Source organism: Oceanisphaera sp., from assembly GCF_048268965.1.
Classification (GTDB): domain Bacteria; phylum Pseudomonadota; class Gammaproteobacteria; order Enterobacterales; family Aeromonadaceae; genus Oceanimonas.
Genome location: NZ_JBLWUK010000005.1, coordinates 115,344 through 159,656 on the forward strand (window position 1 = coordinate 115,344; position 44,313 = coordinate 159,656).

The 44,313-nt window shown below is 54.2% G+C and carries 37 protein-coding genes (1 of these 37 cut by a window edge); 7 read left to right on the forward strand and 30 right to left on the reverse strand.

Annotated elements, in window-relative coordinates; genetic code table 11:
- Positions 1-461 carry the start of a biotin synthase BioB gene (gene bioB, locus ACN0VL_RS04580; protein WP_417614947.1) on the reverse strand. It extends 571 nt beyond the left edge of the window, so the window shows 461 of its 1,032 coding nt (coding positions 1-461); the start codon lies at positions 459-461; its stop codon lies beyond the left edge, outside the window.
- A 132-nt stretch (positions 462-593) separates the two neighbouring features.
- Between bioB and bioA the strand changes: the two genes are divergently transcribed.
- Positions 594-1,916, forward strand: a complete 1,323-nt coding sequence (gene bioA, locus ACN0VL_RS04585; RefSeq protein WP_417614948.1) for an adenosylmethionine--8-amino-7-oxononanoate transaminase — start codon at positions 594-596, stop codon at positions 1,914-1,916.
- Between the two features lie 92 nt (positions 1,917-2,008).
- On the opposite strand, the gene ACN0VL_RS04590 is transcribed toward bioA, so the two are convergent.
- The 17 genes from ACN0VL_RS04590 to ACN0VL_RS04670 form a co-directional block, all read right to left on the reverse strand.
- A complete protein-coding gene (locus ACN0VL_RS04590; protein ID WP_417614949.1) occupies positions 2,009-2,962 on the reverse strand; it encodes a tetratricopeptide repeat protein in 954 nt (317 codons plus the stop codon).
- A 116-nt stretch (positions 2,963-3,078) separates the two neighbouring features.
- Positions 3,079-3,978, reverse strand: a complete 900-nt coding sequence (locus ACN0VL_RS04595) for a type II secretion system F family protein (protein WP_417614950.1) — start codon at positions 3,976-3,978, stop codon at positions 3,079-3,081.
- Positions 3,979-4,027: 49 nt separating this feature from the next.
- Positions 4,028-5,002, reverse strand: a complete 975-nt coding sequence (locus ACN0VL_RS04600) for a type II secretion system F family protein (RefSeq protein ID WP_417614951.1) — start codon at positions 5,000-5,002, stop codon at positions 4,028-4,030.
- 11 nt (positions 5,003-5,013) lie between these two features.
- Positions 5,014-6,321 (reverse strand): CpaF family protein, encoded by a 1,308-nt coding sequence (locus ACN0VL_RS04605; protein ID WP_417614952.1) that lies wholly within the window; start codon positions 6,319-6,321, stop codon positions 5,014-5,016.
- Between the two features lie 116 nt (positions 6,322-6,437).
- Complete coding sequence (locus ACN0VL_RS04610) at positions 6,438-7,646, reverse strand: AAA family ATPase (protein WP_417614953.1); 1,209 nt, start codon at positions 7,644-7,646, stop codon at positions 6,438-6,440.
- A 13-nt stretch (positions 7,647-7,659) separates the two neighbouring features.
- Positions 7,660-8,151, reverse strand: a complete 492-nt coding sequence (locus tag ACN0VL_RS04615; RefSeq protein WP_417614955.1) for a TadE/TadG family type IV pilus assembly protein — start codon at positions 8,149-8,151, stop codon at positions 7,660-7,662.
- On the reverse strand, positions 8,151-8,627 hold the full coding sequence (locus tag ACN0VL_RS04620) for a TadE family protein (protein ID WP_417614957.1): 477 nt from the start codon (positions 8,625-8,627) through the stop codon (positions 8,151-8,153). The genes ACN0VL_RS04615 and ACN0VL_RS04620 overlap by 1 nt, the downstream gene beginning before the upstream one ends.
- Positions 8,624-10,024 carry a pilus assembly protein TadG-related protein gene (locus ACN0VL_RS04625; RefSeq protein ID WP_417614959.1) on the reverse strand — a complete coding sequence of 467 codons (1,401 nt, stop codon included), beginning with the start codon at positions 10,022-10,024 and terminating at the stop codon, positions 8,624-8,626. Before ACN0VL_RS04625 ends, ACN0VL_RS04620 begins: the two co-directional genes overlap by 4 nt.
- A gap of 17 nt (positions 10,025-10,041) precedes the next feature.
- A complete protein-coding gene (locus ACN0VL_RS04630) occupies positions 10,042-10,311 on the reverse strand; it encodes an addiction module component (RefSeq protein ID WP_417614961.1) in 270 nt (89 codons plus the stop codon).
- Between the two features lie 54 nt (positions 10,312-10,365).
- A complete protein-coding gene (locus tag ACN0VL_RS04635; protein WP_417614962.1) occupies positions 10,366-11,772 on the reverse strand; it encodes a type II and III secretion system protein family protein in 1,407 nt (468 codons plus the stop codon).
- A 35-nt stretch (positions 11,773-11,807) separates the two neighbouring features.
- The gene (cpaB, locus tag ACN0VL_RS04640; protein WP_417614964.1) at positions 11,808-12,623 is read right to left on the reverse strand and encodes a Flp pilus assembly protein CpaB; all 816 of its coding nucleotides are present in this window, start codon (positions 12,621-12,623) and stop codon (positions 11,808-11,810) included.
- A 101-nt stretch (positions 12,624-12,724) separates the two neighbouring features.
- Positions 12,725-13,960: an AAA family ATPase gene (locus ACN0VL_RS04645; protein ID WP_417614966.1), complete on the reverse strand. Its 1,236-nt coding sequence runs from the start codon at positions 13,958-13,960 to the stop codon at positions 12,725-12,727.
- A 96-nt stretch (positions 13,961-14,056) separates the two neighbouring features.
- Positions 14,057-14,575 (reverse strand): A24 family peptidase, encoded by a 519-nt coding sequence (locus ACN0VL_RS04650; protein ID WP_417614968.1) that lies wholly within the window; start codon positions 14,573-14,575, stop codon positions 14,057-14,059.
- Positions 14,576-14,657: 82 nt separating this feature from the next.
- The gene (locus ACN0VL_RS04655) at positions 14,658-14,858 is read right to left on the reverse strand and encodes a Flp family type IVb pilin (RefSeq protein WP_417614970.1); all 201 of its coding nucleotides are present in this window, start codon (positions 14,856-14,858) and stop codon (positions 14,658-14,660) included.
- A gap of 585 nt (positions 14,859-15,443) precedes the next feature.
- Positions 15,444-16,760: a L,D-transpeptidase family protein gene (locus tag ACN0VL_RS04660; RefSeq protein WP_417614972.1), complete on the reverse strand. Its 1,317-nt coding sequence runs from the start codon at positions 16,758-16,760 to the stop codon at positions 15,444-15,446.
- A gap of 381 nt (positions 16,761-17,141) precedes the next feature.
- The gene (locus ACN0VL_RS04665) at positions 17,142-19,205 is read right to left on the reverse strand and encodes a diguanylate cyclase (RefSeq protein ID WP_417614974.1); all 2,064 of its coding nucleotides are present in this window, start codon (positions 19,203-19,205) and stop codon (positions 17,142-17,144) included.
- Between the two features lie 102 nt (positions 19,206-19,307).
- Positions 19,308-19,652 (reverse strand): hypothetical protein, encoded by a 345-nt coding sequence (locus ACN0VL_RS04670; RefSeq protein ID WP_417614976.1) that lies wholly within the window; start codon positions 19,650-19,652, stop codon positions 19,308-19,310.
- 121 nt (positions 19,653-19,773) lie between these two features.
- Between ACN0VL_RS04670 and asnS the strand changes: the two genes are divergently transcribed.
- Positions 19,774-21,174 (forward strand): asparagine--tRNA ligase, encoded by a 1,401-nt coding sequence (gene asnS / locus ACN0VL_RS04675; RefSeq protein ID WP_417614978.1) that lies wholly within the window; start codon positions 19,774-19,776, stop codon positions 21,172-21,174.
- Positions 21,175-21,302: 128 nt separating this feature from the next.
- Here asnS and ACN0VL_RS04680 read toward each other — a convergent pair whose 3' ends face one another.
- From ACN0VL_RS04680 to ACN0VL_RS04725, 10 genes are all read right to left on the reverse strand, one after another.
- Positions 21,303-22,595, reverse strand: a complete 1,293-nt coding sequence (locus ACN0VL_RS04680; protein WP_417614980.1) for an NCS2 family permease — start codon at positions 22,593-22,595, stop codon at positions 21,303-21,305.
- A gap of 222 nt (positions 22,596-22,817) precedes the next feature.
- Positions 22,818-24,176 (reverse strand): cytosine permease, encoded by a 1,359-nt coding sequence (locus tag ACN0VL_RS04685; RefSeq protein ID WP_417614982.1) that lies wholly within the window; start codon positions 24,174-24,176, stop codon positions 22,818-22,820.
- 457 nt (positions 24,177-24,633) lie between these two features.
- The gene (locus tag ACN0VL_RS04690; protein WP_417614984.1) at positions 24,634-26,085 is read right to left on the reverse strand and encodes a bifunctional 2-methylcitrate dehydratase/aconitate hydratase; all 1,452 of its coding nucleotides are present in this window, start codon (positions 26,083-26,085) and stop codon (positions 24,634-24,636) included.
- Between the two features lie 147 nt (positions 26,086-26,232).
- Entirely contained in the window at positions 26,233-27,345 is a 1,113-nt protein-coding gene (gene prpC, locus ACN0VL_RS04695; RefSeq protein WP_417614985.1) for a bifunctional 2-methylcitrate synthase/citrate synthase, read from the reverse strand.
- Positions 27,338-28,231 (reverse strand): methylisocitrate lyase, encoded by an 894-nt coding sequence (gene prpB / locus ACN0VL_RS04700; RefSeq protein ID WP_417614987.1) that lies wholly within the window; start codon positions 28,229-28,231, stop codon positions 27,338-27,340. Before prpB ends, prpC begins: the two co-directional genes overlap by 8 nt.
- Before the next feature lie 175 nt (positions 28,232-28,406).
- The gene (locus tag ACN0VL_RS04705; protein WP_417614989.1) at positions 28,407-30,308 is read right to left on the reverse strand and encodes a putative bifunctional diguanylate cyclase/phosphodiesterase; all 1,902 of its coding nucleotides are present in this window, start codon (positions 30,306-30,308) and stop codon (positions 28,407-28,409) included.
- Positions 30,308-30,856, reverse strand: coding sequence for a molybdopterin-dependent oxidoreductase (locus ACN0VL_RS04710; protein ID WP_417614991.1), 549 nt, complete (start codon positions 30,854-30,856; stop codon positions 30,308-30,310). Before ACN0VL_RS04710 ends, ACN0VL_RS04705 begins: the two co-directional genes overlap by 1 nt.
- 212 nt (positions 30,857-31,068) lie before the next feature.
- A complete protein-coding gene (locus ACN0VL_RS04715) occupies positions 31,069-33,012 on the reverse strand; it encodes a bifunctional metallophosphatase/5'-nucleotidase (RefSeq protein WP_417614993.1) in 1,944 nt (647 codons plus the stop codon).
- 51 nt (positions 33,013-33,063) lie between these two features.
- Entirely contained in the window at positions 33,064-33,933 is an 870-nt protein-coding gene (gene purU, locus ACN0VL_RS04720; protein ID WP_417614995.1) for a formyltetrahydrofolate deformylase, read from the reverse strand.
- A gap of 76 nt (positions 33,934-34,009) precedes the next feature.
- Positions 34,010-34,489, reverse strand: a complete 480-nt coding sequence (locus ACN0VL_RS04725; RefSeq protein WP_417614997.1) for a GNAT family N-acetyltransferase — start codon at positions 34,487-34,489, stop codon at positions 34,010-34,012.
- A gap of 437 nt (positions 34,490-34,926) precedes the next feature.
- Between ACN0VL_RS04725 and ACN0VL_RS04730 the strand changes: the two genes are divergently transcribed.
- From ACN0VL_RS04730 to ACN0VL_RS04745, 4 genes are all read left to right on the forward strand, one after another.
- Positions 34,927-36,183, forward strand: a complete 1,257-nt coding sequence (locus ACN0VL_RS04730) for a lytic murein transglycosylase (RefSeq protein ID WP_417614999.1) — start codon at positions 34,927-34,929, stop codon at positions 36,181-36,183.
- Positions 36,184-36,781: 598 nt separating this feature from the next.
- Complete coding sequence (locus tag ACN0VL_RS04735) at positions 36,782-38,179, forward strand: L-cystine transporter (RefSeq protein WP_417615011.1); 1,398 nt, start codon at positions 36,782-36,784, stop codon at positions 38,177-38,179.
- A 445-nt stretch (positions 38,180-38,624) separates the two neighbouring features.
- Entirely contained in the window at positions 38,625-39,608 is a 984-nt protein-coding gene (locus ACN0VL_RS04740) for a rhodanese-related sulfurtransferase (protein WP_417615001.1), read from the forward strand.
- Between the two features lie 149 nt (positions 39,609-39,757).
- Complete coding sequence (locus ACN0VL_RS04745; RefSeq protein WP_417615003.1) at positions 39,758-40,639, forward strand: DMT family transporter; 882 nt, start codon at positions 39,758-39,760, stop codon at positions 40,637-40,639.
- Here the strand turns inward: ACN0VL_RS04745 and rarD (ACN0VL_RS04750) are convergent.
- Positions 40,636-41,535, reverse strand: a complete 900-nt coding sequence (rarD, locus tag ACN0VL_RS04750; RefSeq protein WP_417615005.1) for an EamA family transporter RarD — start codon at positions 41,533-41,535, stop codon at positions 40,636-40,638. The genes ACN0VL_RS04745 and rarD (ACN0VL_RS04750) overlap by 4 nt on opposite strands.
- A 532-nt stretch (positions 41,536-42,067) precedes the next feature.
- Positions 42,068-42,967: an EamA family transporter RarD gene (gene rarD, locus ACN0VL_RS04755; protein WP_417615006.1), complete on the reverse strand. Its 900-nt coding sequence runs from the start codon at positions 42,965-42,967 to the stop codon at positions 42,068-42,070.
- Positions 42,968-43,263: 296 nt separating this feature from the next.
- On the opposite strand from rarD (ACN0VL_RS04755), the gene ACN0VL_RS04760 reads away from it, so the two are divergent.
- On the forward strand, positions 43,264-44,133 hold the full coding sequence (locus ACN0VL_RS04760) for an SdiA-regulated domain-containing protein (RefSeq protein WP_417615007.1): 870 nt from the start codon (positions 43,264-43,266) through the stop codon (positions 44,131-44,133).
- The last annotated feature ends 180 nt before the right edge of the window (positions 44,134-44,313 follow it).

Sequence of the window (44,313 nt, forward strand, 5' to 3'; positions counted from 1 at the left end):
TCCAGGTTGTGGTTGTAATAATCCAGCCCGGCGTCGGCCAGCCGTTCGGCCTGCTTGTCATCGAGCATGCCCAGGGTCATGCAGGTTTCCAGCCCCAGGGACTTCACTTCCTGCACCATTTTTTCCAAGTACGGCATATCGCGCTCTTTGGGGTTGCGCCAGGCGGCGCCCATGCAAAACCGGCTGGAGCCATTGGCTTTGGCCTCTTTGGCGCGCTCGAGCACTTTTTCCATTTCCATCAGGCGTTCGGTTTCAAGGCCGGTGTTGTAACGGGCACTTTGCGGACAATACTTGCAGTCTTCGGGGCAGGCGCCGGTTTTAATGGACAACAAGGTGCTTACCTGCACTTCGTTGGCGTCAAAGTGGGCACGGTGCACTTGCTGGGCTTCAAACAGCAAATCGAATAGCGGTCGGTCAAACAGTGCGAGCACTTGCTCACGGCTCCAGTGGGATTGGCTCATGGCCTGCTTCCTTTCTTGTTAGCAGTGATGGTTTCACGGCAATAGTTCGGCAGTATTTTTGTTGGCTAGTGTAAGCGCCAATGGTAGCCTGTCAACAACAAACACAACCATACGTTTACGACTGATTACTTTATGAGCAACCCTTCTACTAATAGCCTTGCCCCCGTCGCCTTAACCAATGCCGAGTTCGATCTGCAGCATCTGTGGCACCCCTATACTTCTCTCACCCAGCCTTTGCCTTGCTATACGGTGGAACGGGCCGAAGGGGTCTATTTGCACCTGGCCGATGGCAGGCAGCTGATTGATGGCATGTCATCCTGGTGGGCCTGTTTGCACGGTTACAATGTGCCCGAGCTGAATGCCGCGGTTAACCAGCAGCTAACGAACATGTCTCATGTGATGTTTGGCGGCCTGACCCACGATCCGGCCATTAACCTGTGTCGCGCCCTCACCGAGATTTTACCCGTGGGGCTGGATCGCTTCTTTTTGGCCGACTCGGGGTCGGTGTCGGTGGAAGTAGCGCTGAAAATGGCCATTCAATACTGGCATGGCAAAGGCACCCCCAAAACTCTGTTTGCCGCCCTGAACAAGGGGTATCACGGCGACACCTTTGGTGCCATGAGCGTGTGTGACCCCAACGGCGGCATGCACAGCCTGTATAAAGGCTTTTTGCCCGAGCATGTGTTTATAGAAAGCCCCCAAAGCCGCTTTGGCGGAGATTGGAATCCCCAAGACTTGCAGCCTCTGGCGCAGCTGTTGGCCGAGCGCCATCACGAGCTGGCGGCGCTGGTGCTGGAGCCCATAGTACAAGGCGCCGGTGGCATGTGTTTTTATCACCCGGAATACCTTAAAGGGGCCCGCGCCTTGTGCAGCCAATATGAGGTGTTGTTGATTGTGGATGAAATTGCCACCGGCTTTGGTCGTACCGGCAAGCTGTTTGCCTGTGAGTGGGCCGATATTGCGCCGGACATCATGTGCATTGGCAAAGCGCTCACCGGCGGCTACATGACGATGGCGGCCACCATTACCACCCAGCAGGTGGCCAACACCATTTGTAACGGCCCCGCCGGGGTGCTGATGCACGGCCCCACCTTTATGGCCAATCCGCTAGCCTGCGCCGTGGCCCTGGCCTCCCTGAACTTGCTGTTAAGCTCGCCCTGGCAGGCGCGAGTTGAGGCCATTGAACGTCAGTTAACCCAAGAGCTGGCCCCGGCAGCCGAATTGCCGGCAGTAGCGGATGTACGAGTTTTGGGCGGGATCGGTGTGATTGAGTTACATCGGCCGGTGGATGTGGCGAGCGTGCAGCAACAGCTGGTGGAGTTAGGCGTGTGGATCCGCCCCTTTGGCAAGCTACTGTATGTAATGCCGCCTTACATTATTACCCCCGAGCAGCTGAGTCAGCTTACACGAGCGATGCTGCTTGTTTGTGAGGAGTATGGGGAGAGTAAAAGGTGAAGGGTAAACACGCGGTACGTTTGGCGCTGTACGCCATACGCTAAAGGCACACACCGATTTTTCGTATAGCGTATAACATACGGCTTTCTTTTTCAGCGTTTGCTCACCGCCGACAGGGCTTTGGCCTGACTCAGGTTGGCCACCGCCTTGGGGTAATAACGGGGCGACGCATCGATGGCGCGCTGAAATAGGCTGGCGGCCTCTTCAGCCGCGCCTTCCATTAGCGCGATGTAGCCCAAATCGTTGAACGCTTCAGCCGGAGAGCCATTTTTTTGCAATGCCGCCAGAGCTTCGGACTTGCGACCCCAGCGATAATACAGCAGCCCCAGGTTGCTCCAGGCTCGTTGGTATTGCGGATCCTGATTCACCGCTCGAGTTAACGCCCGCTCGGCCTGAGGGTACTCACCTTCCAGATAATAGGAAAAGCCCAGGTTGGTATGCAACATGGCCAGACCCGGCTGTATTTTAAGCGCGCACTGGTAATAGTGGCGAGCCTGCTCGCCCTGCTCCAGTATGTCTGCCAGCAAGCCTAGCCCGTTGTAGCTGCGCCAGGGTGACTCATTATCGGTAACACAGGTTTCTGGCCCCCCCGCCGGCGCCTTGAGCCGAGACTGGTCGGCCGCTACTACTTCCTGCAGCAGGGCTTCGGCTTCCTGATGACGTTTCATGTCCACCAGCAATAACGCCAGTGCTTCTTTCAGCTCCAATCGTTTGCTATCGCTAACCATGGCCTGCCGATAAGCCTCTTCAGCCTGGCTGTTATTGTTGCGCTGTTGTTCCAGCCTGGCGATATTAAGGTAAACCTCTGCCTTGTTAAACTGATTAAATTCCAGCGCCTGACGATTGGCATAAATCATGGAGTCTATATTACCCGATGCCTGAGACTGGGCGATCAGCATACTGGCCTCGCTCGCATTGGTCGGTTTGATCACCCCAGAGCCGGGGGACTTGGTTCCCAGCAGCCCACTATTGTCCGTATTATTGGTACTGGCACAGCCACTTAACAGCAGCATGATGACTAACGCAATTGTATTCTTGTTATTCATTATTAGATCCCTAAACCAGTCCGTGGTCAAAACAGCATAACCAAGCCTACTCCTTAAGGGTAGCCATATTGGCCCACCTCGTTTATTTAGCCAGCCTCAGCCCATGATGACAGCAATCACATGCTGCCGAACACCTTGAACACCTTGAGCAAGGCGGGGCCTATGGCCACGATAAAAAAGGACGGCCAAATGAAAAATACCAACGGAAAAATCATCTTGGTGCCGATTTTGGCCGCCATTTCTTCCGCCTCCTGCTTGCGCTTGATACGGTATTCATCGGCATAGGTACGCAGGGTTTCGGCAATACTGGTACCCAGCTGAATGCACTGGTTAATGGCCACGTTCAGGCCACGAAAGTCTTCCAGCCCGGTACGCAAAATAAACTCGTCAAATGCCTGCTTCATGCTCAGCCCCGCTCGCAACTTTGCGGAAATCAGCCCCAGCTCTTCGGCCAGTTCTGCATGGTTAAGGGTGATTTCCCGCGCCACCCGCTGCAGGGCTGCATTAAAGCCCATGCCAGCCTCGGTACACACTACCAATAAATCCAATGCATCCGGCATCGCCATTTTTAGCTGTGTCACACGCCTGTCAGCCACACGCTCCAATACAAATACCGGCAGCACATAGGCCACATAGGACACCCCCAGTAGTACCAACAGGATGACGCTGTAAGCAAGCGACGTGCTGGTCAGCATGATCACCAGCGCAATCAGCACAGACAAGAGCACCGTCAGCAGTCGTATGCCGCAGAACACCCGATAGGCGGCGTTTTTCTGATAGCCGGCATGCACCAACAGGGTACGAATCCGATGTCCACTAAAAGTACCGGGCCCGCCGTTTTTGGCCAATACCAGCCTCTGCTCCAGACTGTCTTGCAGCTGACCCTCCACCTGCTGCTGCATCTGATTCAGCCGCCGACGATGGGGACTGGTCACCCCGCTCGCCACCAGTGCCACCGCCCAGAAAAGGGTCATCACCGACAGCATCACTCCGCCGATCAGCAACCACTGACGCATTCGAGGGTCCGACAAGTTCGCGTTAAACAACTCAGTCAACTCTGTCATGTTACACCTCGATCTTGATAATGTGGCTGATCCACCAGATGCCCAACATCATGGCGATGCCACCATAAATAAGCAGCTGACGCCCTTCCTTGGTTGTCACCAACTCGGTGATATAATCCGGGGTAGTCACATACATCACTGCAAACAAGGCGAAAGGGAGCAATACCAATATCCAACCCGACATACGCCCCTCGGCAGACAGGGTTTTCAGCTGACGGTTGAACTTGAAACGGTCACGGATAATAACCGTCAGCTTGTCGATGTTTTCCACCAGGTTACCACCGGTTTCTCGCTGCACCTGCACCGCGCTGATCAAGGCCATGTTAGACACACTAGGCACCCGCTCCAGCAGCCCGGTCATGGCCTTGCGAATGTCTTTTCGGTAGTTGATATCGGCAAATACCAGGGCAAATTCCCGGCCCAGCGGGTTGGGCATCTGCTCGCTGATCAACTTGATGGTGTCGGCAAAGGAATAACCCGCTTGCAAACCCCGCTTCATGATATCCAGCGCCTCGGGCAACTGTTGCTCATAGAGCGACAACCGCTGATAATAATTACGTTTGAGTTTAAAATGCACGGCCAAGGCGGGTAATAACAGTGCCATCAGTACCATGAACCAACCGTGCCATAGCCACCAACTCAACACCGCCAATAGCAGACTCACGACGACGACCAAAAGTACCAGCTGATAGGCATAAAGCCGCGAGCCGGCCAGCTCCAGAGCAAAGGCCACCCGTTCCAAAAGTCCCGAAGTTTCCAGCCGCCTCAGTAACGGCGAAAGCGCATCCAGTCGCTTGGTACGATAGATAGACACCTGTTGCTGAGCCCGGTTTTCCACCTCCAGCGCCGCCAGCCGACGCTTGAGCAGGGCAGAACGATTCAGCTTGGGCTGCGTTACCGGCACAAACATGGCCAGGCTTAAAAACACCACCGCCAGCCCCACCAGTGCCAGAAAGATAAGGGTATTACTGGTCATAAGACCTCCCGCTAAAAAATGTCTCGGTGTAAACCATCATCACCAAACAGGCTACGTGGCAATACCATGCCCCGCCGCGCTAGGCGATCGTAGAAGTTGGGCATGACACCGGTTGGACGATGGCGCCCCAGCACGTTGCCGTCGGCGTCGATACCGGTGCGCTCGAAGGTAAAGATTTCCGACAGGGTAATGGTTTCACCTTCCATGCCGTGCACCTCCTGCATGCTGACCATGCGACGTTTACCGTCTTCTTGCCGCTCCAATTGAATGATCAGATCCAGCGCCGACGCCACCTGAGCCCGAATGTTTTTTATCGGCATATCGAAGCCAGTCATGGCCACCATGTTTTCGAGTCTACCCAGGGCATCACGCGGGGTGTTCGCATGAATGGTGGTGAGGGAACCTTCGTGGCCAGTGTTCATGGCGGTGAGCATGTCGAAGGCCTCGGCACCACGCACCTCCCCCACTACAATGCGGTCGGGGCGCATTCGCAGGGTATTTTTCATCAGGTCACGCATGGCCACTTCGCCCCGGCCCTCGATATTGGCAGGCCGGCTTTCCAGCTGCACCACATGAGGCTGTTGCAGCTGCAGCTCGGCGGAGTCTTCCACCGTGATAATGCGCTGATTGGAGGGAATAAAGCCGGACAGTATGTTAAGAAAGGTGGTTTTACCGGTTCCAGTACCACCGGAGATAATAATATTGAGTTTGCCCTTGACCACAGCCTCCATTACCTCGGCTACCGCCGAGGTAATGGTACCAAAGTCGATTAGGGTATCTACTGACAGTTTTTCGACCGTAAAGCGACGTATGGAAAGTACGGGGCCGTTTAACGCCAGCGGCGGAATAATGGCGTTCACCCTAGAGCCATCTTTCAAACGGGCATCCACCATAGGCGATAGCTCATCGATGCGGCGGCCCACGCTGGAGACAATGCGCTCTATCACCCCCATTAGATGCGCATCATCATTAAAGGTAAGCGGCACCCGCTCTATACGCCCGCTGCGTTCTACATAAATGTGTTTGGCGCCGTTGACCATAATATCGGCAATACTGGGGTCGGCCAGCAAGGGCTCGAGCGGGCCATGGCCCAGTATTTCATCAAGCAGCTGCCGCACTATCTTGTGCCGGGAGTCCACCGACAAGGGGGTGGGCGAGTCTTGCATTATCTTGAAGCACAGGCGTTCAATCTGCTCGCTGGCCTGCTCGCGAGAAGTGGTCTGTAACATAGGCAAGTCCAGCATATCCATCAGCTTGCCATGCAGACGATGTTTGTGGCTTTCTTCCTCACCGTTAAGTATATAATCTTCCAGGTTCATCCTTGACCCCCAATATTGTTCGGTGCCGTTCGGCTCTGTCATTCAGTGCTACTCCGAACAGCTATTCTGTGCTGGTCACATCAGCTATTAATGCTGATCAAACCCGTTATTCAGTGCTAACCAAGCCACCTTTTCAGCAAGCCCGGCTTTGTCGTCTGTGGCGTATCCTGCGGAGTCATCTCTCCGACCATATCTTCGAACACCTTGACCAACTTATGTTTTTTTTCTATTTCCACCACCAGCTTGCCCAGGTCGGTACAGTTTTCTGCCAAGGTAAAGTCATTAAGCAGCGTCAGAATCTGCGTGATCTCGGTGGTGTGTTCTATTTTCTTTAACGAGAGATCCTTTTTCTTGTCGTAACGGTTTATGACCAGAATAATTCTGCTTTTCGGTATGCCCAGCTCTTGCCGGAGCCGTTTTAGCAGATACATGGTTTCACGCAGCGCAGACAACGACTGCTGCATGACCACCAGTATATGGTCGGCACATTCCAGAACCGGTAAATTCCAGCTCTCGGGCCCTCGGGACAAGTCTACTACTACCTGCTGGTACTGGCTGCGCAACAGGTACATCAGCTGGGAACAGCTTTTGGCCGTCGGCACATAGTGTTCGGTTAACGCCGGTGGCACCGATGGCAGCACATCGAGCCGCTCCCGTGCCGGGCTGACCATACCTGCCAGCGCCATGGCATCCATTTCCGTGGCTCTTTCAATGCCGCTGGCCAGGCTGCCCTGTTTGTCGTGAACATTCAGGTAATCTGCCAGGGATCCATAATGCAGGTTGGCATCAACCAGTAACACCTTGTCTTCATCTTCAGTCTGACTCAGCGCATACCCCAGGTTGGCACAGATAAAACTGGCGCCAGATCCGGGCTTGCCATTGACCACCACGGTCACCGGCGCCAACTGGGCACTGGCCGCCAGCTTGTCCGCCACCCGGGTTAATGCCGACCACAACTCTGTCGGCTGATAGTCGAAGGGCAAGAAGTCAACCGCCCCCAGCCGCATTGAACGGCGCATCAGGCCGATATGGCTGGGGTCGCCCACTACAATAACCGGCAGAGACTGCGCCGACCGGCGTTCCAGCTCATCAAAAACAGTGGCAATCATGGGATGATCCACCAACAACAATACCTGCCGGCCCGACTTGGGCAGCGTATCCTGTTCGGATAGACGCCGCAGCTGCAACTGGCTGGACTGGAGCTGATCCTGCAACTTTGGCCATATTTGACCGCCCGGATCTATCACGCTGATTTGCAACGGACAGGCCAATATCAGACGGGGTGTTGAAACGCTTTCTAGTTCTACATTTTTGGCGTCTGTCATAAATCACTCCAAATCAGGGAAAGCAAGGTATATCACCACTTGTCGTCCGCCCCAAGCTCTCTGCTCTCAGAGTAGTGGTAAAGTCAGGTGACTGAATAGCCAGGTTCGTAGGCAAGGGTAAAATAGGCTGAAAGGTATAATTTACAATGCTAGCCTGAACATAGCGAATAGCGTTCAAATTGGTTTGAGGATTGCTTACGGTTGCCATACCGTCTGTCAGGTACCTGATATTTATGTTGGAACCGTTGAAACTACCCATAGCGATATCCAGCCTTGCTGCTACATCATCAGCCACGGCCTGCCGCTCATCCGGCATACAGACAGCTGCCATTCTTACGGCCTGCCGTGACGACTCGTTCAACATGGCCCAATTGTATATCAACCGTCCAAATTCCATCACAGCAAAAAGCACAATAAAAATAACTGCTGCCACAATAGAAAATTCAACTGTGGTAGTCCCTTGCTGCTTTTTAAAAGCTCTTTTTTTTTCAGGTTTAATATCCATCAGTTTGTCATCATCCTTGAAGTAATACTGGTTTCAAGAGGAAAAGACAGATCGATTACATTACCAAAGAATGTATTGAATTTACTACCAAATACCGGTTCCCAGTCGTAACTCGCATCTATCAGCATGTAAATGTAAGTGCTTCCCGCAGGGATTTCCTGATAGCTTATTGAAATATTTGAGGTGGTAAACCCTGGCAAAACAGTGTTAGTACCAGAAATATCATTACCGTAGACAATGAGATTTTTGATCTTGTCTTCCATCATGGGCCTTTCAAAGTCGTCATTATGCCAGTTTTCCGGGCCAAGATGATGCGTGCCGGCTCTGACCGCTTTGGTCATTATGTGGTATTGATAAATCATTCGTCCAAACTCGCCAATAGACAGCATGAGCAACAGCATAATAGGTAAAACTATCGTTGCCTCAACAATGGCAATACCCTTCTGGCGAGAGGACCTTCTGATGTTTTTCATCATGAGTCTCCACTGTCTGTATCATCAAACAATACTATTCGCTCGGAACCCCCACCGTAGAGGCCACTGTTATTTGGACCACACTGGATTTTCTCTGCTACTACATATTGTGTTTTACCTTTAGCTCCATTATGAGTGGTAACTTCCTGATTCAGGAATAAACAACTGATCCCCAACACTTCAAAGTTACAGTTACCAGTACACGGTTTTTTATTAAGGGAGTTACTACAGTCGGCAACAGGGACTTTTACAACTCTTCTTTCATCATCACAGAAATCATAACTATTCTTACTTTTACCAGCGTAATCTTTATATTTTTCTAAGCTTGCATATTTATCATTTGAATCAGAAAGGATCAAACTTCCAGATCCATCTTCAGATATGGAAGTAAAATCACTTTTATCAAAAACAACTCCGTTAGTCTTATTGTCATTATCTACCAGATGGCTTGGCAGCTTGCAATCAGGGTAATACGCAGGATCACCACTGCCGACATCCCCCGTCGGCTTATTTTTTTTCATATCATCATCGTAGATATTGAACCGGGTATTCAGACCGCCTTCCGTAGGCCCTACCTTATTTCCGGGAAGTGTGGTAATGGTATCACCAGCACTTACCTGAGAGTTTACAAACAACTTGCCGGAAAGTGCGTCTTTGTAAAGACTACCACCACCTCCGTTTGGATCAGATGTACAATTTGCATCAGGATCGTTGTCATAACATTTGAAGTCCAGCCCCAAGAAGTTACCGGGTCCAACTGGGTTGTCTCCCTGAGCAGCTCTTTTTATAACAATGATGTCTCCGGGATTACCAGAGCCATCCCGCTTGGTCGTATTGAAACCAAAATCACCAGATTCAATTGAATTCATATTCGTTTTTTCGGCACACATCAGCAACGGTATGATCTGCTCTTTTGTTTTGTCTGCGGCGGTTGCCGCTACTGCTGAGGCCCTGACCTGCCAGGTGTCTACCAATAGTTGTGATAAAAACTGATCTACGGGTACCGTATTAAGGCGAACCCGAATCGCTTTAGCAGAAGAATCCGTTGTTGGACTGAAAGGCACTGGGTCTATGGAAAACTCCACATCCAATTGTGTTGCCAGATTATTCAGATCAACATTTACCTGTTTAAACCCAGGTCCGGTAAGAATGGCTCTTAATGTGTCTTCCACTGCATCTCGGGCCTTGTCGTGAGTGCTTGCTGCTTTATCAATCAGGTTCAGTGTCTTGGCTCCACTCAAGGCGGCCGAATCAACCGCATCCTGTACTCGATTTTTATTAAGCAACAAATAGCCCCCATCCAGAGCCAGAGCCGTGAATGCCAGCAGGACGAAGAGCGATATCGTCACCAAAACGAGCACGGCGCCTTTCTGTTGCTTACGGTGCGATAACGCTTTCATCTTAACTCTCCTCTACATCAATCGCCGAAATTGAGGGTAACCTGGGTTTTCCCCTCACTGGGGGCTTCAGCCCCTTTCACGTATTTGTCGTGCAGCGATACTCCGTATTCACCATTCAGGGTAAGAGCCGCTATTTTGCCGTCGTTACGCATACCCGCCTCCGGGTCCATAATCTGCAGCTCATCCAGCTCCTGTACGCTGTCACCCATGGCAAAGTTATAGTGACGTTCGCTGGCACAGCCAGCGAGCGCGCCGCTGGCCAGCAGCATAAGTAATGTTTTGTTCATCGCTTTTCTCCTGTTAAACCCGACTCTTTGTGCCGGTCATACCGGTCATCTCTACTAAAGCGACTGGCCATAGGTCTGCTCCATGCCACCTTCGGTCACTGCGGAGTTCATACCAGTATTGCCGGAGGGCTGTGCCAACGGGGTGTGATCACCTGCGCGGTTGCGCAGCGACATTTTACCCAGCAGATAAAACTCCATATCGTTAGGTTCGATGAAGCCATCAGTGGGTAGCGTCACCTGCTGTTTGTCGAACGGACGTACCAGACGAGGCGTCACCATGATCACCAGCTCGGACTCGCCCTTGACGTAACTGCGACTGGTAAACAGGTTACCCAAAACCGGGATATCACCGGCAAAAGGCAGCTGACTGACCGCCTCTCGGGTACTTTCACTCAGCAGGCCGGCAATACCTATGGTCTGACCATCACCCAGCTCAACTGTGGTACCGGCACTGCGCTTGCTAAGGGCAGTAATGTCACCAAACACGTTGCCAGTGTTTGCGGTACCAACAGAAGTCGGTTCGCTGACAGATACGTTAAGGTTAAGGTTGATCTTGCCGCTGCTCAGCACCACGGGTGTAAACTTGAGCCCCACCCCAAACTCCTTGAACTCGACGGCCAAACCATCTTCGGTGGGTACCGGCACCGGAAATTCACCACCGGAGAGGAACTCGGCCGACTGACCGCTGATGGCGGTAATGCGCGGCTCTGCCAGCACTCGAGCCAGGCCGCGAGTCTTGGCCAGATCCAGCGCTACCTGAAAGATATTATTTTTACTGGTCCAGTTACCCAGCAAGGTGTTGGTTCCAAAAACAGCCAGCTCGTTTACGTTATCGCGTAGCAGAGAGAAGCTCCCTCCACGCAGGCTTAAGCCAAAGGCTGAGTCCCAAGTACGCGATGTATCTCTCGCCACCTCGGCCACGGTGACTTCCAGCATCACCTGCTGGCCACCGCCCACGCTCATCATGTTCATCACCTCGGAGCGGGCAATGCCTCCTTCGGCGGCGGTCACATAGCCTCGTCCCAGTTCATAGGCGGCATTGAGTTTATCCAGGTTCGATACCTCGCCACTCATCACCAGTTGCCCCTGAGAGGTATGAATCTGAATGGGTTCATTGGGCAAAAAACGATAGAGCCGTTCTTTCAGTCCCTGCAAATCGTGGCTGACCTCGATGTCGTAAACCTTCATCAAACCATCGTTCATGTCCCACACCATGAGATTGGTATGGCCGAGCGACTTGCCCACCAGATACAGCTCCCGGTCTTGCAACACTAAAACATCGGCAATGGCGGGGTTGCCCACCGACACCCGGCTGGCGGGTCTGTCCAGCATCAATGAACGGGACTTGTGAATGGGTAACTGCACTTCATTCCCTGCCTGTTGCAGGCTGCCACCGGCCCACACCAGCCCTGGCGACAGCAACAGCACAGCGCATAACATTGTGTTTATTAGTTCTTTCATAGCCACCTCAATGTGAAAGCTTGTTTTTATTATCTTCAGCTTTTTACCGGAATTTGCTGCTGAGTGGTGCCCTTGATCAGGTCTACCGACGACTGACGTGGGCGATTATGGGACTGCGACGCCGCTGACTCTGCTGCCACCGGTGAGGTCGGCTCAGGCAGAATTGCAGCCACTATCTCGTCCTCGCCGTCCAAATCCAGCTCGTCGTTAGGGTTGCGAAGTGCCAATTGAATGCGACCATTGGAGCTGGCGTTCACCAGCTTTTCGGCTTGATATGGATCTACCTCCAGGGTGACGGCGCGCACCAGCTTGGGGCGGTTTTCATCGGTATGCTGGGTTTGATCCACCGCCAGCACCTTGAGTTTTGTAAGCACGGTGCGGGTTATATCACCCTCGGTGAACAGAATGTCCACTCTGTTGCCGGGTAACAAAAAGCCCGCCACCCCAATGACGTCGTTTACCCTTACGGTGACCGCCCGCATGCCCGGCTCCAGCAGCACAGAGAGGGTGCTACCCTGCCCGATAGGTGTGAGTCGCTCTTTGCGCAAGACGTCTCCTTTATAAAGGTTGTTCTTCGTCACCATGCCCTGGGTTTGTTCAAGCGTGTTGATGGCACCGGGAGGCACAAGGCGGGAGTCTATCTGCTTGAACAGAACATGAATGGGGTCGAGCTGTACGCCAGGGGACAAGTCCACCGCCGCTACCACTACCTGGACCAGCTCGCTACCGGCCTGTTCCGCCTGTCGGGCATTGGCAGCGCTTTGCTGTTCAAGCCAGTTATTGGCCATCCAGGCGGCACCCAAGCCGAATATTATCGACAAAAACAACAGTATTACGGTTCGTATTTTCATAACCCCATCCTTAGGTTTATTATTTTTAGCAACAACCTGTTTTAACCAACAACCATAGACAAGTCACCAATAGGTGGTGATGAACAATAAAATAAGTATAGTCAGTGCACGCAATACATGTTCCAAGCTTTTTTCAAAGTTGCTTCATCAAGTGGCTCACCGGCCTGACCATTAAAATGCATGATATCCCGAGAAATCCCCAATATATCCCGTGGATAACAGGCAATAAGTGTTTTGCCACTATTTTTATGCAAATCATTGACCATAAAATTAAACAGCTTTTCATCGGCCATTAGTTGATATCTATCCAGATTCATCATCCAGATTTTTTTATATAACTCTTCTGCCATGGCCTGCAATTCAATCTTGTAACCCAGGCGGCGTAAAAAAGCTTCATCGGCGATGGTTTCCGGATCCAGGTTGGTAGAGAACACCAGAATCTGTTCGAATGGAATATCGAAATGCAAGCCGTTAGGCAACGACAAGAAGTCTTTTCGCTCTTCCATTGGCACTATCCAACGGTTGAACAACTCATCGGCAGAAAAACTCTGCCGTCCTAAATCGTCGATAAGAAATACACCGTTATTGGCTTTCATCTGCAGGGGGGCGCTGTATTGCCGGGATTGCCGGTCGAAGTGCACTTCCAGCATATTCAGCTTCAGCTCGCCGCCGACCATCACCAGTGGGCGCTGGCAAGGAACATAGCGATTATCCATGTCTTCACTTTGCGATTCGGTCCGCCAGTGATAGAGCGGATCGAACAGCGGAATAATGGTATTCTGCACCGCGATGGCATGGGGAACGTAAATCATTTCGTCGAAGATTTTATTGAAACGATGGCACAGAAAGCTCTTGCCTGTACCCGCATGGCCGTAGATCAACAAAGGCCGGCGGGAATTCAGCGCCGGCCCCAGAATATTGACCAGTTCGGGGCTAATAACCATATCGCTCAACGCCTGCTCGAGTCGATCGCGGCAAATGCTGCGATCTCCCAGCGCCTGGCTTAACACCAGCTTATTGTAGGCCTCCAACGGAATGGGAGCGGGGCCTATATAGCCATCGCGGGATCTCAATTCCTCGGCTTCATGTTGCCCCTTGGCGGTAAGCGCATAGCGAATTACATCGCCAGCCCGGCCCGAGGCGCGAACCTCCACCAGCTGCAGTAATTTCAGCTCTTGCAGCAACGGCTCGACCACGCTGCCACGCAGACAGAGTCGATCGCTCAGGGATGGCAGCGACAGTGTGCCTTCTTCCTGCAGGTGGCGTTGAGTCAGCCGTAGCAGCAGTTCGCGAGAAAGACCGGTTTCTTCCAGCGTTTTCGGTTTGGGCAGGTACATCCGTGTAACCTCCTTAAGCTAATCCGTACATCTATTATAGGGGCAACTTCAGTCGACCGGCTGAGAGCACAGCCAACACCTTATCCGCTGCTAAATCTAACTAATCAGAGTAATAAGATCGAAGTGATTCAGCACCATTGCCAACATGGCACCCAGCGCCAGCGCGGGACCATAGGGCACCTTGAGCCCAGCTAGCTCGCCTTGCAGCGGGCCCATATATTTTCGAGTGCCTAGTACATAGCCATAACGCACACAAGTTTGTTTAACTCCCTGCCAGCCCACCCGTTGCCAACCCAATATCAGGGTCAACGGCAGGCCAAACATCAGGCCGTAAAGCAGAGACTCGAGCAACAGTTGCCACCCAAGCCAGGCACCAAGCACCAGCACCAACTTGACATCTCCACCCGCTAAAAAGCGCAGCATAAAAGCGGGAAAGAGCAATCCAAAAGCCAGCCCCAAACCAACCAGAGAAAATAGCAACCCCAGACCGAATAGAGCATGATAAAGAAGAGCAAAAGGAATAAAAGGCAAAGTGAGCCAGTTGGGGATTTTATGAGTAGTCAGATCCAACCAACAAGCAATAATCAAAACTAACAAAAAGGGCAGCTGTTCCATAGCTTCACCACATTACATTCACAGTTTAAAAAAGGGCAGCGACACTGCCCTTATATTACTTATCCATCTTTAAGTTAAACCTTTAATCTTCAGGAGTAGCAGCAGCAGCAGTATCCTGTAACTCTAGCTCTAGCTGTGTGATTTTAGTATCCACATGCCCACCTATTGTTGTAAATAAAACAACAACTCCCGCCGCAATAACACCACCAGCGATAGCATACTCTACAACAGTCAAACCTTCTTCATCATTCAACAGGCGGTTCAGTTCTTTTAAAATCAACATAATAATATCCTCGTTCCATCTTGAATATTTTCGATCGAAGTTAACCCGACCATTAATTAAAGCTTTAGATCATCATCGAACCATATCGAATCTGTCTACCTTGCTGGCCATCAAACATATATCTGGCTTACCTCCTTGTTAGCGAACTTACATGATCAATTACATCACAATATCACACCTGCCCAGTGCATCCTTGGACCCCACCCTTACTTACTGTTTGTTTTCTCGCACTTCCTTTCTACAACTTAACTATAAACACCCAACCGGTTTTATTCAAATTTCACACCTTACTTTATTATCGCAATTTTTAGATAGATTCGTAGTTAACAATGCCGGATTCATTCGAATTTATAGTATCAAACAAACATAAACAGCAGCCATTCGTAAAAGGTGATAGTGAATGTAATAGATGACGACATAACCCCAAACCTTGTCACTACTTTTACTACAAAAAAACGTACTATCTATTATTTTATCCCTGGGTTCGGTGCTTCTCGTAGTAAATAGTAAAGAATCGTGGCAAAGAAGTCTTTGACCTTTCAAAGCAAACTCGCCACAACATTTATATCAGTTATACAATATTGCTTATATAGTCTGATTTTTACGATAAATATCTTCGGCAAACACCAGTCGCCCCTGCTCTACCCAGGCGGTAAAGTACACCATAAACAGTGGCGTCGGCTGGCTGGCTGGCAAGATACGGGTGTGTTGATATGCCGGTAATGACCAGCCGAGGTTTTGGGCCAACTCCCCCGCTTCGGCCAGGCGCACACAACCGTGGCTCAGGGCCCGGCGTGATTCACCAAACAGCTGTTTGTCGGGGGTGTCATGCAAATAAATGTTGAAGGGGTTGTTCATTTCGAATTTGAAACGCCCCAGGGCATTGTCGGGCCCGGGGGCCTGCACCAGCCGCATGCCGGCCGGCGGTTGCTGCCAATCTATGGTGCCTGGATCCTGACGCTCGCCGCCGTTCGACAACCAGACGCCGAAGCCGTTGCGGCTCAAAAAGCCACGGTCGCGGCGTTGAGCTGGCAGCAGATCTTCGCGAATAATATTGGCGGTAGGGGTCCAGTCCGGGTTGACCTTGAGCGCCTTGATATAGGTGCCCAGTTCGGGGGTGGGCCAGTCGGGGCGCCCGACGATGACCTTCATATTCAGAGCCGGGCCTGTTGAGTTAAACAGTGTCAGTCGGTAAGCGGGAATATTTACCAGCAGATATTGCTCGGGCGCGGTGGGTGGCAGTAGCAGCCAGCGACGCAGGTTATGGCGCAGCTCGGTGCGCAACTCAACGGGCGAGCGGTTCAGCATGACACGAACTTCGGCGGTGAGCCGGCCGTTTGGCTCCAGGCCGTTTGCCTGTTGCAGCCCTTTGAGAATGCTACTCAAGCTGTGATCCAGGGCATCGGCACGACCTCGAGGCGCCGCCAGTGCATAGCCCATCTCGGTCAGTCGCTGGCGCAGGGCGGGAATCGCTCTGTCCCGCTCTCCGGGCCGTACTTCACCACCAGGGGGCAAGGGTGTGATGTTTTTTACTTGATTCAGAGTATGGTAATGCTGCTTGAGTTGCCGGTATCCGGGATAGTCAGGTTGCTGACGGCGCAAATAGGCGCTCAGCTCGCCACTGCGCAGCGCCTGCTCGAAACCGGCCTCACCTTGATCGGGAGCAAGGGCATACTGGGCAAAGCGAGCCCGATCTGCCAATACTTGGCGCCATTCCCGGCCAAGCCAGGCATCCCGTTCGGCCGGCGACAAGGCCGCCAGCGCGTCGGGATCGGGCAACAGCAAATCGACCAGTTGCTGGCCGGCTTCACTCAATTCATTGTTTCCGTTATGCCACCGCAATTGTTCGGCGGCGTGTAACGGCGACATCATCACCAGTAGCAACACCAGTAAACGCCACATCAGCTCCCCTCCTTGGGACTTCTACGACACTAATTATGGTAGAGATGTCAATTTTTGCACAAAAAAATGGGGAGTTTTTTCATGCTTTCTGGAAGCCAGAGTGCAAGAAGCTGGTAAAGGGTGGTGAGTAAAGTACGAGGTGAGACATAAAGCAGGTAGTCGAAAGCACGGAAACGGGGGTCCAGTGACTTTGCCGACGCCCCGCGGGCTGACTGTTCTGTGCCACAGGCTCTGGATTCCCGTCTTCACGGGAATGACGACAGGTGTGGGACTGACGATAGGTGCGGGAAAGACGACGTTTTGCCGGCATCCTTGCGAAGCAACGTCATACTCGCGAAGGCGGGGACGGGGGTCCAGTGACTTTGCCGGCGCCCCGCGGGCTTACAGCTCCCCAGAGCGGTCGTATTCTACTACCTGGTTGCGGCCTTGCTCTTTGGCCTGATACAGCGCGAGGTCGGCTTTTTTGATAAAGTCGTCCAGGTGTGTTTCTGTGGGCGACAACATCGCAAAGCCAATAGACACGGTAATGCTGATGGTCTCTCCCGACGGCAGGGCTATCTGCATATCGGCGATTTGCTGGCGCAGACGTTCGGCCACCCTTTCTGCCTGCTCGGCCGACAGCTCCGGCAGCAATACAATAAACTCTTCACCGCCAAAACGGGCGAACACGTCCAGTGTTCGCAGGCTGTCATGCACCTGGCTGGCCAGCTGCTTCAGTACTATGTCGCCACCATCATGCCCATGGGTATCGTTAATACGCTTAAAGTAGTCGATGTCGAACATCAGCAGCGCCAGGGCATGCTGGTAACGCTGGGCGCGCTGAAACTCCGCTTCACCTCGCTCATAAAAATGACGACGGTTACTGATTTGGGTCAGCACATCAATATTGGCCAATTGCTCCAGCTCTTTTTCCAGCCGTATACGGTCGCTGATATCAAACATGCTGGTGCGGGCGATGGCAAAATGCCCTTGTTGATCTTTAAGCGAAGTCGCCGAGGTAGACACGTAGAAGGTGCTGCCATTTTTACACTGCATTTCCAGCACTATGTTGTCTATTTCCCGTTCGGTTTTAAGCGCCGCAAAAAACTCGGCAAACCGTTGTTGGCTTTCGGGGGTTAAAAACCGGATAAACGGCTGCCCAATCACCTCTTCTCGGCCGTAGCCCAGCCATTCCAGTTCGGTATGGTTGATACGAATAAAGTGACCGTTGGCATCCAGGCTGTGATAGCCACAGGGCGCATGCTCGTACAGGTCACTCAGCTCGGCGGTAACGGCCTTGTGGTAATGTCGGCGCACCCGTTTTTGCACTGCATGGTTAGCCTGCAACCAGGCCACAGCGGCCATACTCAGCAGCAACAATGCCAGCAGGGCTCGCCCCAAGGGCTGATACAAAATCGACTGTGCCTGAATCAGCTCTTTAGGCACAAATATCACCAGCTTCCAGGCGGTATTAGCGATGGCAGCCTCCGACAACAGCGCCCCTTGCCGAGCCCGAAAATGGGACTGTTGACGAAGCGTAAAATCGAAGGGCTTGATATCCTGGAAGCGAAACAGACCGCGCGCGGTTTCCACTACCCCCGAGTTCTGTTCGGCAACGCTGGGCCAGGCATCGGGGTACAGTGTGGCAAAGTTATTGTTGGGCTGGCCCAGGTCGGCGCCCCATTCGTTGCTGCGCTCATGGTTGCTGAGCCAATATCCCTGGGAGTCGATCAGCATGCCTTGCTGATCGATGCGGCGTGCCATTTGCTCGCGAAACTGCTCCAGCATGCCTTGTGCCAGATAATTGAGTACCAATACCCCCATTCTGTCGCCGTCTGCATCCTGCACGGGAGTGGCAAAGCGCAACATGGGCTTGTGGGGGAGCTCAATCTCGCCCTGCTCTACATTCAAGTCCATGCGCGAGACAAACACCTGGTCCGCGGCCAGTGCCTTGGCTTCTTTAAAATAATAACGCTGTGACTTGTCTTGCAACTGCGCGGCAGGCATCGCCTGCGCCCTTCCCTGCGGCATGTTTACCCGCACCAATTCATACCCGGAATTATCCAGCAGACGAATTTGGTCGAACCGCTTATAGGTGGTGGCGGCATTTTTGAACAGCATTTCCAGGCGGCTGCGATCCCTTGTGCTGCCACTGCTTAAGTACTCGATCATGGCGGGGGAATTTTTTAACAACTCCAGCAGGTGCAGTTGTTCATACATTTCTTTCTGTATCATCTGGGTGGTGGCCACCACAGACGTTTCCTCCTGGGCCAGCAGGCGCTCTTGCTGTTTTTGCTGGTACTGCCAGTAAATGGGGCCGGCCACCGCCAGAAACAGACCACAAAACAGTAAGAACAACAAGACAAAACGTTTGAATACCATACGTTTTATGGGTGTATTGGCGAGATATTCCGTTAGCGCTACATCAAGAGGTCGTGTTTGTTCCGGAGAGAGGGATTGCGTCATAAAATAAATCTACACCTTGCTGCAGCCGCAGCACCGCTGTCAGTAATGAGTAACAAGGGTAACACATTGAGGTACGAATTAACGCTGTAAACTATTGGAATATCAAGGCGTTGAAAAAACAATCAGCAGCAGGGTAAGCACGGCAGCCACCGCCAGTATCGCCAGGTAGACTTTGAGAAACTGTAATTGATGCCGCCCTTTGACATGCACCAGGGTAAAAACGGTCACTGCCAGCCCCAGGGTGCCCCAAATAGCCGCATGAAACCAAAAGTTGTACAAAGAGAGCCATTCTGCCCTTACCGCAATTCCCTGATACCGCAAGTAGCCAAAGTGCTGCTCGGGCCGACCGTAGTGCAGCAATATCAACGACAGAAGATACAGGGTCCAGCCGCCTATCGTCATCGCAACCAGTATCTTGCTCAGCCAATCAAAACCTCGTGACGCCATGGCAGCCTCCTGCTTCAACTTTTTGCTTGAGTCCTGAGTGTACACGGGTAACATTAGCTGTCTTATCTATATAGTTTATCGGCTGCTGCCGATTTTAGTTAACGCTGGAGAGCGATTTCACATGACCCACGCATCCGTTACTGATGTGCTGGCGGGCAAACATCCCGTTGGCACCACCCTCACCGTTAAGGGGTGGATTCGTACCCGCCGTGATTCCAAGGCGGGTATTTCGTTTTTGGCCATTCATGATGGCAGCTGCTTTGATCCCGTGCAGGCCGTGGTGCCCAATAGCGTCGACAATTATCAGACTGAAGTGGTGCGGTTAACCACGGGTTGTTCGGTGGAGGTGACCGGCGCGGTCGTCGCCTCTGAAGGCCAGGGCCAGGACTTTGAACTGCAAGCCTCCGAGGTCAAGGTGGTTGGCTGGGTTGAAGATCCCGACACCTACCCCATGGCCGCCAAGCGCCACTCTATCGAGTATTTGCGCGAATATGCACACCTGCGCCCGCGCACCAACATCATAGGTGCCGTCACTCGGGTACGTAACTGCCTGGCCCAGGCTCTGCATCGCTTCTTCCATGAAAACGGTTACGCCTGGGTGGCCACCCCATTGATCACCGCATCCGACTGCGAAGGTGCAGGGGAAATGTTCCGCGTGTCTACGCTGGATCTGCAAAACCTGCCTCGTACCGATAAAGGCGACGTCGACTTCAGCGAAGACTTTTTTGGCAAAGAAACCTTCTTAACGGTATCCGGCCAGCTAAACGCCGAGGCCTACGTCAGTGCCATGAGCAAGATTTATACCTTTGGCCCCACTTTTAGAGCCGAAAACTCCAATACCAGCCGCCACCTGGCCGAGTTCTGGATGGTAGAGCCGGAAATCGCCTTTGCCGATCTGAATGACATTGCCGATCTGGCCGAAGAAATGCTGAAGTATGTCTTCAAGGCCGTGCTGGCCGAGCGTCAGGATGATCTGAACTTCTTTGCCCAGCGAGTGGATAAAGACGTGATCACCCGCCTGCAAGACTTTGTAGAAAAAGACTTTGCCCAGGTAGATTACACCGAGGCCGTGGAAATCTTGCGCAACAGCGGCAAGAAGTTTGAATTTGCCGTGGAATGGGGCGTCGACTTGTCTTCCGAGCACGAGCGCTACTTGGCCGAAGTGCACTTTAAAGCCCCCGTGGTCGTGAAAAACTACCCGAAAGACATCAAGTCCTTCTACATGAAGCTGAACCCGGACGGCAAGACAGTAGCCGCCATGGATGTATTGGCACCGGGCATTGGCGAGATCATCGGTGGCTCCCAGCGTGAAGAAATACTGGAAGTGCTGGACCAGCGCATGGTTGAAATGGGCCTGAAACCGGAAGACTACGGCTGGTATCGTGACTTGCGCCGTTACGGCACCGTGCCTCACTCCGGCTTTGGCCTGGGGTTCGAGCGTCTGGTGGCCTACGTCACCGGCATGGGCAACGTGCGTGACGTTATCCCCTTCCCCCGTACCCCACGCCACGCCGACTTCTAACCGGCCTGAAGCACCGGCAAGCAAAAACCCCGCAATTGCGGGGTTTTTTTATGTTCAGCTGTGAGGCGTGAGGCGTGAAAGTCTTACCCTTCACTCTTTGCGCTTCACCCCTCACCCTTCACGTAGATTTACACCCCAAATGCGAACTTGAGTGCAAACATGATGGCCAGCGCCCACACCACAGGGCTGACTTCCTTGTGCCGACCGGCCAGGAGCTTGACGGCCACAAAGCTGATGAAACCAAAGGCAATGCCGTTGGCGATGGAAAAGGAAAACGGCATCATCACCACCACTACCACGGCGGGGACCGCTTCGGTAATGTCGTCCCAGTGCAGGTGACTCAGCTGCCCCATCATCAGCACGGCCACATACACCAGGGCGCCAGCGGTCGCATAAGCGGGCACCATGCCGGCCAGGGGTGAAAACAGCAAGGCGGCAATAAACAACAGGCCGGTGACCACGGTCGTTAATCCCGTACGACCGCCCACGGCCACACCTGCGGTACTTTCGACATAAGAGGTTGTGGTTGAGGTGCCCAGCACAGAGCCGGCAATGGAGGCGGTGCTGTCGGCCAGCAAGGCTCGTCCCAAACGGGGCAAGCGACCTTGCTTATCGAGCATTTTACCCCGTTGCGCCACGGCAATCAGGGTCCCCGAGGTATCGAACAGGTCCACAAACAGGAAGGCAAAGATCACCGACAGCATGCCGATGTTGAAGGCACCGGCAATATCCAGCTGCATAAAGGTCGGTAACATGGACGGTGGCGCCGATACCACCCCCTGATATTGCACATCACCCAGCAACACGGCCAGCGCGGTAATCACGAGAATGCCGATCATCACGGCGCCGCGCATGCCGCGCGCCGCCATGCCGATGATCAGGAAAAAGCCCAAGGTTGCCAGCAACACCGGCAAGCTGGTGATATCCCCCAGGCTCACCAGAGTGGCGGGGTTATCCACGATAATGCCGGCGTTTTTCAGTCCCACCAGGGCCAAAAACAGGCCGATACCGGCAGCTATGCCGATTTTCAACGGACCGGGAATGGAGTTGATGATCCACTCGCGCACCTTGAACAGGCTCAGCAGCACAAAAATACAGCCGGAAAAGAACACCGCACCCAACGCACTTTGCCAGCTATACCCTTCGGTCAATACCACCGTATAGGTAAAAAAGGCGTTCAGACCCATCCCCGGTGCCAGGGCAATCGGATAGTTGGCCCACAAGCCCATGATAAAACAACCAATGGCGGCGGCCAGACAGGTGGCGACAAACACGGCGCCATAATCCATACCCGCTTCCGATAAAATCGCGGGGTTAACGAAGATGATATAAGCCATGGTCAGGAAGGTGGTAATGCCCGCCACCACCTCCTGGCGCACATTGGTGCCCAGCTCTTTGAGTTTAAAATAATTGTCCAGCATGAAGAGGATCTGCCATATAAATGAAAGTACCGCAAATTATCGGCTCAAAAGACTCCGTTGGCAATGACGGTCCGTCTGCCACCAGATAGGAAGCGCCTGAGTGATGGGTTAATCATCGATCATTGAGTGGCCAGGCAGCACGGCCTAACAGGCACTGGCTTCAGTAACAAAAAAAGGCCCCACCAGGGGGCCAAAGTACAATCAATGCTTGATGCTCAGGATTCAGGATTTTGCGGGAACCGCAGCCTGCACACCGGCAGGACGGGCAATGGGCTTCATGATGACGTAATAACCCAGCACACTCACTACCAGACCGACGAAGAACGCCATGTCGATAAACACCAGGCTGCAGACAAAAGACAGACCGTAGACCAGGAAGGCTCGCAGGTTGTAATTGTTCTGGTAAACGAAGGGGCCATTGGGATTATAAAAGTCGTCCACGTTCAACTGACCGCGGCGCAACAGGTAGAAGTCGGCCAGCATGATACCTGCCACCGGACCCAGCAAACCGGACGTAATCACGCTGAACCACAACAGGTTATCGGCAAACACCCAGGGCATCATCAGCAGGCCGATGGCACCTGAGATGGACACACCCTGGCCAAAAGTCAGTCTTGGGAAGACGTTCATCAGGATCAGCGCGGAAGGCATCAGGTTGGCCACTGTATTGGTGGACCACTGGGCAAAGGCGATGGTGATCATGCTCAGGATCAGTACGATGGGCGAACTCATGGAGTTCAGTACGATCTCGATAGGGTCCCAGGTGCCGGTGAGGATACCGCCGATCATGCCGACCATCAGGATGCCGGAGCCAATCACGATAAGGCCGGAAATCTGCGCGAAAAAGGGCTTGCGGTTACGGATAAAGAAATTCTTGCTGCTGTGGTCGCGAGAGCTCTCCAGCTTGCGGGTCATGTCCGGGCTGTTCAGGCCCATGGTGATCCAGATGCCGGCGATGGCCATCACCGCAAACCAGAAAGAACCATCATTCAGCGAAGGGGCGGCCAGTACGTCACCTATGGTGGCGTCATTGGTTTCCAGCAACCAGAAGGTGACCAGACCGATCAGTATGGTCAGTGCCGGAATGGCAATCCAGTCGAACTTGGCCATGGCTTTCATGCCGTAGATGGCATTGACTACCTGCAGCGCCCCGAAGATCAGGATAAGGATAGTGGTGTTGGTGTAGCCAACCCACAACTCCAGCACCTTGCCGATGGCAACGGCCGCAACCCAGGTCTGAAAACCGAACCAGAAGCAGGCAGGAATGGCGCGGAAGGCTGCCGGTATCTTGGCGCCCTGGTAGCCGAAACAGCTGCGGATATAAACGGTGAACGGAATACCGTAACGAAGACCGATGTCACCGGCCAGGATCAGTATGGTGGTGACGATGGCATAGGCGGCCAGTATGGCGCCGATAATGGTCCAGGGAGATAATCCCGGATATAACTGAGCACCCATGGTAAAGGCGCCCATGTTGATGGTCATACCCGCCCATAACATGGTGAAGTCCCAGATATTGATATCCCTGTCTTTGTCCGTGGACGGCATCAGCTCGGGGTTATTCATTTCATGTGCAGCCATGGGTTGCATCTCCCTGGTTGTGTGCTGCGACAATCGCTACAACCAAATGTTGCTTAACAGATTGTCAAGTTTGTTGTGAAAGAAAGCGCACTTAGAACAAAAGTGCTCCTTTGTGTAAACAAATATATCACAACAGAGTTCACAGTTAATCTCGTTGTATTGTTTACAATAACAAACGTGACTTGCATCACAAATTTGAATTTTAGTTGAATCACCCTGTTTGAGCGCCAACCCATATTTAATTCCTTATAAATCAATAAGGTTTACTTATAGCAACTCGTTTTCAGCCAGCGAGTGGCACATTACTGCGCCGCAGCAATGAAATGGGAGGGATCGGGAAAACCGCTCAGAAAGAAAGCAATCGCCGTTCTGTGCTGGCGAGGCGAGACAGTGGCGCCGAGTATATCCGGGACAATTTATCACGAACCCGGTATACACATTTTCAATTATCAGCGCCTTAATTGATTACAAAATGTGCCATAAATGCGTTGACCGTTGTGGTTTCCAGTCGCTGCTGATCCAGGCACAACTCCAGAATCTGTTGGCAGCGCATCGGCGGAAAACGGGTTTGCAGGTTGCGCAGGAACTTCTGTTCCAGCACGGGGATAGCCTCGGCACGGCGGCGGCGATGACCGATGGGATATTCCACTTCCAGCTTGTTGGTGTGACTGCCGTCCTTGAAGAACACCTGGATGGCGTTGGCAATGGATCGCTTGTCGGCTGCAAGGTAGTCGGCGCTGTAGCGCGGATCTTCCACTACCTCCATCTTGTCACGCAGGGCATCGATACGGGGATTGGCACGGTGAAAGTCGTCTTCATAGTGCTCGGCCACCAAGTCACCAAACAACAGCGGCACTGCCACCATGTATTGCAGGCAGTGATCCCGGTCCGCGGGGTTGGCCAGCTTTCCGGCCTTGGAGATGATGCGAATGGCGGACTCGTGGGTGGTGAGCTCGATGCGGGCTATGTCGTTGATGCGGTCTTTCACCTGGGGGTGTAACTGCACCGCACATTCCACCGCGGTTTGGGCATGAAACTCGGCGGGAAAGCTCAATTTGAACAAGATATTTTCCATCACATAGCTGGCAAAGGGCTGGCTGACTTCAAGCTGCTGGCCGTTGAACAACACCTCATTAAAGCCCCACCTGGGTGCACTGAGGACCGATGGCAGGCCCATCTCGCCCTTCATGGTGATCATCGCCAGCCGCACGGCCCGGGCGGTGGCGTCGCCGGCCGCCCAGGACTTGCGCGAACCGGCGTTGGGGGCATGGCGATAGGTACGCAAGGCACAACCATCCACCCAGGCCTGCGAAAGCGCATCGATCACTTGCTGTTTGTTGCCACCCAACAGCCGTGTAATGACAGCGGTGGACGCGACGCGCACCAGCAGCACATGATCCAGCCCCACCCGGTTAAAGCTGTTCTCCAGCGCCAGCACCCCCTGAATTTCGTGGGCCTTGATCATGGCGGTCAGCACCTCCTGCATGGTGAGCGGCGCCCTGCCCTCGGCGACCGCCACGCGGCTGACGTAATCGGCCACCGCCAGAATGCCCCCCAGGTTATCGGACGGGTGGCCCCACTCGGCGGCCAGCCAGGTGTCGTTAAAGTCCAGCCAACGGATCATGCAGCCGATATTAAAGGCGGCGGTGACGGGGTCCAGTACATGAGAAGTACCGGGCACCCGGGCGCCATGCGCCACTGTGGTATCCGGCACTATGGGGCCAAGATGCTTGGTGCACTCGGGAAAGCGCAGCGCCAGTAGCCCGCAGCCCAGGGTATCCATCAGGCAATGCCGTGCCGTGGTGTAGGCCTCGGCGGACTCTATGGTGGCATCAACCACGTAATCGGCAATGGCCACCAGCAGGTCATCCGGCGCCGGCCGGTGGTTTTGCTCAACGTTAGCACTCATCCTGGGCTCCTTTTTGACAATTTAACACCCGACGAAACAGGGACTGACGAGTCCCCTAACCCCTGCCCGCTCTCTCTTGTCATTCCCGCGAGGGTGACGATAAAGACGAAACAGGGGCTAACGAGTCCCTCATCCCCAGTCCCCTTCTTAGCGTTTCGATAAGGGTAACCAGACCTGTGGCTCTGGCCCTATGTATTCGGCGTTGGGTCGAATGATGCGGTTGTGGGCTCGTTGCTCCATGATGTGAGCCGCCCAGCCGGTGACGCGACTGATCACAAAGAGTGGGGTAAACAACTTGGTGGGTATGCCCATGAAGTGGTAGGCGCTGGCATGATAAAAATCCGCGTTGGCAAACAGCTTCTTTTCCCGCCACATGACGGCTTCTACGCGTTCCGAGATGGGATACAGCAAACGGTCGCCGGCGGCTTCGCCGAGCTTTTTGGCCCAGGATTTTATAATGGCATTGCGGGGATCTTTTTCGGTGTACACCGCATGGCCAAAGCCCATGACCTTTTCCTTACGCGCCAGCATCTCCAACAGTGCTTGCTCGGCTTCATCCGGGCTGCTCCACTGATTGATCATCGCCATGGCCGCTTCGTTGGCCCCCCCGTGCAAGGGGCCGCGCAAAGTACCGATGGCAGTGGTGACGGCCGAATGCAAATCCGTCAGGGTAGAGGCACAGACTCTGGCGGCAAAGGTAGAGGCGTTAAACTCATGCTCCGCATACAGGATCAGCGAACAGTTCATCACCTTCTCGTCCAGCTCGGCCGGCTCGCTGCCCCGTAACATATGCAGGAAGTGACCAGCGATACTGTCGTCATCGAGCGCGGTATCGATGCGTACCCCATCGTGGGCGTAGCGATACCAGTAACAGATAATGGCCGGCAGCAAGGCCAGGATGCGCTCGGCCGCGTCTTGCTGTTCACTGAACTGGGCTTCGGTTTCCAGATTGCCCAGCATGGAGCAACCGGTACGCAGCACATCCATGGGATGGGCCGACGCGGGAATCAGCTCCAGTACGGTGCGCAGGGCCGCCGGCAGACCGCGATTGGCACGCAGGCGACTGTGGAAAGCCGCCAGCTCCCCCTTGTTGGGAAGCGCGCCTTTCAACAAGAGAAAGGCCACTTCTTCAAACTGGGACTGGTTGGCCAAATCCGTCACGTCATATCCCCGATAAGCCAGGCCGGCGCCGGTGGTTTTAACGGTACTGATTGCCGTTTGGCCGGCTGTCTGCCCTCGTAGTCCTTCGTTGTTACTCATGCTGGGCTCCTTTTTTATCTGCTGCAGAAGACGCAAACAAGGCATCCAGTTTGGCCTCGTATTCATGATAGCCAAGCGTCTTGTAAAGTTGTTCCCGGGTTTGCATCTGCTCGAGCAGGTCACGCTGATGCCCCTTGCCGATCAGCTCGCGATACACCCGCTCTGCCGCCAGACTCATGGCCCTGAATGCCGATAGCGGATACAACACCATGGCCACGCCGGCATCGGCCAGTTCCGTCTGGCTGAACAGCGGCGTTTTGCCAAATTCGGTAATGTTGGCCAGCACAGGTACCGGCACGGCGGCACAAAAGGTTCGATATTGCGCCAGGCTTTCCATGGCTTCGGGAAAGACCATATCGGCACCGGCGGCCACGCAGGCCTGGGCCCGCTCTATGGCACTGCTCATGCCCTCGACCGCCAGCGCGTCGGTGCGGGCCATAATGGCAAAGCGCGTATCGGTACGGGCATCCACCGCGGCCTTGATGCGGTCGACCATTTCATTCACGGGCACTATGGCCTTGTTGGGTCTGTGCCCACAGCGTTTTTGTGCCACTTGATCTTCAATATGCATGGCCGCTACGCCGGCCCGTTCCATTTCACGCAGGGTCCGCGCAATATTGAAAGCCCCGCCAAAACCGGTATCCACATCCACCAGCAGCGGTAACTGCGAAACGGCGGTAATGCGACGCGCATCTTCCAATACGTCATTCAGGCTGGTCATGCCCAGATCGGGCAAGCCAAACGAGGCGTTGGCGACGCCGGCGCCGGATAAATACAGGGCTCTGTGGCCGACCTGCTCGGCCTGCATGGCGCTGTAGGCGTTAATGGCACCAACAATGGTCAGCGGCCAGGCCCCTTGCAACGCCTCGAATAAACTGGATTTCATGGCGGTTTCTCCTGTCGTTAAGCAAGAAGTTGGGCCAGCGGATAAGCTAAAAGTAGCAGCTGCTTCGGGTAATAAAACGGGATGGGTCGACAAATAGCGAAAGGTCGATCCTGATCACTCTTGTATCGGCTGACAGAGTGAACAGGATCGAAGGGGAAAGGTTATCCGAGTCGCCCTATGCGCGACGGATATACAGATGCTTGCCTTGCAGCAGCATGTCGTTCATGGCGTCGACCGGCATGGGTCTGGCCAGCAGATACCCCTGGCCCAGCTGGCAGCCCAGGGATTGCAGAGTCCTCTGCTGCTCGGGGGTCTCTATGCCCTCGGCGGTCACCGACATGTCCAGACTCTCGGCCAGCGAAATAATGGTTTTGACCAGGCTGACCGCCCGGGGGTCCGTCGCCAAATCGGCCACAAAGGACTTGTCTATCTTGAGCTTGTTGAGCGGTAGCTGGCGCAGATGGCTGAACGAGGAATAGCCGGTACCAAAATCATCCAGTGCTATTTCTATGCCCAGCCCACGCAGTTCCTGCAGGGTATCAATCGAACCAGAAGTATCCCACAGGCTAGTGTCTTCGGTGATTTCCAGTACCAGGGTCGAGGCATCCAGACCGGTATCCTGCAACACCCGACGGACTGTGGTGGCCAACTCCCCGTCCATAAAGATGGTGGGGCTGATATTGACGTTCACCTTCAGCCAGTCGAAACCGGCCTGGTGCCAACGGCACAGCTGCCGACACGCCTGCGACAACACCCATTCGTTGAGATCGTGCGCCAATCCATGTTGTTCGGCCACCGCGATAATTTCGAGGGGGTTGACAGTGCCATGCTCGGGCGAATGCCAGCGTAACAGGGCTTCCACCGACTCGATGACACCGCTGTTGAGCCGAAAAATTGGTTGGTAATGCAGCGCCAGCTGATCCTGTTCAATCGCCGCCTGCAAGGACACCGCCAGTTTCTGCAGGCGTAACCGGCCTTCGTCCATGCCCGCTTCAAACATTTTCACCATGGCCTTGGGGCTATGCTTGGCGTAATACATGGCGGTATCTGCATGACTCAATAATTCGGTAGTAGTCGTGCCGTGCTCAGGATACAGGCTGGTGCCGATACAGGCCTGGGGCGACAGACAGCCGTCGGGCAGTTGTACCTCGCGCGACAGCGACTGTGATAACTGCTCCGCCATCAGCCTCGCATCTTCCCGAGCCTGCAACCGCTGGATGACCACGAACTCATCTCCACCCAGCCGGGCCACCTGGCCATGCGCACCTATGGTGTCACTCAACCGGGCTGAAACTTCTCGTAGCAGGCTGTCGCCCACTTCGTGACCCAGGCTGTCGTTGATGGCCTTGAAACCGTTCAAGTCGACCATGTGTACCGCCAGCAGCCCCTTGTCGCGTTGAGCACGGTTCAGGGCCTGGGTCATTAGCTGATAGAAAAACATGCGGTTGGGCAGACCGGTGAGCATGTCGTGATAGGCCATGTAACGATTGCGACGATTTTCCCGTACCAGCATCAGCAACATGAGGCCGCCACTGATCAGCAGTCCGGCAAGGTACAAGCTGGAGTGCAGGCGCAGGTTCTGAGTCACATCCAGTTGTTGCCATACCTTTTCACCGGCAAAGTTGTCGACATTGATTTCCCGCGTTTGCTGACGATAGGGTGTCAGCTCCTGTCGCAACGCCAGTATCTCGGCGCGATCATCCGCCCGCAGCGCATAAATCCGCTCTTCCCAGGCTTCCAGTTGCCGGACAAAATCACTCAGCAGCGGCATCACCCCTGGCTGCTCTCGCACCGGGAGGTTTTCTTTCCCCTGCAGCAGGGTGTCGATTCGGCTCCACAGCAGCTCGAAGCGCAGCTGAACATCCTCTACCTCGACGGTCTCCGCCGCCAGTGACGTCAGTGCATGATCAAACTTGAGCACTTCCGTTTCCAGCTCGGAGCTGGCCCAGCCGACGCTCTTGATGGTATTCGATACATAACGCACCAGGTCCAGATCCCGGTTGTAGCTGTAGAGCGAACTGGCGCCGAATAACAGGGTAATAATGGTGAGGCCGATCAGCTTGATGGTATTCCCCATTAGCGTATTTCCAGCGTCTTTAACTGCCAGATCAGCAGCTCTTGATTAGGTTTGGTGTTAAGGCTGGGGTTATCCGACAGAGGCAACATCAGCCACACCGGCCCCTTATGCCGGATTTTCATCGGCTGGCCGTCCAGGTGCGTCGTCAACAACAAAGGGAGCTCAGCCACCTGTTCCTTTTTTATATCATAATGGTAATTATTCAGAGCCATCGCCCTGATTTCGCGCTCCTCGGCTCCCTCTCCACCCACTCGCTGCAATAAATCACGCAGCAGCACACCGCGAAAGTGGTGCGGTCCATCCGTCCAGGGGGTCGTGGTGGTGAATTCATGCTGCGGCAAGGCCGACAGCATCTCCATATCAAACTCGGCGTTGTCACCGGCATTGGTCACGGCCAGATTGCCGGTCACGGTCAGTATGACCCGCCCTTGTGGTGCAGGCAGCGGGTCGGCGGCAAACAACTGAGAACTCCAGGCGGACACCAGCAGGACGAGAAAAAAGGTCGGAAAAAAGCGGCGGCCTCGCGTTGAGGCAATGGCTGGCTTCATAATTCGACTCCAAAGAAAGACTCAATAGGATATGTAAACATAGCAGGTTTTTTGATAACTATTTTTAATAGCGATGAGTTTGACAGGATAAAAAATCGATGTCGAGCCAGAGGTGGCGATCAGTCTGCCGGCCCGACGGCCCTTTCGCCCCAACAAAGATCCATTCAGCCCCCCATTAACAAACAAGCCCGGCATGGCCGGGCTTGTTATGCTCACAGTCGGTTAAGCGTTACCCCGGATTCGGGTAATGCCGTTAACATGGGCCGGCGCGCTCGCACATAATCGACGAAGGCTTGCGCATCCGTGTTACAGGCTACCCCCGCCTGCAGGCAATCCAGGGCCTGGTTGATGTAATGCACCTCTATGGCTCCCCGTTCATTTTTACTCAGGCGCGCCACCGGAAAAGCCGTCAGCTTGCCCTGCACATACGCCAGATCCAGCCTGTCGGTCAGTACCTGTTGTGCCTGATACAGGGTATTCCAGCCATCGTTGCCGGAGGCATGATACCCCGTCAGCGCCACCTGATAGCTGGCATTGGGATCGATGCGTTGCCACTGCCCTTGATGCACATATTCAATGCGGGCCAAATAGCCGTGTTCACGGCTGGTCTGGTTGAAGGTATAGCGCAAACCGGCGGCATAAGGGAACTGGCCACTGTGGGCCTTGGCGCCAATGGAGCCGTTGATGGTTTCCAGCAATAATCCTGCTACCTGACGACCGGTCAGCGAGACCAGGCTGACCGGGTTGGCAAAGGGCAAGAGTTCGAAGCTGACGTGACCTTCCTTGAGTTCACCCGGCTCCAGGCTGCTTCCCACCGAACCGGCAGCCACCAGAGAAAAGTCGGCACGCCGCCCGGTAACCGCCTGCACCTCGGGTGTGTTCACCCAATAGAGCTGGCTGGCCGCCACCAAGGGCGCCACCTGGGAGGCCTTCCCCCCCTGAGGCAGCTGAACATGCTTGAGGGGCAGCGGCACATGACCCACCCCCTCACCATAAGCGCTGAGCAGCGCCGGGCGATACTGTTCATCTATGTGCGCACGCAGTGCTGCATCTTCAGCTACCAGAGTTATGTTGGGCTGCTCGGCAATGGCCTTCGCCACCCGCTGTTGCTGAGCCTCGGTTAACCGGTGCTTGTCGTTGCGGCGGATATCATTATAAAACCGGTTATCGGCCAGCAAGGTATTGCCACCTTCGCAATGGGCCACTCGGCCGTCCGGGGTAAAAGTGACGGCGACCTGCCCCATGGCCTGAGCAAACTGCCCGGCCTGCACAATACAGGTCGTGCCCAACCCGTCCGGGTTAGTGAACTGCCGGGCATAGGGCGCTTCTTCTGCCCAGCCGAGGTTGCTGAAATCCCCCAGCAGGCTATGGGAATGACCACCGACGATCACATCGATGCCATTGACCTTTTTAGCCAGCTCCTGGTCTCTCTCCAGCCCCAGATGGGTGACGGCCACAATATATTTAATGCCCTGCTCTTTTAATGTATCAACCGTTTGCTGTGCGCTTTTGACTTCCTGCGCAAAACGCACTTGTCCTGTCCGGGGCGCCCGCTTGGCCGTGTCTGCCAACACCAAGCCCATCACTGCCACCACCGGCCGTTTACCGGCATCTGCCACGCTGTTGATGCGCTCTTTCTTATTGCCATTGAAGGCATACAATACATAAGGTTTGAGGTTATCTAATTCTTGCAGATCCGGATCCTGACTGGCATCGAGGTTGGCTGCCAGCACCGGAAAATTCAGGCCTTGAATAAAGGTGGCCAGGCGTTGATTGTCGAGGTCGAATTCATGGGTGCCCAGCGTCATGGCATCCGGCTCAAGCCGGCTTAACAGATCGGCATTCATGGCGCCTTCAAACAACTTGAAATAGCCGGTTCCCTGCCAAGCATCGCCGCCGTGCAAAAACAGCAAGGGCTGATCCGCCGCTGCTGCTCGCTCACGCAGTATGTTGGCATAAGATAAGAGCCGGGGATAGCCACCCAGTTGGGTGTAGACCGCTTTATTATCCAGCGTTAATCGGGCATCGCTGGGATCAAAATGCGAGTGGGTATCGTTGATATGCGCCAAGGTAAGGCTAAAAGGCTGCTCGGGTTGCGATCCGGCACAACCGCTCAGCACCAGAGCCAGCACGCCGGCCACCAGGGTTTTGTTCATGTAACGTTAAGCTCCGGTAAGAATAAATGAATCGCCATAAACAGACGGGTTCTAGCTGCTGAACACCACGGTTTTACCGTTATGCAGAAAAACACGGCGTTCAATATGATATTGCACCGCACGTGCCAGGGTGATGCACTCGATATCCCGCCCCTTGGCGATCAACTGTTCGGGGTAATGGCTGTGATCAACCACTTCGACGCCCTGAGTAATAATGGGCCCGTCGTCCAGATCGTTATTGATATAATGGGCGGTGGCCCCCACTAACTTGACACCTTTATGGTAGGCTTGGTGATAAGGCTGTTCGCCCTTGAAACCCGGCAACAAAGAATGATGGATATTAATGGCCTTGCCGGTCAGCACCCCACTTAGCTGTGGACTCAACATTTGCATGTAACGCGCCAGCACCACCAGGTCGGCTTCACTTTCATTGATGACACCCAGCACCTCGGCTTCTTGTTCGTCCCGGTTATCGTCGTTGACCGGCAGATAATAAAATGGAATATGGTGCCAGTCGGCCAGCCGTTGCAGGTCGGGGTGGTTGGAAATAATGGCCGGTATTTCGATGGGCAGCAACCCGGTGCGATAACGATACAGCAAGTCGTTCAGGCAATGGTCGAGCCGGGACACCATGATCACGACATTGGGCCGTTGGGCGGCACTGCTCAGCTCCCACTGCATGGCAAACAAGGCGGCTCTGGGCTGCAACCCCTGCTGAAACACTGCTTCGTCGAAGGCGGCGTCACTGGGTGGACGAAACTCGGCACGAATAAAAAAGTGTCCACTCAATACATCGTCAAAGGTTTGCATTTCAACCACATAACACCGCTGTTCTCGCAAATAGCGGGTGATGACATCCACGGTCCCGAGATTACCGGGACAATGAGCGGTGAGATAATAGGTGTCTTTCGACTTGGCCACGACTGTTCTCCTACCCCGTAATAAATTAAACGCTCACGAATCTGGCCGCTATTTTGCGATAAAGCCGTTATTGATACTAGGGTCTGTTGAGTAATGATTTTTCCATGATGAAACGGGTAAATTGCAGATCTTCGGCTTCCACCAGCTCTGTCTCCAGCAGTCGATAGCCACGCTGTTCAAACACCGGCCGGGAGAGCAGACTGGCGTCGGTACGCAGACAGCTCACGCCGCGACGAGCGGCTTCCCGTTCTATATCATCACACAAGCGTCCGGCCAGCCCACGGCCGGCATGATCGCCCAGCACATACAGCAGAGCCAGGTGATCGTCAGGGTGCAGGGTGGCAAAGGCCACGGGTATTTGATGGCACACCATGACCCGGGTGTACCCCGTGACCACCCGGCTTCTGAAGTCGGCGGCATGCAGGTACGGAAACGCCGCCCAGTATTCCACCTGCTCATTACTGTAGCCCCGTCGCCCCTGTTCCATGACGGCATCATGATAAATCAGCTCAAGGCTACTAAAGTCGGTGTCTCTAAAATCTCTAATCAGATACATAACAGCTCCGATCGAACATTCGTTTAATCATTTTAATATTCAGCATTCAGTCATGCCGCTTCACGGCTGGGTCTGTCGTTATTCTGCCAAGGCTCTGGCACCACCTTCGCGAGGGTAACGATAAAGCAGCCAGCCCCGGAACCCACGAAAAGTTAATCTATAATGGCACTTTCACGACGAGGGCACTGCACGGTCTCCTAATGCTCTGGTTACCGGCTCGATATCACACAAGCCGATATCCCGGTTGGATAAACCGCGATCATAACAAAGGAGAGAGACACTATCTGCCCGACAGAAAAATTTAACCACAAACCACCTGCCCCCTCAGATTAACGCCGGTTCGTCGCCGTAAAACCGACGGCGGCTCTTTTCTTTTTACCGGCTTGGGATATGCTGCGCGTTATGCCTTACATCATGCCATTAACCAACGGGATCTCATGTTTAAACGACACTATATAAGTGCTTTGGTACTGGGCACCATATTAAGCGGCTGTGCCAGCCAAGCCAACACAGCTCCCTCGGGCAAAGCGCCGCCTGCCCCCGCCAACGCCACGGCAACCATCACTCCCGCTGAACTGGCTGACTTTAACGCCTGGCGGACCGGTTTTCGCGCCAAGGCACTGGCCAGAGGCATCAAGCCGGCGGTATTTGACCGCGCATTCAAAGACGTGACCCTCAGCCAGCAGGTGATCAAGCTGGACGGCAGTCAGGCCGAGTTTACGCGCCAAATATGGGACTACCTCGATACCGCCACCTCGACCACTCGTGTCAATACCGGTCGCGAGAAAGCGCGGGCACTGGCGTCCACTTTACAGGCCATAGAAGCCCGTTATCAGGTTGATGCCAAGGTGATACTGTCTGTCTGGGGCATGGAAACCAACTACGGCTCCTATCGCGGTAATATCAGTACCATCGCCGGGCTGGCTACCCTGGCCTTTGAGGGACGACGCCGTGAATTTGCCGAGAACCAGCTGATTGCCGCCCTGCAAATATTGCAAGCCGGCGACATTACCCCCGAGCGCATGCGCGGCTCCTGGGCCGGCGCCATGGGGCATACCCAGTTTATGCCCACCAGTTATCTGGAGTATGCCCAGGATTTTACCGGTGACGGCAAGCGCGACATCTGGTCTGATGATCCCACCGATGCACTGGCATCCACCGCCGCCTATCTGAAACGATTTGGCTGGCAGCAGGGTGCCCCCTGGGGCGTGGAAGTCACGCTGCCCAAAGGCTTTGATTATGCCAGTGCCGATCAGGGCAACCGGCAGCCGGTCAGTGTGTGGCGGGCGCAAGGGGTGACTACTGTCACCGGCCAGCCCCTGCCCGACTTTGGTGAGGCGGCCATTCTGGTGCCCGCCGGTGCCCATGGTCCGGTCTTTGCCATCTTCAATAACTTCAGGGTCATTCGCCGTTACAACAACGCGACCTCCTATGCCATGGCGGTAGGTCATTTAGCTGATAAAATAGCCGGTGGTGGTGAATTCGTCGCCAAGTGGCCACGGAATGAACGCGCCTTGAGCCGCAGCGAAAAAATCGAGTTACAGCGCAAACTCACCGCCAAGGGCTTTGATACCCAGGGTGCCGACGGCGTCATCGGGCCCAATACCATTAATGCCATTCGTGGCTATCAGCAGTCCCTTAACCAGGTGGCCGACGGCTATGCCAGCGCCTCTTTACTGGAGCAACTGCGTTAGATGAAGCATAGATCGAGCGCCCGTCGCCCAGCACCTGGTTAAAAATGCACTCTGCCCTTTGTTTAAGTAATCTCTTATAACTGATGTGGATTTTGGTGCTGGTTTACCTTTATCGTCACCCTCGCGAAGGAACGTCATCCTCGCGCAGGAACGTCATCCTCGCGAAGGCGGGGACGGGGACGGGGGTCCAGTGCCTTTGCAGGCGCCCCGCAGGCCGACAGTTCTGCACCACAAGTCCTGGATTCCCGCCTTCGCGGGAATGACGGCAGACCCACACCTGTTATGCGGCATTACTTAACTGGGCGCTAGCATTACCTCTTCATCCTGTATAGCCCTTGTCGCTCTTCGTCCGTGGGGTCCGTGGATTCCGTGGCAAAAATAGGGTCTGCTTTTGTCGTTCTCTTTACCTGTCCCCTTCACAAAACCCCATTAATAGCTGACCCGTCTGTGCTTATTTTTCGCTGGGTGCGGGCCACCGGCTGCTACTTTTTTCACCCTTATGCCAAATAAGGCACTCTCATAACAATTTCGATTATTCACAAGTCGAATCTGCTGCTACTATCGCCGGCTATCTCTATAATTTACTGCTCACGGAGTGATCATGTTGCTGGTGCTATTCAATCTGGCTGTGTTTTTATTATTGATGTTACTGTTGGGCAAGCTGGCCCGCAGCGGACAATCTCTTTCTCGCCAGGTGCTGACCGGCTTGTTGTTTGGTGTGGCTGCCGGCTTTTTCATGCAGGTGCTGTACGACGCCACCACCATTACCGCAACCCTGGAGTGGGTGAATATGGTGGGCTCGGGTTATGTGCGCTTGCTACAAATGATCGTGATCCCGCTGGTACTGGTGTCTATTCTGGGCGCGGTATCGCGTCTGCATAACGCTACTTCGTTAGGCAAGATCAGCGTACTCTCTCTGGGCGTCCTGTTGTTTACCACCGCTATTTCTGCGCTGGTAGGCGTCTTTGTCACCCATAGTTTTGGTTTGAATGCCGCCGATCTGGTGCAAGGCGCCCGCGAGCTGGCCCGTGCCGAACACCTGGAATCCCAGGTGGCCAGTGTGGCCAACCTGTCGCTGCCACAAATGGTGGTGTCCTTTATTCCTCGCAACCCCTTTGCCGACATGACGGGCGCCAGCCCGACCGCCGTGATTGGCGTGGTCATTTTTGCCGTCTTCCTGGGATTGGCCACCCTGAATCTGCTGAAAGATGAGCCCGAGATGGGCCGCCGTGTTATTGGTGGTATCGAAGCACTGCAGGCCCTGGTGATGCGTTTGGTCCGCCTGGTGATGAAGCTCACCCCTTACGGTGTTATGGCGCTGATGACCAAGGTGATTGCCGGCTCCAACCTGCAGGACGTGGTCAGCCTGGGCGGCTTCCTGCTCGCTTCTTACCTGGCCATTGCCATCATGTTTGTGATCCACGGCCTGTTGCTGACCTTTGTGGGCGTAAATGCCAAGCGCTTCTTTACCAAGGTGTGGCCGGTGCTGGCCTTTGCCTTTACCAGCCGCTCGAGCGCCGCCACCATTCCCCTGAATGTGCAGGCGCAAACCCGCAAGCTGGGCGTGCCGGAAAGTATTGCCAACTTCTCAGCATCTTTTGGTGCCACCATTGGCCAAAACGGCTGTGCCGGTATTTATCCGGCCATGCTGGCGGTAATGATAGCCCCCACCATGGGCATAGATGTGCTGGATCCCTTGTGGCTGGCGACCCTGGTGGGCGTGATCACCCTGGCCTCGTTTGGCGTAGCCGGTGTGGGCGGTGGTGCTACCTTTGCCGCGCTGATCGTGCTGCCAATCATGGGCATGCCAGTGGCGCTCGCCGCCCTGCTTATTTCGATTGAGCCGCTGATCGACATGGCGCGCACCGCGTTGAACGTAAACGGCGCCATGACCGCCGGCACCATCACCAGCAAGCTGCTGGGGCAAACCGACGAAGCCATGTTTGCACAAGAGGAAGACGCCGATCAGACGCTAAAGTCAGCACCAAGCGCCTAACGCCAGGCAAAAAGAAAATATCGATAGCTCTCGTTCCCACGCTCCCGCGTGGGAATTTTTTATAGCTTGTGTGGCAAGTTTACTTAAAAATTAAAGACTTGATCGCCACTGAACCCACAGAAAAATCAAGGCTCAATAAGAAAGCGGTTTATTGGTCAGGCCTTACCTGAGCACAGCCGTATTCTGTTTTCCCCTTTACTTTTTCCTCTTTAAATCCCTTTGTCGCTCTACTTCCGTGGGGTCCGTGGATTCCGTGGCAAAAATAGGTTTAAAAATTTTCTGTTAGGATCGATGCTGATTTTTTAACCTTTTATTGTGAGCGGCCATCTTCGTTTTACTGCAGAGCGGCGTAAAAATTTGTTATCATGCTGCCTTTCACGCCATGCCTGTGCGCATGGCCATAAATTGTTGTTAATACAGCGCTCGGCCGGCGCTGGAGGAAACCATGTCTCAGTTTGTTGTATGTGCCCTTTATAAGTTTGTTACCCTGGATAATCACCAAGCGCTGCGCGAACCCCTGCAGTCCATGCTGGAAGCCGAACACATTCGCGGCACCCTGCTGCTGGCCAGTGAAGGCATTAACGGCACTGTGGCCGGCTCTCGTCAGGCCATTGACCAGCTTAAGGCCTGGTTTGCCAAGGACACGCGCTTTAGCGGTATCGATTACAAAGAATCGATGAGCGAGGAGCAGCCGTTTTATCGCACCAAGGTAAAACTAAAGAAAGAAATCGTCACTCTGGGGGTAGAGGGCATAGATCCTAAACGGGTAGTGGGCACCTATGTGGCCCCCAAAGACTGGAACGCGCTGATCTCCGACCCCGATGTGGTGCTGGTGGATACCCGCAACGACTACGAAGTGGATATTGGCACCTTTAAAGGCGCACTCAACCCGAATACCGAGAGTTTTCGCGAGTTTCCCGAATACGTTAAAAACAACCTGGACGCCAACAAGCATAAAAAAGTAGCCATGTTCTGCACCGGCGGCATTCGCTGCGAAAAAAGCACCGCCTACCTTAAAGAGCAAGGCTTCGATGAGGTGTACCACCTGCACGGCGGTATCCTGAAATATCTGGAAGAAGTGCCCGAGCAGGAGTCGATGTGGCAAGGCGAGTGTTTTGTGTTCGACAACCGCGTGACCGTCGATCATCAACTGCAACCCGGCCAGTATCAATTGTGCTCGGCCTGCCGTGCCCCGCTGTCGCCCGACGACCTGCAACATGCACATTTTCAGCACGGCGTCAGCTGCCCTCATTGTCATGATCAGCATACTCCGGAGCAAAAGCGCCGCTACGCCGAGCGTGAATATCAGCTGCAGCTGGCACAGGCCAGAGGCGAGGCGCATATTGGCAGCGATGCCGTGGCCGCCGCCGAACAGCGCCGCGCCGAGAAGCTGGCACGCAAGCAACGACAGCAACAAAAAACATCGTAAGGTGTAAGAGGCAAGCGTGAGGGGTGAGGCGTACAAACCAAACCGTCAGGTTAGGTGTTTGGCGCCTCCCCCCTCACGTCTTGCCCTCTCGGTCAATTCAGTTACTCCTCACCGACTTTCCCTCACACCTCTCGCCTTACGGTAACTTGATGCTCTGGATCCCCTTCACCTTGTTTGCGGCCTTTATGCAGGCCTGGCGCAATGCCTTTCAAAAACAGCTTAGCCAGCATTTGGGTGCCACCAGCGTCACCCTGGCGCGTTTTATTCTGGCCGGGCCCATTGCCGCCCTCTATTTATGGCTGTTGTATCGCTGGCAGCCCGACCAACCTTTACCGCATTTTTCTGTACTGTTTGCCGCCTATGTGGTGGGGGCCGCCCTGTGCCAGATTGTGGCTACCGCCTTGATAGTACGACTGTTTCAACTGCGCAACTATGCGGTAGGGGTGGGGCTGGCAAAAAGTGAGGCCATTTGGGCGGCGATGCTGGGGGCAGGATTTTTTGGCTCCCAGCTCTCCCCTTTGGGCTGGCTGGGCGTGCTGGTGGGGGGGATCGCGGTTGGTTTGTTAAGCGGGCTGCGCCGCGTGTCCGGGTTTGTCTCTCCCAAGACGCTGCTACTTGGAGTTGGCAGTGGCCTGAGTTTTGCCCTCACCTCGCTGTGGGTACGAGAAGCCAGCTTGCTGCTGGAGCTGGCTGTTCCCTTTTCGGCGGCCTGGGTATTGCTGTTGGTGATCGGCCTGCAAACCCTGCTGCTGGTTGGCTGGCTGGCCTGGCGCGATGTGCCGAGCTTGACCGGCCTGCTCCAAAGGCCCAAGTTAACGGCCCTGGTGAGTCTCTCCAGCTGCCTGGGATCTATCGGCTGGTTCACCGCCATGAGCCTGGAAAGCGTGGCGCTGGTTAAAACCCTCGGCCAGATTGAGGTACTGTTTACGCTGCTCATTTCCGCTTATTATTTCAAGACCAGGCTGGCCCGCCAGGATCACTGGGGGCTGGCCTTGATCGTTATAGCGGCCATCTGCGTGATGTGGGCCTAGCGCCTTTGATTGAACCGATAGCGTCTGAATGCCACCAGCTGCTTGACGCCCTCAAGCACCAACAGGCCAACGGCCAGCCAGATGGCAATATAGGTCGGCCACTCTTCTGCCTTGATGGTTTCGCCCAGGATCAGCGAGACACACACCAGCAAGATGGGTTCAACATAACTCAGCAGACCAAACAGGCTGAAGGACAAACGACGACTGGCCAGAATGTAGCACACCAGCGCCAGTGCACTCACCATGCCCAGCCCCAGCACCAGCAACCAGAGCACGGGCCGCTGCTCGAAGGCGGAAAACGGCAGTTCGGCCGAGACCACAAACCAGGCGGCCACCGGCACGATCAGCAACATGTCGATCCAGAGTCCACCCAGGTTATCGCTGCCCAGCCAACGGCGCCACACAAAGTAGATCGGATAACCAATGGCCACCACCAGGGTTTCCCAGGAGATCCCCCCCGCCTGCCACAGTTCATTGGCTACGCCAACGGCTGCAAAAAACACGGCGGCCCACTGCAAACGGGTGGGCCGCTCCTGATACAGGAAGCGACCCACCAGCACCAGCATCAGCGGCATCATGAAGTAACCGAGCGATACCTGCAGCCCGCGTCCGTTAATGGGCGCCCACATGAAAATCCATAGCTGTACACCGACCAAAGCGGCAGACAGGGGCAGGCCCAGCCATAATATCGGCCGTGACTTGAGTTCGGAGAACAGGGCTTTTACCAGACGCCAGTCGCCACTATAGAGCAGAAACAGTCCGACACAGGGCATGGTCAGCAACATGCGCCAGCCAAATACCACTTCGCCACTCAGTGGCTCCATCAGGCTGGCGTAATAATACAAAAATGCAAACAGCACAGACGAAAATACCGACAGCGCAAGACCCTTGGTCACTCTGTTCTCCTCTAGTTATTGGTACACCATTATTTCGCTGCAGTTTAACAGTTTTCCGTTGAAATATTGAGCTACTGTATGAAATAAAGACAGAAAAACACACCCTGAATTCACCTTCAATACAGTTGATATCACTATGAAAACGCCAATTTAACCATACATTTACAATAAGGATTCATTAAAAACAAACCAATCGATATCTCATAACTCACGTGGATTCTGCAGGCAGATTGACGGTTAAAGGCCAGCGTCTTTATAGCCACGAAATACATGAATGACCGAAGAAAGAGAGCGATGTGAGTCGTGAAAGGGGAAGGTTAAGAGTGAGGTGATAAATGTAGCACCGAATACCCAGCCAAACATGAGGCTGGGTGCGGTAGACACAGGCGTGTTCGGTGCTCTTTCCGGGTCTTGAAAGCGAACCAGCCCCACTGACCACACTCGTAGAGACTGCCGAGGGGCTGGCATGGTCGTCATAGCGGGTATTTGCGTGTTCTGGGGAGAGCTTTCGCCGCGAAAGGTCAACTGCCCCCTAACGCGCTTTACTGAACGGATAGCGCCTGAACGCCAATAGCTGCTTGACGCCTTCGAGCACCAGGAGGCCAACGGCCAGCCAGATGGCAATATAAGTCGGCCATTCTTCTGCCTTGATGGTTTCGCCCAGGATCAGCGAGACAAGCACCAGCAAGATGGGCTCAACATAACCCAGCAGACCAAACAGGCTGAAGGGCAAACGACGACTGGCCAGAATGTAGCACACCATCGCCAATGCACTCACCATGCCCAATCCCAACACCAACCCCCAGAGCACGGGCCGCTGTTCGAAGGCGGCCAGCGGCTGGTCTACCGAGACCACAAACCAGGCGGCCACCGGCACTATCAGCAACATGTCGACCCAGAGCCCACCTAAATTATCGCTGCCCAGCCAACGACGCCACACAAAATAGGCCGGATAACCAAAAGCCACCACCAGGGTTTCCCAGGAGACACCTCCCGCCTGCCACAGCTCGTTGCCTACCCCAACCACGGCAAAAAATACCGCCGTCCATTGCAAGCGGGAGGGCTGCTCCTGATAGAGAAAGCGGCCAATCACCACCAGCACCAGCGGCATCATGAAGTAGCCGAGTGATACCTGCAGCCCACGCCCGTTAATGGGGGCCCACATAAAGATCCATAGCTGCACGCCGACCAGAGCGGCAGACAGGGGCAGGCCCAACCACAATATCGGCCGTGACTTGAGTTCGGATAACAGGGCTTTTACCAGACTCCAGTCGCCACTATAGAGCAGAAACAGCCCGGCGCAGGGCATGGTCAGCAACATGCGCCAGCCAAATACCGCTTCGGCACTCAGTGGCTGCATCAGGCTGGCGTAATAATACAAAAATGCAAACAGCACACACGAAAATACCGACAGCGCAACACCCTTGGTCACTCTGTTCTCCTCTATTTAATTTTATGGTCCATTTTGCCGGCAGCTTAACATTTCCCCTTTGAAACATTGAGCAACTGTTGAAAATAAAACAGAAAAATACACGACCATTTTTATTTAATGCAAATATGGTCACCTCCCACCCCATTATTTAACCTGGCATTCACAATTTGTGATTGTTGCAAGCAAAGCGGATGATATTCACCGTTAACCTTTCAATATAAAGGCCTTCATCGAGTCGATATGATTATGTTATTAAAAACGCTATAACACAGGCTCACTATCTTCGGGAGCATCAGGTGCGCATTCTTGTTTCTTTATATTTGGCCGTAGTGCTTGGCGGCTGCGCCACGGCGCAGGAACCCACCTTGGCGCTGGATGCCATGGCGACCTTTGATACTCGACTATCGGAAACCTCGGGCCTGGTACGCTGGCAGCAAGGGTTTATCAGCCATAACGACAGCGGCAATGACGCCGAGCTGTTTATGCTGACCGCCCATGGCGACCTCATCGCCCGCCTGCCCGTTGCCGCCGGCAATCACGATTGGGAAGACATAGCCGTGCGTGGTAATACGCTGTATGTCGCCGATATCGGTAACAACAAGGGTCGACGACGTGAGCTCTCCATATTACCGCTGACTCTGGAGCAAAATAACATACGAGTGCATCCGTCACTGCCGGTGGCTTATGCCGAACAAAGGCATTTTCAGCCCGCTCCCCATCAGCATAACTTTGATGCCGAAGCCCTGACCTGGGTGGCAGACGAGTTATGGCTGTTTACCAAGCGCTGGCTCGATCAGGACACCGCCTTGTACAAGGTGCCTACCACAGGTGACTTGCAGCCACTGCGCGCCCAGCAACGGCTGAATACCCGGATGCTGGTGACGGGAGCCGAGTTTGATGCCGAGTCCAATACCCTGCTGTTGCTCGGCTATAGCCGTAATTGGTGGAACCGCATTGCCTGGATTTGGCTCTACCCGGTGCAGGATGGCCGTGTGCAGGAAGGCCGGGGCCAGCGGTTACGATTAGACAAAGGTGGTCAGTTTGAAGGCATTGCCCTGGGCCAGGACGACTTTATCTATGTCACCCGCGAAGGCCACGACACCAACCTGTTTCGCAGCCATCTGACGCTTAGCCAACTGTTGGAGCAAGGCCTCGTGAATGAGTAATACCTCATAACGATGTGGTTGAAAAACTAACACTTAAACCTATTTTTGCCACGGAATCCACGGAACCCACGGACAAGGAACGACAAGTCAAGAGCATAACTCTTGTAATACCAATTACAGTAAAGTTCTGCTCATCTTTGAGCCTGAGTACCAGAGGCACCACAGCCACCTCCCACGACA

What these genes read in the sequence shown, in the direction of transcription:
- bioA (WP_417614948.1), top strand. Translation starts at nt 594, where the DNA reads ATGAGCAACCCTTCTACTAATAGCCTTGCCCCCGTCGCCTTAACCAAT.
- ACN0VL_RS04590 (WP_417614949.1), bottom strand. Translation starts at nt 2,962, where the DNA reads ATGAATAACAAGAATACAATTGCGTTAGTCATCATGCTGCTGTTAAGT.
- ACN0VL_RS04595 (WP_417614950.1), bottom strand. Translation starts at nt 3,978, where the DNA reads ATGCGTCAGTGGTTGCTGATCGGCGGAGTGATGCTGTCGGTGATGACC.
- ACN0VL_RS04600 (WP_417614951.1), bottom strand. Translation starts at nt 5,002, where the DNA reads ATGACCAGTAATACCCTTATCTTTCTGGCACTGGTGGGGCTGGCGGTG.
- ACN0VL_RS04605 (WP_417614952.1), bottom strand. Translation starts at nt 6,321, where the DNA reads ATGAACCTGGAAGATTATATACTTAACGGTGAGGAAGAAAGCCACAAA.
- ACN0VL_RS04610 (WP_417614953.1), bottom strand. Translation starts at nt 7,646, where the DNA reads ATGACAGACGCCAAAAATGTAGAACTAGAAAGCGTTTCAACACCCCGT.
- ACN0VL_RS04615 (WP_417614955.1), bottom strand. Translation starts at nt 8,151, where the DNA reads ATGGATATTAAACCTGAAAAAAAAAGAGCTTTTAAAAAGCAGCAAGGG.
- ACN0VL_RS04620 (WP_417614957.1), bottom strand. Translation starts at nt 8,627, where the DNA reads ATGATGAAAAACATCAGAAGGTCCTCTCGCCAGAAGGGTATTGCCATT.
- ACN0VL_RS04625 (WP_417614959.1), bottom strand. Translation starts at nt 10,024, where the DNA reads ATGAAAGCGTTATCGCACCGTAAGCAACAGAAAGGCGCCGTGCTCGTT.
- ACN0VL_RS04630 (WP_417614961.1), bottom strand. Translation starts at nt 10,311, where the DNA reads ATGAACAAAACATTACTTATGCTGCTGGCCAGCGGCGCGCTCGCTGGC.
- ACN0VL_RS04635 (WP_417614962.1), bottom strand. Translation starts at nt 11,772, where the DNA reads ATGAAAGAACTAATAAACACAATGTTATGCGCTGTGCTGTTGCTGTCG.
- cpaB (WP_417614964.1), bottom strand. Translation starts at nt 12,623, where the DNA reads ATGAAAATACGAACCGTAATACTGTTGTTTTTGTCGATAATATTCGGC.
- ACN0VL_RS04645 (WP_417614966.1), bottom strand. Translation starts at nt 13,960, where the DNA reads ATGTACCTGCCCAAACCGAAAACGCTGGAAGAAACCGGTCTTTCTCGC.
- ACN0VL_RS04650 (WP_417614968.1), bottom strand. Translation starts at nt 14,575, where the DNA reads ATGGAACAGCTGCCCTTTTTGTTAGTTTTGATTATTGCTTGTTGGTTG.
- ACN0VL_RS04655 (WP_417614970.1), bottom strand. Translation starts at nt 14,858, where the DNA reads ATGTTGATTTTAAAAGAACTGAACCGCCTGTTGAATGATGAAGAAGGT.
- ACN0VL_RS04660 (WP_417614972.1), bottom strand. Translation starts at nt 16,760, where the DNA reads ATGTGGCGTTTACTGGTGTTGCTACTGGTGATGATGTCGCCGTTACAC.
- ACN0VL_RS04665 (WP_417614974.1), bottom strand. Translation starts at nt 19,205, where the DNA reads ATGACGCAATCCCTCTCTCCGGAACAAACACGACCTCTTGATGTAGCG.
- ACN0VL_RS04670 (WP_417614976.1), bottom strand. Translation starts at nt 19,652, where the DNA reads ATGGCGTCACGAGGTTTTGATTGGCTGAGCAAGATACTGGTTGCGATG.
- asnS (WP_417614978.1), top strand. Translation starts at nt 19,774, where the DNA reads ATGACCCACGCATCCGTTACTGATGTGCTGGCGGGCAAACATCCCGTT.
- ACN0VL_RS04680 (WP_417614980.1), bottom strand. Translation starts at nt 22,595, where the DNA reads ATGCTGGACAATTATTTTAAACTCAAAGAGCTGGGCACCAATGTGCGC.
- ACN0VL_RS04685 (WP_417614982.1), bottom strand. Translation starts at nt 24,176, where the DNA reads ATGGCTGCACATGAAATGAATAACCCCGAGCTGATGCCGTCCACGGAC.
- ACN0VL_RS04690 (WP_417614984.1), bottom strand. Translation starts at nt 26,085, where the DNA reads ATGAGTGCTAACGTTGAGCAAAACCACCGGCCGGCGCCGGATGACCTG.
- prpC (WP_417614985.1), bottom strand. Translation starts at nt 27,345, where the DNA reads ATGAGTAACAACGAAGGACTACGAGGGCAGACAGCCGGCCAAACGGCA.
- prpB (WP_417614987.1), bottom strand. Translation starts at nt 28,231, where the DNA reads ATGAAATCCAGTTTATTCGAGGCGTTGCAAGGGGCCTGGCCGCTGACC.
- ACN0VL_RS04705 (WP_417614989.1), bottom strand. Translation starts at nt 30,308, where the DNA reads ATGGGGAATACCATCAAGCTGATCGGCCTCACCATTATTACCCTGTTA.
- ACN0VL_RS04710 (WP_417614991.1), bottom strand. Translation starts at nt 30,856, where the DNA reads ATGAAGCCAGCCATTGCCTCAACGCGAGGCCGCCGCTTTTTTCCGACC.
- ACN0VL_RS04715 (WP_417614993.1), bottom strand. Translation starts at nt 33,012, where the DNA reads ATGAACAAAACCCTGGTGGCCGGCGTGCTGGCTCTGGTGCTGAGCGGT.
- ACN0VL_RS04725 (WP_417614997.1), bottom strand. Translation starts at nt 34,489, where the DNA reads ATGTATCTGATTAGAGATTTTAGAGACACCGACTTTAGTAGCCTTGAG.
- ACN0VL_RS04730 (WP_417614999.1), top strand. Translation starts at nt 34,927, where the DNA reads ATGTTTAAACGACACTATATAAGTGCTTTGGTACTGGGCACCATATTA.
- ACN0VL_RS04740 (WP_417615001.1), top strand. Translation starts at nt 38,625, where the DNA reads ATGTCTCAGTTTGTTGTATGTGCCCTTTATAAGTTTGTTACCCTGGAT.
- ACN0VL_RS04745 (WP_417615003.1), top strand. Translation starts at nt 39,758, where the DNA reads ATGCTCTGGATCCCCTTCACCTTGTTTGCGGCCTTTATGCAGGCCTGG.